Annotated in this window: 67 protein-coding genes and 1 pseudogene (1 of these 68 running past the window's edge); 35 read left to right on the forward strand and 33 right to left on the reverse strand. The window is 58.5% G+C overall.

The genetic code is table 11. From position 1 onward, the window contains the following. The first annotated feature begins 125 nt into the window (after positions 1-125). The 4 genes from EGH25_RS01695 to EGH25_RS01710 are packed head-to-tail and all read left to right on the forward strand — an operon-like array spanning position 126 to position 3667. Positions 126-911: a methyltransferase family protein gene (locus EGH25_RS01695; protein ID WP_266085699.1), complete on the forward strand. Its 786-nt coding sequence runs from the start codon at positions 126-128 to the stop codon at positions 909-911. A gap of 48 nt (positions 912-959) precedes the next feature. Further along, positions 960-2102, forward strand: a complete 1143-nt coding sequence (gene sucC, locus EGH25_RS01700; protein ID WP_266085701.1) for an ADP-forming succinate--CoA ligase subunit beta — start codon at positions 960-962, stop codon at positions 2100-2102. Next, a complete protein-coding gene (gene sucD / locus EGH25_RS01705) occupies positions 2099-2968 on the forward strand; it encodes a succinate--CoA ligase subunit alpha (RefSeq protein WP_266085703.1) in 870 nt (289 codons plus the stop codon). Before sucC ends, sucD begins: the two co-directional genes overlap by 4 nt. A 36-nt stretch (positions 2969-3004) precedes the next feature. After that, positions 3005-3667 carry a CehA/McbA family metallohydrolase gene (locus EGH25_RS01710; RefSeq protein WP_266085705.1) on the forward strand — a complete coding sequence of 221 codons (663 nt, stop codon included), beginning with the start codon at positions 3005-3007 and terminating at the stop codon, positions 3665-3667. On the opposite strand, the gene ftsY is transcribed toward EGH25_RS01710, so the two are convergent. Genes ftsY through rpl18a form a run of 3 tightly spaced genes read right to left on the reverse strand, consistent with a single transcriptional unit; the run spans position 3650 to position 5343 of the window. Continuing rightward, a complete protein-coding gene (gene ftsY, locus EGH25_RS01715; protein WP_266085707.1) occupies positions 3650-4747 on the reverse strand; it encodes a signal recognition particle-docking protein FtsY in 1098 nt (365 codons plus the stop codon). The genes EGH25_RS01710 and ftsY overlap by 18 nt on opposite strands. After that, on the reverse strand, positions 4748-5170 hold the full coding sequence (pfdA, locus tag EGH25_RS01720; RefSeq protein ID WP_266085709.1) for a prefoldin subunit alpha: 423 nt from the start codon (positions 5168-5170) through the stop codon (positions 4748-4750). Then, a complete protein-coding gene (gene rpl18a / locus EGH25_RS01725; RefSeq protein WP_266085710.1) occupies positions 5167-5343 on the reverse strand; it encodes a 50S ribosomal protein L18Ae in 177 nt (58 codons plus the stop codon). Before rpl18a ends, pfdA begins: the two co-directional genes overlap by 4 nt. A 123-nt stretch (positions 5344-5466) precedes the next feature. On the opposite strand from rpl18a, the gene EGH25_RS01730 reads away from it, so the two are divergent. After that, the gene (locus tag EGH25_RS01730) at positions 5467-5793 is read left to right on the forward strand and encodes a hypothetical protein (protein WP_266085712.1); all 327 of its coding nucleotides are present in this window, start codon (positions 5467-5469) and stop codon (positions 5791-5793) included. A gap of 3 nt (positions 5794-5796) precedes the next feature. On the opposite strand, the gene EGH25_RS01735 is transcribed toward EGH25_RS01730, so the two are convergent. Genes EGH25_RS01735 through EGH25_RS01745 form a run of 3 tightly spaced genes read right to left on the reverse strand, consistent with a single transcriptional unit; the run spans position 5797 to position 6869 of the window. Then, positions 5797-6453 (reverse strand): translation initiation factor IF-6, encoded by a 657-nt coding sequence (locus EGH25_RS01735; RefSeq protein WP_266085713.1) that lies wholly within the window; start codon positions 6451-6453, stop codon positions 5797-5799. A gap of 9 nt (positions 6454-6462) precedes the next feature. After that, entirely contained in the window at positions 6463-6717 is a 255-nt protein-coding gene (locus tag EGH25_RS01740; protein ID WP_266085715.1) for a 50S ribosomal protein L31e, read from the reverse strand. Beyond that, positions 6717-6869 (reverse strand): 50S ribosomal protein L39e, encoded by a 153-nt coding sequence (locus EGH25_RS01745; RefSeq protein ID WP_266085717.1) that lies wholly within the window; start codon positions 6867-6869, stop codon positions 6717-6719. The genes EGH25_RS01740 and EGH25_RS01745 overlap by 1 nt, the downstream gene beginning before the upstream one ends. Before the next feature lie 92 nt (positions 6870-6961). On the opposite strand from EGH25_RS01745, the gene serS reads away from it, so the two are divergent. The 10 genes from serS to EGH25_RS01795 all read left to right on the forward strand — a co-directional run bounded on the left by serS (position 6962) and on the right by EGH25_RS01795 (position 18498). Then, positions 6962-8254, forward strand: coding sequence for a serine--tRNA ligase (gene serS, locus EGH25_RS01750; protein WP_266085718.1), 1293 nt, complete (start codon positions 6962-6964; stop codon positions 8252-8254). A gap of 123 nt (positions 8255-8377) precedes the next feature. Then, positions 8378-8677 (forward strand): MarR family transcriptional regulator, encoded by a 300-nt coding sequence (locus tag EGH25_RS01755; protein WP_266085720.1) that lies wholly within the window; start codon positions 8378-8380, stop codon positions 8675-8677. Between the two features lie 394 nt (positions 8678-9071). Then, positions 9072-9284 (forward strand): hypothetical protein, encoded by a 213-nt coding sequence (locus tag EGH25_RS01760; RefSeq protein ID WP_266085722.1) that lies wholly within the window; start codon positions 9072-9074, stop codon positions 9282-9284. A 62-nt stretch (positions 9285-9346) separates the two neighbouring features. Next, positions 9347-10537 (forward strand): NAD(P)/FAD-dependent oxidoreductase, encoded by a 1191-nt coding sequence (locus EGH25_RS01765; RefSeq protein WP_266085724.1) that lies wholly within the window; start codon positions 9347-9349, stop codon positions 10535-10537. Positions 10538-10619: 82 nt separating this feature from the next. Continuing rightward, on the forward strand, positions 10620-10859 hold the full coding sequence (locus EGH25_RS01770; RefSeq protein WP_266085725.1) for a DNA-directed RNA polymerase subunit H: 240 nt from the start codon (positions 10620-10622) through the stop codon (positions 10857-10859). Positions 10860-10862: 3 nt separating this feature from the next. Continuing rightward, complete coding sequence (locus EGH25_RS01775) at positions 10863-12464, forward strand: DNA-directed RNA polymerase subunit B'' (RefSeq protein WP_266085727.1); 1602 nt, start codon at positions 10863-10865, stop codon at positions 12462-12464. Beyond that, a complete protein-coding gene (gene rpoB / locus EGH25_RS01780) occupies positions 12465-14288 on the forward strand; it encodes a DNA-directed RNA polymerase subunit B (protein WP_266085729.1) in 1824 nt (607 codons plus the stop codon). It abuts the gene before it with no gap. Beyond that, positions 14285-16942 carry a DNA-directed RNA polymerase subunit A' gene (locus tag EGH25_RS01785; RefSeq protein ID WP_266085731.1) on the forward strand — a complete coding sequence of 886 codons (2658 nt, stop codon included), beginning with the start codon at positions 14285-14287 and terminating at the stop codon, positions 16940-16942. Before rpoB ends, EGH25_RS01785 begins: the two co-directional genes overlap by 4 nt. Further along, a complete protein-coding gene (rpoA2, locus tag EGH25_RS01790; protein ID WP_266085732.1) occupies positions 16942-18072 on the forward strand; it encodes a DNA-directed RNA polymerase subunit A'' in 1131 nt (376 codons plus the stop codon). The genes EGH25_RS01785 and rpoA2 overlap by 1 nt, the downstream gene beginning before the upstream one ends. Positions 18073-18075: 3 nt before the next feature. Then, positions 18076-18498 carry a NusA-like transcription termination signal-binding factor gene (locus EGH25_RS01795; protein WP_266085733.1) on the forward strand — a complete coding sequence of 141 codons (423 nt, stop codon included), beginning with the start codon at positions 18076-18078 and terminating at the stop codon, positions 18496-18498. Between the two features lie 11 nt (positions 18499-18509). Here the strand turns inward: EGH25_RS01795 and EGH25_RS01800 are convergent, their stop codons facing one another. Continuing rightward, positions 18510-18854 (reverse strand): DUF5615 family PIN-like protein, encoded by a 345-nt coding sequence (locus tag EGH25_RS01800; RefSeq protein ID WP_266085735.1) that lies wholly within the window; start codon positions 18852-18854, stop codon positions 18510-18512. Next, a complete protein-coding gene (locus EGH25_RS01805) occupies positions 18851-19129 on the reverse strand; it encodes a DUF433 domain-containing protein (RefSeq protein WP_266085737.1) in 279 nt (92 codons plus the stop codon). The genes EGH25_RS01800 and EGH25_RS01805 overlap by 4 nt, the downstream gene beginning before the upstream one ends. Before the next feature lie 116 nt (positions 19130-19245). Here EGH25_RS01805 and EGH25_RS01810 point away from each other — a divergent pair, with 116 nt between their 5' ends. Both EGH25_RS01810 and EGH25_RS01815 read left to right on the forward strand, forming a co-directional pair. Beyond that, entirely contained in the window at positions 19246-20499 is a 1254-nt protein-coding gene (locus tag EGH25_RS01810; protein WP_266085739.1) for a tRNA pseudouridine(54/55) synthase Pus10, read from the forward strand. 159 nt (positions 20500-20658) lie between these two features. Continuing rightward, positions 20659-20940, forward strand: a complete 282-nt coding sequence (locus EGH25_RS01815) for a hypothetical protein (protein ID WP_266085741.1) — start codon at positions 20659-20661, stop codon at positions 20938-20940. 4 nt (positions 20941-20944) lie between these two features. Here EGH25_RS01815 and guaB read toward each other — a convergent pair whose 3' ends face one another. From guaB to EGH25_RS01830, 3 genes are read right to left on the reverse strand one after another with little or no spacing between them, the layout of a single operon-like run. Further along, positions 20945-22408 carry an IMP dehydrogenase gene (guaB, locus tag EGH25_RS01820; protein WP_266085743.1) on the reverse strand — a complete coding sequence of 488 codons (1464 nt, stop codon included), beginning with the start codon at positions 22406-22408 and terminating at the stop codon, positions 20945-20947. Positions 22409-22456: 48 nt separating this feature from the next. After that, a complete protein-coding gene (locus EGH25_RS01825) occupies positions 22457-23497 on the reverse strand; it encodes an Mrp/NBP35 family ATP-binding protein (RefSeq protein WP_266085745.1) in 1041 nt (346 codons plus the stop codon). Positions 23498-23546: 49 nt separating this feature from the next. After that, complete coding sequence (locus EGH25_RS01830) at positions 23547-24155, reverse strand: MBL fold metallo-hydrolase (protein ID WP_266085747.1); 609 nt, start codon at positions 24153-24155, stop codon at positions 23547-23549. A gap of 70 nt (positions 24156-24225) precedes the next feature. Here EGH25_RS01830 and EGH25_RS01835 point away from each other — a divergent pair, with 70 nt between their 5' ends. Beyond that, a complete protein-coding gene (locus EGH25_RS01835) occupies positions 24226-24501 on the forward strand; it encodes a DUF7967 family protein (RefSeq protein WP_266085750.1) in 276 nt (91 codons plus the stop codon). On the opposite strand, the pseudogene EGH25_RS12215 reads toward EGH25_RS01835, so the two are convergent. The 5 genes and pseudogenes from EGH25_RS12215 to nrdR form a co-directional block, all read right to left on the reverse strand. Continuing rightward, a pseudogene (locus tag EGH25_RS12215) lies at positions 24502-24642 on the reverse strand (ribonucleotide-diphosphate reductase subunit beta); the annotation flags it as partial. A 23-nt stretch (positions 24643-24665) separates the two neighbouring features. Continuing rightward, a complete protein-coding gene (locus EGH25_RS01840; protein WP_266085752.1) occupies positions 24666-26354 on the reverse strand; it encodes a ribonucleoside-diphosphate reductase subunit alpha in 1689 nt (562 codons plus the stop codon). 2 nt (positions 26355-26356) lie between these two features. After that, a complete protein-coding gene (locus tag EGH25_RS01845; protein WP_266085754.1) occupies positions 26357-27367 on the reverse strand; it encodes a ribonucleotide-diphosphate reductase subunit beta in 1011 nt (336 codons plus the stop codon). After that, on the reverse strand, positions 27364-27588 hold the full coding sequence (locus EGH25_RS01850) for a hypothetical protein (protein WP_266085756.1): 225 nt from the start codon (positions 27586-27588) through the stop codon (positions 27364-27366). The genes EGH25_RS01845 and EGH25_RS01850 overlap by 4 nt, the downstream gene beginning before the upstream one ends. A 5-nt stretch (positions 27589-27593) precedes the next feature. After that, complete coding sequence (gene nrdR, locus EGH25_RS01855) at positions 27594-28085, reverse strand: transcriptional regulator NrdR (protein ID WP_266085757.1); 492 nt, start codon at positions 28083-28085, stop codon at positions 27594-27596. A gap of 138 nt (positions 28086-28223) precedes the next feature. Between nrdR and EGH25_RS01860 the strand changes: the two genes are divergently transcribed. Further along, positions 28224-28370, forward strand: coding sequence for a DUF7557 family protein (locus EGH25_RS01860; protein WP_266085759.1), 147 nt, complete (start codon positions 28224-28226; stop codon positions 28368-28370). A gap of 1 nt (position 28371) precedes the next feature. Here EGH25_RS01860 and EGH25_RS01865 read toward each other — a convergent pair whose 3' ends face one another. The 4 genes from EGH25_RS01865 to EGH25_RS01880 form a co-directional block, all read right to left on the reverse strand. Beyond that, positions 28372-29253, reverse strand: a complete 882-nt coding sequence (locus EGH25_RS01865) for a COX15/CtaA family protein (protein WP_266085761.1) — start codon at positions 29251-29253, stop codon at positions 28372-28374. A gap of 46 nt (positions 29254-29299) precedes the next feature. Beyond that, positions 29300-29731, reverse strand: coding sequence for a cupredoxin domain-containing protein (locus EGH25_RS01870; RefSeq protein ID WP_266085762.1), 432 nt, complete (start codon positions 29729-29731; stop codon positions 29300-29302). Positions 29732-29782: 51 nt separating this feature from the next. Continuing rightward, a complete protein-coding gene (locus tag EGH25_RS01875; RefSeq protein WP_266085764.1) occupies positions 29783-31255 on the reverse strand; it encodes an aldehyde dehydrogenase family protein in 1473 nt (490 codons plus the stop codon). A 169-nt stretch (positions 31256-31424) separates the two neighbouring features. Beyond that, entirely contained in the window at positions 31425-32846 is a 1422-nt protein-coding gene (locus tag EGH25_RS01880; protein ID WP_266085766.1) for a methyl-accepting chemotaxis protein, read from the reverse strand. A 309-nt stretch (positions 32847-33155) separates the two neighbouring features. On the opposite strand from EGH25_RS01880, the gene EGH25_RS01885 reads away from it, so the two are divergent. From EGH25_RS01885 to EGH25_RS01920, 8 genes are all read left to right on the forward strand, one after another. Then, complete coding sequence (locus EGH25_RS01885) at positions 33156-33290, forward strand: hypothetical protein (protein WP_266085768.1); 135 nt, start codon at positions 33156-33158, stop codon at positions 33288-33290. 363 nt (positions 33291-33653) lie between these two features. Beyond that, positions 33654-34517, forward strand: a complete 864-nt coding sequence (locus EGH25_RS01890; RefSeq protein WP_266085770.1) for a hypothetical protein — start codon at positions 33654-33656, stop codon at positions 34515-34517. Between the two features lie 176 nt (positions 34518-34693). Next, entirely contained in the window at positions 34694-35641 is a 948-nt protein-coding gene (locus EGH25_RS01895; protein WP_266085771.1) for a hypothetical protein, read from the forward strand. Positions 35642-35697: 56 nt separating this feature from the next. After that, a complete protein-coding gene (fen, locus tag EGH25_RS01900; RefSeq protein ID WP_266085773.1) occupies positions 35698-36684 on the forward strand; it encodes a flap endonuclease-1 in 987 nt (328 codons plus the stop codon). A 101-nt stretch (positions 36685-36785) separates the two neighbouring features. Next, positions 36786-38555, forward strand: coding sequence for a translation initiation factor IF-2 (gene infB / locus EGH25_RS01905; RefSeq protein ID WP_266085775.1), 1770 nt, complete (start codon positions 36786-36788; stop codon positions 38553-38555). Positions 38556-38607: 52 nt separating this feature from the next. After that, positions 38608-38976, forward strand: a complete 369-nt coding sequence (locus tag EGH25_RS01910; RefSeq protein ID WP_266085776.1) for a hypothetical protein — start codon at positions 38608-38610, stop codon at positions 38974-38976. Then, the gene (locus tag EGH25_RS01915) at positions 38969-39937 is read left to right on the forward strand and encodes a tyrosine-type recombinase/integrase (protein ID WP_266085777.1); all 969 of its coding nucleotides are present in this window, start codon (positions 38969-38971) and stop codon (positions 39935-39937) included. The genes EGH25_RS01910 and EGH25_RS01915 overlap by 8 nt, the downstream gene beginning before the upstream one ends. Before the next feature lie 441 nt (positions 39938-40378). Beyond that, positions 40379-40831, forward strand: coding sequence for a hypothetical protein (locus EGH25_RS01920; protein WP_266085779.1), 453 nt, complete (start codon positions 40379-40381; stop codon positions 40829-40831). Between the two features lie 4 nt (positions 40832-40835). On the opposite strand, the gene EGH25_RS01925 is transcribed toward EGH25_RS01920, so the two are convergent. The 6 genes from EGH25_RS01925 to EGH25_RS01950 form a co-directional block, all read right to left on the reverse strand. Then, complete coding sequence (locus EGH25_RS01925) at positions 40836-41060, reverse strand: PIN domain-containing protein (protein WP_266085780.1); 225 nt, start codon at positions 41058-41060, stop codon at positions 40836-40838. Continuing rightward, on the reverse strand, positions 41026-41325 hold the full coding sequence (locus EGH25_RS01930) for a PIN domain-containing protein (protein WP_266085782.1): 300 nt from the start codon (positions 41323-41325) through the stop codon (positions 41026-41028). Before EGH25_RS01930 ends, EGH25_RS01925 begins: the two co-directional genes overlap by 35 nt. Continuing rightward, the gene (locus EGH25_RS01935) at positions 41307-41552 is read right to left on the reverse strand and encodes a hypothetical protein (protein ID WP_266085784.1); all 246 of its coding nucleotides are present in this window, start codon (positions 41550-41552) and stop codon (positions 41307-41309) included. The genes EGH25_RS01930 and EGH25_RS01935 overlap by 19 nt, the downstream gene beginning before the upstream one ends. A gap of 197 nt (positions 41553-41749) precedes the next feature. Next, a complete protein-coding gene (locus tag EGH25_RS01940; RefSeq protein WP_266085785.1) occupies positions 41750-42247 on the reverse strand; it encodes a PIN domain-containing protein in 498 nt (165 codons plus the stop codon). Between the two features lie 3 nt (positions 42248-42250). Beyond that, positions 42251-42535, reverse strand: a complete 285-nt coding sequence (locus EGH25_RS01945) for a UPF0175 family protein (protein ID WP_266085786.1) — start codon at positions 42533-42535, stop codon at positions 42251-42253. 201 nt (positions 42536-42736) lie between these two features. Next, the gene (locus tag EGH25_RS01950) at positions 42737-43048 is read right to left on the reverse strand and encodes a hypothetical protein (protein ID WP_266085787.1); all 312 of its coding nucleotides are present in this window, start codon (positions 43046-43048) and stop codon (positions 42737-42739) included. Between the two features lie 230 nt (positions 43049-43278). On the opposite strand from EGH25_RS01950, the gene tnpA reads away from it, so the two are divergent. Beyond that, positions 43279-43671, forward strand: a complete 393-nt coding sequence (gene tnpA / locus EGH25_RS01955) for an IS200/IS605 family transposase (protein WP_266085788.1) — start codon at positions 43279-43281, stop codon at positions 43669-43671. Continuing rightward, the gene (locus EGH25_RS01960) at positions 43668-45038 is read left to right on the forward strand and encodes an RNA-guided endonuclease InsQ/TnpB family protein (protein ID WP_266085790.1); all 1371 of its coding nucleotides are present in this window, start codon (positions 43668-43670) and stop codon (positions 45036-45038) included. The genes tnpA and EGH25_RS01960 overlap by 4 nt, the downstream gene beginning before the upstream one ends. A 98-nt stretch (positions 45039-45136) precedes the next feature. Here the strand turns inward: EGH25_RS01960 and EGH25_RS12350 are convergent, their stop codons facing one another. The 3 genes from EGH25_RS12350 to EGH25_RS01975 form a co-directional block, all read right to left on the reverse strand. Then, positions 45137-45673 (reverse strand): DUF8159 domain-containing protein, encoded by a 537-nt coding sequence (locus EGH25_RS12350; protein ID WP_476729808.1) that lies wholly within the window; start codon positions 45671-45673, stop codon positions 45137-45139. 219 nt (positions 45674-45892) lie between these two features. Further along, positions 45893-46105, reverse strand: coding sequence for a hypothetical protein (locus EGH25_RS01970; protein ID WP_266085792.1), 213 nt, complete (start codon positions 46103-46105; stop codon positions 45893-45895). Positions 46106-46145: 40 nt separating this feature from the next. Next, positions 46146-46874, reverse strand: coding sequence for a hypothetical protein (locus tag EGH25_RS01975; RefSeq protein ID WP_266085793.1), 729 nt, complete (start codon positions 46872-46874; stop codon positions 46146-46148). An 84-nt stretch (positions 46875-46958) separates the two neighbouring features. On the opposite strand from EGH25_RS01975, the gene EGH25_RS01980 reads away from it, so the two are divergent. Further along, on the forward strand, positions 46959-47930 hold the full coding sequence (locus EGH25_RS01980; protein ID WP_266085794.1) for a quinone oxidoreductase family protein: 972 nt from the start codon (positions 46959-46961) through the stop codon (positions 47928-47930). Between the two features lie 6 nt (positions 47931-47936). Here the strand turns inward: EGH25_RS01980 and EGH25_RS01985 are convergent, their stop codons facing one another. Next, entirely contained in the window at positions 47937-48812 is an 876-nt protein-coding gene (locus tag EGH25_RS01985; RefSeq protein ID WP_266085796.1) for an MBL fold metallo-hydrolase, read from the reverse strand. Between the two features lie 80 nt (positions 48813-48892). Between EGH25_RS01985 and ilvA the strand changes: the two genes are divergently transcribed. Beyond that, complete coding sequence (gene ilvA / locus EGH25_RS01990; protein WP_266085797.1) at positions 48893-50110, forward strand: threonine ammonia-lyase; 1218 nt, start codon at positions 48893-48895, stop codon at positions 50108-50110. A gap of 30 nt (positions 50111-50140) precedes the next feature. Then, on the forward strand, positions 50141-50512 hold the full coding sequence (locus EGH25_RS01995; protein WP_266085798.1) for a Rid family detoxifying hydrolase: 372 nt from the start codon (positions 50141-50143) through the stop codon (positions 50510-50512). Here the strand turns inward: EGH25_RS01995 and EGH25_RS02000 are convergent. Genes EGH25_RS02000 through EGH25_RS02010 form a run of 3 tightly spaced genes read right to left on the reverse strand, consistent with a single transcriptional unit; the run spans position 50509 to position 51883 of the window. After that, entirely contained in the window at positions 50509-50754 is a 246-nt protein-coding gene (locus tag EGH25_RS02000) for a hypothetical protein (protein WP_266085800.1), read from the reverse strand. The genes EGH25_RS01995 and EGH25_RS02000 overlap by 4 nt on opposite strands. A gap of 41 nt (positions 50755-50795) precedes the next feature. Further along, positions 50796-51380, reverse strand: a complete 585-nt coding sequence (locus EGH25_RS02005; protein ID WP_266085802.1) for a CAP domain-containing protein — start codon at positions 51378-51380, stop codon at positions 50796-50798. Between the two features lie 32 nt (positions 51381-51412). After that, positions 51413-51883, reverse strand: coding sequence for a DUF7122 family protein (locus EGH25_RS02010; protein WP_266085804.1), 471 nt, complete (start codon positions 51881-51883; stop codon positions 51413-51415). Between the two features lie 105 nt (positions 51884-51988). Between EGH25_RS02010 and EGH25_RS02015 the strand changes: the two genes are divergently transcribed. The 3 genes from EGH25_RS02015 to EGH25_RS02025 all read left to right on the forward strand — a co-directional run. Further along, positions 51989-52441: a hypothetical protein gene (locus EGH25_RS02015; RefSeq protein WP_266085805.1), complete on the forward strand. Its 453-nt coding sequence runs from the start codon at positions 51989-51991 to the stop codon at positions 52439-52441. Positions 52442-52475: 34 nt separating this feature from the next. Beyond that, complete coding sequence (locus EGH25_RS02020; protein ID WP_266085807.1) at positions 52476-52808, forward strand: DUF7992 family protein; 333 nt, start codon at positions 52476-52478, stop codon at positions 52806-52808. Between the two features lie 98 nt (positions 52809-52906). Continuing rightward, positions 52907-52955: the start of a DUF7539 family protein gene (locus EGH25_RS02025; RefSeq protein WP_266085809.1), read on the forward strand. It continues 371 nt past the right edge of the window; 49 of the gene's 420 nt are visible here — the first part of the coding sequence; the start codon lies at positions 52907-52909; its stop codon lies beyond the right edge, outside the window.

Raw genomic sequence — 52955 nt, forward strand, 5'->3', positions numbered from 1 at the left:
AACGCTCACGCTCAAACAGCCGACGACTGGCTTAGGTCGTTCAGCTTCGCTTGGAATATGCTTATCTGAACACTACCCACCACGCCACCGACAGAAAGATACGTCCCCCGGAACACGTGGCGTGTATGGACTCAGGAGAGGAAGTACGCGAAAACGGAAACGAAGGCGGATACCTTACCGCCCTCAACCGGTTCATGGCGGGAGGGCTGACGCGGCGTAAGGTCGCCCTTCTTTCCGTCGCCGTCGTCTGTCTCCTAGCCGCGCCCTCCTTCCTGAGCTACGTCTACGTCTTCATGATGAACCAAGCGAGCGTTATACGTGGAAGATGGGATCTCGTCGCTCTCAACGTCGGCGTCTTCATAGCCTTCGCCGTACCTCTCGCCGCAGGGCTACGGTGGCGCGTCAACTGGCAGTCGGCTTCGCTCGGTGCTTACGCCGCCTTCGCCGTCTCGCTCTTCGTCGAGATGTACGGCGTTCCTCTCACGGTATACGTCACCTCCGCCGCGGTTCCCGGCGGTGCGACGCCCGACATATCCGAGCGCGCGACCGTCAGCTTCGAGTTCCTCGGACAGCCCATGTTCCTGACGTTCTGGGGCGTCGTCGGCGTCTGTATAACACTCGTCGGCGTCGCGCTCATCGCCGTCGGATGGCTGACGCTCTACCGTACCGACGAGGAACTCGTCACGTCGGGTATCTACGCCTACTCGCGCCATCCGCAGTACCTCGGATTTCTCCTTTTCCTCTTCGGCTGGTTCGTGCAGTGGCCCTCGGTTCTAACGCTCGCCATGTTCCCCATACTCGGCTACTTCTACTACCGTCTCTCCTCCGTAGAGGAGGACGAGGTCATGGAGAGCATAGACGACAAGGAGGCGTACGCCGAGTATATCGAGACGACGCCGCGGTTCGTCTAACCTCTCCAATAGACAATCTATAAGGAACGCGCCGTCCACCCTTCGGCTATGCGACTACACGAGTATCAGGCGAAGCAGGTCTTCGCGGACGCCGGAATCCCGACGCCGAGTAGCGAGGTTGTCGAGACCGCTGACGCCGCACGCGAAGCCGCCGAACGTATAGGCGGAACCGTCGCGGTCAAGGCGCAGGTGCACGTCGGAGGACGCGGAAAGGCGGGCGGTATCGAACTCGCCGACGACGCCGACGAGGCGCACGAGGCGGCGGAAGGTATTCTGGGCATGGATCTGAAGGGAAAACACGTCGAAAAGGTTCTCGTAGAGGAGGCGGTCGATTTCGTCGACGAACTCTACGTCGGCGTAACGACAGACAGAGGAGAAGGGCGCGCGGTAGCCATGGTATCGTCCGAGGGCGGCGTCAACATCGAGGAGGTCGCGGAGGAGAACCCCGACGCTATCGCACGGACGCACGTCGACCCCGCGTACGACCTACGTCCGTTCGAGGCGCGCGAGGTCGTCTACGGCGCTAACGTCGACCGTGAGACGGCACGCGACGTTACGGGCGTACTTTCGACGCTGTACGAACTCTGGGACGAGAGAGACGCAGACGACGCAGAGATAAATCCGCTGATGGTTACGGAAGACGGCGGTGTCGTCGCCGCCGACGCCGTCTTCAACATCGACGACTCGGCTCTGTACAGGCAGGAAGAACTCGCCGAGATGGAGGACGAGGCGTTTGAGGACGACTTCGAGGCGCGGGCGAGCGACGCGGGCTTCGACTACGTACGTCTCGACGGCAACGTCGGTATCATAGGCAACGGCGCAGGTCTCGTCATGACGACGTTAGACCTCGTCGACCATTTCGGCGGTTCGCCCGCCAACTTCCTCGACATAGGCGGGGGTGCGGACGCCGAGCGCGTACAGGCGGCGCTCGAACTCGTCTTTGAGTACGAGAACGTCGACTCCGTGCTTTTCAACGTCTTCGGAGGCATCACACGGTGCGACGAGGTCGCGCAGGGAATCAACGACGCACTCGAAGCCTTCGACGAACTCCCCGAACCACTCGTCGTCCGTCTCACGGGTACGAACGAGGAGGAGGGGCGCGAACTTCTGACCGACCGTGTGGAGACTGCCGAAGGACTCGAAGAAGCTGTCAAACGCACCGTCGAACTTTCTGGAGGTGACGGCGAATGAGCGTACTCGTCGGCGACGAAACGCGTCTTGTCGTGCAGGGGATCACCGGAAGCGAAGGTAAGTTCCACGCCGAACGTATGCAGGAGTACGGTACGAACGTCGTTGCGGGCGTGACGCCCGGCAGGGGCGGCGATGAGGTTCTCGGCGTACCCGTCTACGACACCGTAAAGGAGGCTGTGCGCGAGGAGGACGCCAACGCCTCCGCCGTCTTCGTCCCGCCTGCGTTCGCGGGCGACGCCGTCATGGAGTCGCTCGACGCCGATATAGAACTCTGTGTCGCTATCACGGAGGGAATACCCACGCACGACATGGTACGCGTCAACCGCCGTCTGGACGAGGTCGACACGCGTCTCGTCGGTCCCAACTGCCCCGGCGTCATCACCCCCGGAGAGGCGAAGATAGGCATAATGCCCGGAAACATCTTCGACTCCGGAAACGTCGGTCTCGTCTCGCGCTCAGGCACCCTCACCTACCAGCTCGTCGACTCTCTGGGTCGCCGCGGCGTGGGACAGAGCACCGTTATCGGTATAGGCGGCGACCCTATCATAGGCACGTCCTTCATAGACTCCGTACGCGCCTTCGAGAACGACGAAGACACCGACGTAATCGCACTCGTCGGCGAGATAGGCGGGAGCGACGAGGAGCGCGCCGCCGAATGGATAGACGAGAACGTCACCAAGCCCGTCGTCGGCTTCATCGCCGGACGCACAGCGCCGCCCGGAAAACGTATGGGGCACGCGGGCGCTATCGTGAGCGGTTCGGGTACGGGAACGGCGGAGAGCAAGATGGAAGCGCTCCGCGATGCCGGCGTCCGTGTCGCAGAGACGCCCGCGGGTGTCGCAGACGAGATAGACGACCTTCTGTAGCAACGACTATCAACCGTCCGCGTCTTTGTTAGGTAGATGCTGAAGGCGGATCTACACGTCCACTCAGTCGGCTCCTACGACGGAACCGCGTCGGTCGGCGAGATACTCAACGCCGCCGTCGACGCGGGGCTTGACGCCGTCGCAGTTACCGACCACGATGAGATAGAACGGTCACTCGAAGCCGCGGAACGCGCACGCGAACACGGTCTCGTCGGCGTTCCGGGCGTCGAAGTCTCGACCTCTGACGGACATCTTCTCGCTCTCGGTGTCGAAGAACGTCCGTCGGCGGGCGAAGCCGTATCCGAAACCGTCGAACGCGTCCGTAACCTCGGCGGCGCGGCGGTCGTCCCCCACCCCTTCCAGCGCACGCGTCATGGCGTCGGTGCTATCAACGACATCGACGCCGTCGAGACGTACAACTCACGCCTCTTTACGGGTCTCGCCAACAGACGCGCACGCCGTTTCGCGCGTAAGAACGACCTCCCCGAACTCGCGGGAAGCGACGCTCATATAGCCGATATGGTCGGGCGCGCGTACACGGTCATCGACGCCGAACGTGACGTAGACGGTATTATCGAAGGCATAAAGGACGGAAGGACTGAGACACACGGGAAACGGACGCCGTGGACGTTGAGCGCACGCCAGTTCGGGGCGCGCGTACCCGGACGTATCAAGAAGGCGTTACTCTCGCTGTTCTAACAGTTCGTCAACGAAGCCCTCGGCGTCGAACTCGCGCAGGTCGTCGTACCCCTGACCAGTGCCGAGGAATACTATGGGCTTACCCGTCACGCGCGCGACCGATACCGCCGCCCCGCCCGCAGAGTCGGCGTCCGCCTTCGTGAGCACCACTCCGTCGAACTCTGCGGCGTCGTTGAACTCGCGCGCCCTGTTCGTCGCGTCCTGTCCCGCGACCGACTCGTCGACGAAAACCGTCAGGTCGGGATCGACGACGCGGTCTATCTTCGCTAACTGGTTCATCAGGTCGTCCGATGTGTGCAGACGACCCGCGGTGTCGCCGAGTACGACGTCGACACCGTTCGCCTCGGCGTACTCGACGGCGTCGTAGATGACCGCCGCGGGGTCGCCGCCCTGTTCGTGCGTTATAACCTTCTTACCGAGCGCGTCGGCATGCTCGCTCAGCTGTTGGTTCGCGCCCGCGCGGTAGGTGTCGCCGTTTGCGAGTACGGATGAGAAGCCGTCGTCCTCAAGACGTTTCGCCACCTTCGCGATGGTCGTCGTCTTGCCGACGCCGTTGACGCCCGTGAAGACGACGACCACCGGCTTGTCGGTGTCGCGGACGTAGCTGTCGAAGTCGAGACCGTCGACATCGACAACATCGACGAGAGCCTCGCGGAGGGCGTCGTCGATGAGTTCGTTCTTGGAGTCGCGCCAGTGCTTCTTCTCGCCCACGAGGCTCTCACGTACGCCTTCCACGACCTCGTCGGCTACATCCACCTCAACGTCGCTCGCAAGCAGAGCCATTTCGAGATCCTGCAGGGGCGCTTCGAGGTCGTCTTCCTCGATTATGAAGGCGCGTTCGCCGACGAGCGTCTTCGCCTTCGCGCGTAGACCGCCCTCTTCTTCCTCGTCGCCTTCTCCGTCGTCCTCGCCGTCGCCCTCTTCGATCTCTGCGTCGCCGTCCTGCTCTTCTGGTTCTTGGCGCGTTCCGTCCGACCTTTCGCGTGGCTCCTCCGTTTCCTGATCCTCGCCAACCTCCTCGACCGCCTCGTCCGCTTCCTCACGGAAGTCGTTGAGCCTGTCCTTCAGACCGTCGAACATCTACTCGTTGCCGCGCCCCTGTTGCTGTTGTTGCATCTGCATCTGCTGGGCGCGCTGTGCTAACTCCTCTATCTGCTCCTGCTTGTCCTTGACCTCGGCTTCCGTCTCGCGTTTCGACTCCTCAAGCTCGTCTATCTTTTCGTCGAGCGACTCAACGGCGTCGTCGCGCTCTAACTCGACCGTAACGTCGGAGCCTATGTCGACGAGAACCTCGTCTATATCCTCGACGGTTGCGCGTATCTTCGCCTCGCCGCCGAGAGGGACGAGTATCTCGTCGCCGTCCTCGACGTTTCCGAGCGTCTCCTTCGCCTCCTCACATCCCTGTATGCTCGCCTCCAACTGCGCGACGACCTGCTGTAGCTCCTCTACCTCCTCGCTCAGTTCCTCGTACTGCTCCGAAAGCTGTTGTGCTTCTGCACTCATGCTTGGTTTACCTCGTCTACCTCTATCTGTGTACGTTTCAGACGGTGTCTGCTACCGAGTTCGGCGTACGTCCGTTCGCGCGCGACATCGGCGTTCTCAGCCTCGATTACCTGCGTGAAGTCGCGTTTCTCTCCGCCGGGTTCGAAACTGCCGTTGACCTCGTACTCGGGCATGTATCACGAAAAGATGCTTCGCCCGTATAACGTCTTCTACACGAAGCCGAGCATCGTCGTTACTTTACTACGGTGACTAACAGCGGGGAAAAGTTTATTTTTGCCACGTTCGTACCCGAACATATGGTTAACCCCTTTGATAACAACGCGAATCCGTTCGACAGGGGAACGGGCGGGAATCCACAGCGAAATCGGCGTAAGGGGAAAGTGGGGGAGGAAGAAGCTAAGAACGTGATAAGACACTACTACGGTGAACCTCAGCGAGTTCCTGATAGGGAAGGAGGAAGAGATTTTGATGTCTATGACCCTGTGTCCGGTAGGAAGACGCACGAAATAGAAGTGAAAACCGGTAATGCTCAACTCAGCGGAGTCCAAGAAGACAGAAGAGAGACCCTACCCAATGGTGTTGAATACGTGGTGTTGTGCTTTGGAAACCCACCGTGGTATTAGCCATCAGACGAAGCCGAGTGTTTCCTCGATACGTCCGAGTTCGGGTCCGGTCGTCTCCGCCCCTGCGACGTAGCCTTGGGTGTTCGCCAACAGACCGCTTCCGACGAGCGGCGTGCCGTAGTTGACCGTACCGACATCGACGTTGACGCCGAAAACCTCTTCGAGAGCACCGAGTTCGTCGTCGCTCGAACGCGGATGTGCGAGAACGCCGTTGTTTGTCGCAACGGCGGCGCTACCGACGACCTCGACGCCTCCGACGGTTCCTGCGCGCACCTCGGCGTCGAGAGTCTCCGCCACGGTATCGCGCGCGTCGCCGTCCAAGCCGGGCGAAACGAACGCGGCTTCGTCGTTTGCGAGAACGAGGTTGCCGACGGCGTTTGTGCGCTCGTCGAGCCTCACCACGCGTCCGTCCGTCGCTTCCTCCATACGTTCCACCTCGCCGTCACGCGCGCTCGCGGATACGACGACACCCGACGAGTTCCCTTCGACAAGCGAGCCAACGACCGACGAACCGCCGACGGTGCCGGAGTAGAAGCCGTCTACACCGAGTTCGTCGGCGAGAGGTTCGGCGTCGACCTCCGACGCGGCGAAAAGATGGCTCTCCGTCGCAGACGCGAAGACACCGACGAAGGGGCTACCGTTGAACTCCGTCCTCAGCATCCGCCCGCTTCACTCCGCCGTCTCCGCCTCAACGACGCCGTCGTCGAACTTCGCGGCGCGGACACGTATCTTTGAGGGTATCTTCTTCCTACCGCGCTCCCAGATACTTTCGTTTATCGACTCGTCGAGGTTTACGTCTTCCTCGTCCGTCCTGAACTGACTTGCCAGCTCCTCACGGACGTAGTTGACAGCCTTGTCGGCGCGCTCGCGCTTGGGAGCCTGCTTAGGCTCACGGAGCGGAACGGTGATTACGCGTTCCTCCATTATTCGTCGATATCGCTCCTACGCCAGTGGCGTCTCTTGGGGCTACGCATGACCTCTTGGTTCGTCTTCATGATGACCCACGCCGGAACACGCTGGTTCTGTCTCTCCTTCTTCGCCAGACGTTTTTTCTTCGCCTTTGATTTCTTGCTCATACGCATCGGTAAGCTATCTCGGCATAAATAAGGTTCGATTGGCAAAGGTTAAACACCGTAACGCCGAACGGGCGACCACCAAGATGCTCTCGATGGAACTGTTCCGCGACGAACCTGAGACGGTAAAGAAGTCGGAGGAGCGCCGAGACAAGGACTTATCGCGCGTCGACGAGGTGCGCGAACTTGACAATGACTGGCGCGAAGTACGCCAACGTGCCGACTCGCTGAGGCAGGAGCGTAACGAGCTTTCGCGTAAGGTCGCGGAGAAGAAGGGGGAAGGGGAAGACGCAGACGAAGAAATCGCGCGCGTGAAGGAGATAAAGGACGAGATCGCGGCGCTCGAAGAGAAGGAGGAGCGCCTCAAGGACGAGCGCGACGAACTCCGTTACCGGATCGGTAACGTTCTACATGACTCGGTGCCGTCGGGCGATGGCGAGGACGACAACGTCGAGGTCGCGCGGTGGGGCGACAAGCCCGCGCAGGGGTTCGACGTCACGCCCCACGCCGATATCGTCGAGGAGCGCGACCTTGCGGATACGGAGAAGGCGTCCGAGATAGTCGGGAGCCGTTTCTTCTACCTCAAGAACGAACTCGTTGCGCTCAACCTCGCGTTACAGCGTTTCGCCATTGACCGCCTGACTCAACGCGGCTTCACGCCGATGCGGACGCCCCACGCTCTCGGACACGAGGCGATGGAGGCATCGGCGGAACTCGACGACTTCGAGGAACAGCTTTACGGCGTCGAGGGTGAGGATCTGTACCTCATCGCCACGTCAGAACAGACGCTCGCGTCGTACCATTACGACGAGATACTCGAACCCGCGTCCCTCCCGCGCAAGTACGCCGGCGTCTCGACGTGCTTCAGACGCGAGGCTGGTTCGCACGGTAAGGACACTAAGGGCATCTTCCGCGTCCACGAGTTCGAGAAGGTCGAGCAGTACGTCTTCTGCGAACCCGATGACTCTTGGGAGATCTTCGGCGAACTCCGCGACAACTTCGAGTCGTTGTTCCGCGACCTCGGTCTCCACTACCGCGTCGTCAACGTCTGTACGGGCGACATGAACGACAACGCGGCGAAGAAGTTCGACCTCGAAGCGTGGTTCCCCGCGCAGGATCGTTACCGCGAACTCGTCTCGTGCTCCAACTGCACCGACTATCAGGCGCGTAAGTTAAGCGTCCGTATACGCGGCGAAGACAACCGGACGGCGCATACGCTCAACTCGACGGCGCTCGCCACGCAACGCGCCCTCTGCGCTATACTTGAACAGAACCAGCGCGAGGACGGCACGGTCGCAGTCCCCGACGTACTCGTGGACGAGGGATACGTTGACTTCGAGGTTATTGAGGGGCTGGACAGGTACGTCGAGGACGAAGAGGAGGATTAGCCCCGATCGGCTTCTATGCTCCACGGTAATATCTCGCGCCGAAATATACGCGCCGGTCATAGGAAACGGAAAGCTTTATGTCCGTAGCGGAAGAACAAGATGGTAAGGAGTTGACAATGACTGGTGAGTGTTTTTGCCACGGACGGTAAGGTAGAGGAGAAGATAGACGAGCTACCGCCGAGCGCCAAGCTCGTCTTCAAGGTTCTCGAATACAACCGCCAGATGACCCAGAAGGAGATATCGGAGGAGACGCGTCTCTCCGTACGTACCGTACGTTACGCCCTCAACCGTCTGACGGAGGAAGGCATCGTCGAACAGGTACCGTGTCTCACCGACGGCAGGCAGACGCTGTACGATCTCAACGACGACTTGGGTGACGAACAGGACGCTGAGACCGACGCAGAGACAGAGATAGCCGACTGATTCCCGTTCCCGTGCCCCTCGCGCTTCTTCACCGTTACAGATAGTACAGCAGAATGCCTGACGCTTTAGGGTCAGGATGAATGCGTAAGAAGTATTCTGCAAGAAATTGTAAATAGCAGTAACGGAGTTTCTACGTTGAGAAACGCGGTCCTTGACCGCACCAGAGTGGTTCGAAAGGCGCGAAGTGCCTTCCGTCATCACGAGACGGCTTCGCCGCCTCAAACGACTTCGCTCTGACTTCTCGCGTGGTAAGAAATCCGACTGAACCATTCCACGGCGTAACGCTTCGGGCGACGCGAACCGTGGTACTGTGCGGGCTGAATACCCCGTTGTGGAGAGATGAACGGTATTCATCTTGTTGAAGCACCGACCACGAGTCGGACGGAAGGCGGCTTTGACACCGCTGTACGCGTTCGCCAACTACGTTGGCGAGCCCTCGGAGCTTTGCTCCGAGATGCTGGAAACCACGCCTTCGGTAATAATTAGGCGGGAACCATTGATGCGGGACGCGAAAGCGTACCTCACCGCTAAGGAAACGCACAACCTTGAACTCCTCTTCGGGGATTCACCCGACTCTAGACGGGTGAGGATGTCAAGCATACCGTAATCTGTCCTCGCGGACGCGCGGAAATGACAGAATCTATAACACACGTCACCAATACCACGAACATGGCTGACAATGTAGTGGTACTCGGTTCGGGATACGCGGGGGCGGGGTCGGTAAAGAAGTTACAGAGGACGCTTGACGACGCGGAGATTACATGGGTATCGGACATCGACTACCATCTCGTTCTACACGAGTCTCACCGCGTGATACGCGACCCGGAGGTGCAGGAGAACGTCACCATCCCCGTTGAGACGATAGCCGACCGTTCGACGGAGTTCGTACAGGGGCGCGCGGTTGAGGTGGATACGGACGAGAAGGCTGTCTCGCTCGAAGGCGGCGACAGGATCGACTACGACTACCTACTCGTCTGCGTCGGGAGTCAGACAGCCTTCTTCGGTATTCCGGGTCTGGAGGAGCACGCACTCACGCTCAAGTCGCTCGACGACGCGCTGGAGATACACGACGAAGTCGTCTCCGCCGCCGAGGAAGCGACCGAAGACGACCCCGCTCGCGTCGTCGTAGGCGGCGCTGGTCTCTCCGGGATACAGAGCTGTGGCGAGATCGCGGAGCTACGTGACGAAGACAGCCTCCCCGTCGAAATCTACCTCGTCGAAGGTCTCGACAACGTCTTCCCGCCCGGCGAACCCGGTCTCCAAAACCGTCTCGCAGAGATGCTTGAGGAGCGCGGCGTCGGGATACTCACGGGCGACTTCATCGGTGAGGTGGACGACGACACCGCCTACATAGGCGAGAAGGAGGACGGCGAGGGGTACAAGACCGAGCTAAGCTACGACGTACTTCTCTGGACGGGCGGTATCACGGGGCGCGACATCGACATCGACGGTATCGAAGCCGACGACCGGAGCAGACGTATACAGGCGTCTTCGGACTTCACGACCAACGAGGAAGGAGTCTTCGCTATAGGCGACACCGCACTCATAGAACAGGACGACGAACCCGCGCCACCGACGGCGCAGGCGGCTTGGCAGGCGGCTGAGGTTGCGGGCGAGAACGTGGCGCGCGCCATCGACGACCGTCCGCTCAAGAGATGGAGGTATGACGACAAGGGGACGCTTATTTCCGTCGGCGAGAAGGCTGTCGCACACGACGTTAAGGTACCTCCGGGGGTTAAGTTCCCGCTCAAGACGTTCGGGGGAACCCCCGGTAAGTTCCTCAAGAAGTTCGTCGCCGCACGGTGGATAGCCGACATGTCGTCATGGGGACGCGCAAAGAAGGCTTGGGGCGACCTCTGACGGTTAAAAGACAAAGGTTTAGTGTCGGCGTTTCTATAAACTCAACGCCCGATGCTACGGAGTTTTTCAGAAGAGAGGAACAATGAGTAAGTACAACGCCCTCGACCACGAGATGGTGCCGGAACATACCGTTCTCGACGAGGACGAGGTTGAGGAACTGACCGATAGGTACGAGATAAGGAAGACAGACCTACCCAAGATCGGCAGACTCGACGCGGCGATAAAGGAGACCGACGGCGAACCCGGCGATGTCGTCAAGGTTGTCAGGGAATCGCCCACCGCGGACGAGGCGGTGGCGTACCGTATTATAGTGGACGAATAAAACATGGAAAGGAGAAAGCTAGCAGACGCGTACTTCGACGCCGACAGGGTGGCTGAACACCATATAGAGTCGTACAACAACTTCCTTGACCACGGCATGCAGAGGGTCGTGGACGAGCAGGAGACCATAGACACAGACATCGGCGAGAAGGAGGGCGAGGAGGAGGTCTACGTCCGTCTCGGCGAGGTCAGCGTCGGTAAGCCCGTCGTTCAGGAAGCCGACGGTAGCGAGGAACCCCTGTACCCACAGGAGGCGCGCCTACGGAACATCACGTACAGCGCGCCGATGGATATGGAGATGCAGATCGTGGAGGGCGACCGCGAGTACGAACCCACGACGACGTACATCGGCGACCTGCCCATCATGATGAGGAGCAAGGCGTGCAACCTCAACAGCCTCGACAAGGACGAACTCATCAAGCAGGGCGAGGATCCCGCCGACCCCGGCGGTTACTTCGTCGTAAACGGAAGCGAGCGCGTCCTGATGACGAGCGAGGATCTCGCGCCTAACACCATACTCGCCGAACGTGACACCAAGTACGGCGACGATATACAGGTAGCCAAGGTCTTCTCGCACCGTCAGGGATACCGCGCGCTCGTTGTCGTCGAACGCGGACGCGACTCGCTTCTTGAGGTTTCGTTCCCCAGCGTCTCAAACAACATAAACTTCGTCACCCTCGTACGTGCACTCGGTCTTGAGACCGACGAGGAGATAGTTAATTCCGTCTCCAACGACCCCGAGATCGTGAAGTACATGCTCGAAAACCTTGAGGAGGCAGAGGTCGAGACCCAAGACGAGGCTATGGAGCTTCTGGGTCAGAAGGTCGCGCGCGGACAGGCGGAGGAGTACCAGCGCAAACGCGCCGACTACGTTATAGACCGTTACCTCCTCCCCCATCTCGAAGACGTGAGCGACAACGACGCCGAGGTACGTCTCTCGAAGGCGCACTACCTCTGCCGTATGGCGGAGACCTGCTTCGAACTCGCTCTGGGTACGCGTACGCCCGATGATAAGGATCACTACTCGAACAAACGTCTCAAGATTTCGGGCGACCTTATGGAGGATCTCTTCCGCGTCGCGCTCAACAAGCTCGCGCGCGACGTGAAGTACCAGTTGGAACGCGCCAACATGCGTAACCGTGACCTGCGCGTCGACACCGTGGTGCGCTCCGACGTTCTGACCGAGCGTCTCGAACATCCGCTCGCGACGGGTAACTGGGTCGGAGGAAGAAGCGGCGTCGCTCAGTTGCTCGACCGCGCCGACCATATGGCGGTTCTTTCGCATCTACGCCGTGTCGTCTCGCCTCTGTCACGCGCACAGCCGCATTTCGAGGCGCGCGACCTACACAGCACTCAGTGGGGACGTATCTGCCCCGGCGAGACGCCCGAAGGACCCAACTGCGGTCTCGTCAAGAACTTCGCGCAGAGCGTCGAGATATCGAAAGGCGTCGAGGACAAGTCGACGCTCGACAGGAAGCTCGCCGAACTCGGCGTCGAGAGCATAGCGCACGACGTCGATCTGGAGGAGGAAGAAACGGGTGAGGAGCAAGAGGACGAAGCCGCGGAAACGACGGCGGAGGAAACCGGAGAAGCGGAGGCAGACTAAATGTCAACACAGGAATCCAAGGTATACGTCGACGGTAGCCTCGTCGGCACGCACGGAGAACCCGAACGTCTCGTAGATGGTCTGAAGCTGGCGCGCAGACGCGGGGAGGTAAGCGAACAGATAAACGTCTATATGGACGATAGGACGCGCGAGGTCTTCGTCGAGTCGGGACCCGGACGCGCCCGTCGCCCACTTATCGTCGTACGTGACGGCGAACCGATGGTGGATCAGGAGCATATAGAGATGCTCGAAGACGGCGAGATAGAGTTCGAGGATCTCGTCGAGGCGGGTCTCGTCGAGTACATCGACGCCAACGAGGAGGAGGATATACTCGTCGCCGTCGAGGAGGAGGACGTTACCGACGACCACACGCATCTCGAACTCGACCCGTCTCTTATACTCGGTATAGGCGGCGGCATGGTTCCGTATCCGGAGCATAACGCCTCGCCACGTATCACGATGGGCGCGGGCATGGTGAAGCAGTCGCTCGGTCTGCCGTCGGCGAACTACCGCGTCCGCGCCGACACGCAGATGCATCTTATGCACTACCCGCAGGTGCCTTCGGTCAAGACACAGACGGGCGACGCGATCGGCTACGGCGAACGTCCCGCGGGACAGAACTTCGTCGTCGCCGTTATGTCGTACGAGGGGTTCAACATAGAGGACGCCCTCATACTCAATCAGGGAAGCGTCGACCGCGGTCTCGCACGCTCCCATTTCTTTAGAACGTACGAGGGCGAGGGTCGCCACTATCCCGGCGGTCAGGAGGATCGTTTCGAGATACCCGACGACGACGTACGCGGGCACAAGGGCGAGGAGGCTTACAAGAACCTCGACGAGGACGGTCTGATCAACCCTGAGACGCCCGTCGGCTCCAACGCCGTACTCATAGGCAAGACATCGCCGCCACGTTTCCTCGAAGAACCCGACGACATGGGCGGTATATCGCCGCAGAAGAGGCGCGAGACCTCCGTCACCGTACGGTCGAACGAGTCGGGTATCGTCGACACGGTGATGCGTATGGAGAACGAGGAAGGGAACCAGCTCGCCAAGGTGCGCGTCCGCGACCAGCGCGTACCCGAACTCGGCGACAAGTTCGCGTCGCGCCACGGTCAGAAAGGCGTCGCGGGGCATATCGCCAAGCAGGAGGACATGCCTTTCACCGAGGACGGCGTCGTTCCCGACCTCATCATAAACCCGCACGCACTGCCTTCGCGTATGACCGTCGGGCACGTTCTGGAGATGCTCGGCGGTAAGGCGGGTGCTCTCGAAGGACGCCGCGTCGACGGCACGCCTTTCACGGGCGAGGACGAGGAGGAGCTACGCGATGCTGTCGCCGACCGCGGCTTCAAACGTTCGGGCAAGGAGGAGATGTACTCCGGGATCACGGGCGAGAAGATAGAGGCGGAGGTCTACACGGGCGTCATACTCTACCAGAAGCTCCACCATATGGTGAGCAACAAGATACACGCGCGTTCGCACGGACCCGTACAGGTTCTGACGCGCCAGCCCACCGAAGGACGCGCGCGCGAGGGCGGTCTACGTATAGGGGAGATGGAGCGCGACGTTCTCATAGGACACGGCGCGGCGCTCGCACTCAAGGATCGCCTCCTTGACGAGTCCGACCGCGAGATGATATTCGTATGCGACGAATGCGGTATGACGGCGACCGAGGACTCGCGCCAGAACCGCGTCTACTGCCCCAACTGCGGCGAGGAGAGCAACATACACCGTGTGGAGATGAGCTACGCCTTCAAGCTACTCCTTGACGAGATGAAGTCGTTAGGTATCGCTCCCAGACTCGAACTGGAGGACGCTGTATGAGCACGAACACACCCAAGACGATAGACACGGTAGAGTTCGGTCTGATGAGTCCGCAGGACTACCGCGAGATGTCGGTGACAAAGATAATTACGGCGGACACCTACGACGACGACGGATTCCCCATCGACATGGGTCTTATGGATCCGCGTCTCGGTGTCATCGACCCGGGTCTTCAGTGCAAGACCTGCGGCAAGAGGAGCGGACAGTGCGAGGGGCATTTCGGACATATAGAGCTTGCCGCGCCCGTCGTCCATCCCGGGTTCTCGAAGCTTATACGTCGTCTCCTCCGTGGTACGTGCCACGAATGCGCGCGTCTCCTTCTCTCACCGACACAGAAAGAGAAGTACAGGGACAAGCTCGCAACCGCCGAGGCTCTCGAAGAGGATCTCGACAAGATAACCAAGTCGGCTATACGTGAGGCGCGTAAGAACAACGTCTGCCCGTACTGCGACGCCGAGCAGAAGGAGGTTAGCCACGACAAGCCGACGACGTACTACGAGGACGGAGGGAAGCTTATGCCGAGCGACATACGTGACAGGTTCGAACGTATACCCGACGAGGATCTCGAACCTCTCGGTATCAACCCCGAACGGACGCGTCCTGAGTGGATGATACTGACCGTCCTGCCCGTCCCGCCCGTGACGGCGCGTCCGTCGATTACGCTCGACAGCGGACAGAGGAGCGAGGACGATCTGACCCACAAGATGGTCGACATCATACGTATCAACCAGCGGTTCATGGAGAACCGCGAGGCGGGTTCGCCCCAACTCATAATCGAAGACCTCTGGGAGTTACTCCAGTACCACGTCACGACGTTCATGGACAACGAGATTTCGGGCACCCCGCCCGCTCACCACCGTTCGGGGCGTCCGCTCAAGACGCTTTCACAACGTCTCAAGGGTAAGGAGGGACGTTTCCGTGGCTCTCTCTCCGGCAAACGCGTCAACTACTCGTCGCGTACCGTCATATCCCCCGATCCGACGCTGTCGGTCAACGAGATCGGGGTTCCGGAGAGCATCGCGGAGGAGATGACGCAGAAGGTCAAGGTCACGCGGAACAACATCGACGAAATCGTGGAGTACGTCCGACGTGGGCCTAACGAACATCCCGGAGCGAACTACGTCAAACGTGCCGACGGACGCCGTCTCAAGGTCAAGGATCTCAACTCGGAGGAGCTTGCCGAACGTATACTTGAGGAGAACGACGACGGCGAGCCTCAGGGACTCGGATGGACTGTCGAGCGTCATCTCACCGAAGGCGACGTCGTCCTTTTCAACCGACAGCCGTCGCTCCACCGTATGTCGATGATGGCGCACGAGGTCGTCGTCATGCCGTACAAGACGTTCCGTCTTAACACGACCGTATGTCCGCCGTACAACGCAGACTTCGACGGCGACGAGATGAACATGCACGTTCTCCAGAGCGAGGAGGCGCTTGCCGAGGCAGACGTGCTGATGAAGGTACAGGAGCATATACTGTCGCCACGTTTCGGCGGTCCTATCATAGGCGCGATACAGGATCACATCTCGGGAACGTACCTATTGACCCATGACGACAACCGTTTCGACGAGGCTACCGTCCTTGACCTTCTGAGACAGACAAGCGTAAACGACCTGCCCGAACCCGCGGGCGAGGAAGACGGCGAACCCTACTGGACGGGCGACGAGGTCTTCTCCGTGCTCCTCCCCGACGGTCTCGATCTCACGTTCGAGTCGAGCGCGGGCGACGAGGTGGTTATCAACGACGGCGAACTCGCCGAAGGTACGATAGACGAGATGGCGGTCGGCGGCTTCGTCGGCGAGATAGTCGAGACGGTCGCAAAGGTCTTCGACGAGAACCGCGCGCGGCGTTTCATCGACGACGTGGCGGCGCTCGCCGTACGTTCCATAATGCATTTCGGCTTCTCGTTCGGTATCAGCGACGAGGATCTGCCCGACGAGGCGCGTGACGAGATAGACGTTGCGATACAGGAAGCCGAAGACGAGGTCGAAAACCTCATACAGACGTACGAGCGCGGCGAACTCGAATCGCTTCCGGGGCGCACTCTTGAAGAGACAGTAGAGATGAAGATAATGCAGGCTCTCGGACAGGCGCGCGACGAGGCGGGCGAGATCGCCGAACAGTACCTCGACGAGGACAACCCCGGCGTCGTGATGGCTGACTCAGGAGCGCGCGGCTCGATGCTCAACCTGACACAGATGACAGGGTGCGTCGGACAGCAGGCGGTCCGCGGCGAGCGCATAAACCGTGGATACGAGAACCGCACGCTGTCGCACTTCAAGCCCGATGACCTGAGCGCCGACGCACGCGGCTTCGTCCGCCATTCGTACAAGGAAGGTCTGGGTCCCAAGGAGTTCTTCTTCCACGCCATGGGAGGACGCGAAGGTCTCGTCGATACCGCCGTACGTACGTCGAAGTCGGGTTACCTACAGCGCAGACTCATAAACGCGCTTCAGGAACTCGAAGCCCAGTACGACGGAACCGTGCGGAACGCGGAGGACGACATCGTACAGTTCGAGTACGGCGAGGACGGCGTCGACCCGATGAAGATGCCCAAGGACGAAGACGTCGATGTCGACGCGGTTGTCGACAGGGTACTCGACGCTGAGTTCGACTCAGAGACAGCAAAAGCCGAGTTCGCGGGGGATGACTGATGAACGTACAACAGAGACTCGAAGAGACGGGGCTACCCGACAGGATACGTGAGGACGTTGTCGACGCCGTCGAAGGACGTGACGTAACCGAGGAACAGCTAGAGCAGGTTGTGGAGGCGGTGACCGAGAGGTACGAGGAGACACGTATCGATCCCCTCGAACCCGTCGGTACTGTGAGCGCACAGTCGATCGGCGAACCCGGTACGCAGATGACCATGAATACTTTTCACTATGCGGGTGTTGCGGAAATAGACGTCACGCAGGGGCTTCCGCGCCTGATCGAACTCGTCGACGCGCGCAAGGAGCCGGACACACCGATGATGACGGTTCATCTTGAGGACGAGTACGCGACCGACCGCGACGAGGCGCGCGACGTCGTCTGGAAGATAGAGGCGACCAAGATACTCTCCGTCGGCGACATATCCATCGACGTTGCAGGGATGGAGGTACGCGTAGACCTCGACTCGGAGATGCTTGACGAGCGCAACCTGTCGGTCGCCGACATCGCCGAGAAGATAGACGACGAACTCGGTATCGAGGTCACCGAGGGCGAGTCGTCCGTCTCTTTCGGACCCTCGAACCCGTCGTACCGCGAACTACTCCAGCTCGTCGAGGAGCTACGTGAGATCGTCTTCAAAGGTATCGAGGGGATCGACCGCGTCGTCATACGTAAGGAGGAGAACGACGAGTACGTCCTGTACACCGAAGGTAGCGAGTTCAAGAAGGTTCTGCGTATAGACGGCGTCGACTCGACGCGGACGCGCACCAACAACCTCCACGAGACGCACAAGGCGCTCGGTATCGAGGCGGCGCGTAACGCCATCGTCGACGAGATGATAAGCACGCTTGAGGAGCAGGGTCTCGATGTCGACATACGCCACGTCATGCTCGTCGCCGACGCTATGACGACGACGGGCGAGATACAGAGCATCGGACGCCACGGTATCTCGGGTTCGAAGGGTAGCGTACTGTCGCGCGCCGCATTCGAGGTCACCGTCAACCATCTCCTTGACGCCGCGGTTCATGGCGAGGACGACGACCTCGAAGGCGTCGTTGAGAACGTCATAGTCGGACAGCCCATAAGCATGGGGACGGGAGACGTCGACCTCGTGGTAGGGAAGCCGGAGTAGGAAATGACACTACGGCTGACAGAAGAGGAGATGAGGTATATGTCGCTGTTCGAGCGTATGACGGACGCCGTCGTACGTGACTGTATCGAACACGACGACACCGTGGTATTCGTCGTCGATTCGGGCGAGATGGGGAAGGCGATAGGCAAGGGCGGCGCGAACATCGACCGCGTACGCAGAAGCATAGACAGGGAGGTCGAGGTTGTCGAGTTCTCCGACGATGAGGCGGAGTTCGTCGCAAACGCCTTCCAGCCCGCCGCGATCGAGGAAGTCGAGGTCGTCGATGAGAACGGCGGCAAGGTCGCGTACGTCGATGTCGACGACACCGACAAGGGTCTCGCTATCGGAAAGGAAGGCGAGAACATAGCGAAGGCGAAGGAACTCGCGCGTAGGCATTACGAGTTCGACGATATCGTTCTGAGCTAAACCGGGAAGCCTCACGACCGCCACTGCGAGAGCCATACGACCTCGCCGTGGAGTTCCGAAGTAGGATACATGTCTAAAACACGCTCAACCGTACGGACGGCTGTCTCAGGTTCGTCGCGCAGGAAGTTCGAGTCGGTGTAAACGATTACCCCGGCGTCCGACCCATGTGAGGCGAAGTCCTTCTTGTCATGGGTGACCAACAGATGATCTTCGCTTTCACAGTGCTCCAGTAGCTTCTCGTCGTCCGTTTCCTCTCCGAAAGCCTCACGCGCCCGAACTACCGTATACCCGTTTGAGCGGAGCACCGTACAGAAGACCCGTGGGACGTGTTCGTCGGTCAGAAACGAGACGGTCATTGACGCGGGCGCGGCGGTGCGAGAGCTTCCTCGGCGAGCCGTTCCTCCGCGTCGGCATGACGACGCCGAACCTCGCGCACCGTCTCCGGATGCTCGTGGTAGTAAGCTAATGCGGTGTAGACCTCACCGAGAGAAACGCCGAACTGGTCGGCTACGTCGGCAGGGGGGTAGTCGCCCTCAACGACGAGTTCGTAGATGTGTAGGACGCCGACGCGGGTTCCCTCGATACGCGGGTCGCCTCCCAGAACGCCTTCCGTGCGCACGATTTCGGTCATCGTGTAGAATATGGTAGGAAAAGTAATAAATCTGTGGTCGCCGGCGTGCAGTTAAGGGACTGAGATAAAAAAGAGAACTGAAAGCTTCAAACGTCGCCACCTCTTCGGTCATTACGATGAACCTACTCAAAGAAGCCCGCGCCGTCCTCTCCGAGGGCGGGATATGCGACGGCTGTCTCGGCAGACGTTTCGCCGAACTTTCCCACGGTCTGACCTCGCGCGAACGCGGGCGCGCTCTACGTACCGCCGTCGCCATGGAGGACGATGAACCGTACGAGACGACCCCCCCGGACGACTGCTGGGTCTGCGACGGTGCCTTCGCGTCGTTCGACGACCGGGCGGAACGCGCCGCCGAAGCCGTCGCCGACTACGACTTCGACACGTTCCTCGTCGGTACGCGCACCCCTCCGCTTATAGAGGAGAACGAGCGCCTACTCGGAGAACTCCACGGCGACGACAACTCTGCCTCGTTCTCTTCGGATTTCAACCGCGAGGTCGGCAAACGTTTCGGCGACCGTGTCGGCGCTTCGGTCGGGTTCGACCGTCCTGACGTGACCGTGACGTTCGACGTGGCGCGCGACGCCGTCGAGATCGACGTTCACTCCGTCTACTTCTACGGGCGTTACAGAAAGCTCGAACGCGGTATCTCGCAGACCGAGTGGGGATGCTACGACTGCGAAGGAACCGGCGTACGCGACGGCGACGACTGCGAAACGTGCGGCGGAACCGGCTATATCGTCGACGAGAGCGTCGAGGAACTCCTCGCACCCGCGTTCGTCGAGGCGACGGAGGGTGCGAGCGCCGTCTTCCACGGCGCGGGGCGCGAGGACGTTGACGCACTGATGCTTGGCGACGGACGCCCGTTCGTGATGGAAGTCGAATCCCCCCGGCGGCGCGACATCGACACCGACGCCTTGGAGAGCGACGCCAACGACAGCGCCGACGGAAAGGTTGAGGTACGCGAACTCCGGCGCGTCGACCGCGACGCCGTAGAGGCTGTCAAGAGCACCGACGCATCGAAACGGTACAGGGCGCGCGTCTCTTTCGACCGCAACGTCTCACAGGACGAACTCGACGCGGCGCTCGAAACCCTCGTCGGACGCGTTGAACAGCGCACGCCTGAGCGCGTCGAACGCAGACGTGCCGACAAGCTCCGTGAGCGCGAGGTATACGACGCGACGGGCGATACGGAAGAAGACGGCGCTGTCGTCGAGCTACATACCGAGGGCGGGACGTACGTCAAGGAACTCGTTTCGGGCGACGGCGGACGTACACAGCCTTCGTTGGCGGACGAACTCGGAACGTCGGCTACAGTCGAAGAACTCGACGTTCTCGGTGTCGAAGCTGAGGACGACGAGGGTTTCGTCTAAGAAGCGGCTCGGTGTAGGTTCTCAGTCACTCTCAGGCTCAGTGGGGGTAACTTCTCGTCATCGCCGCGTCGGCGGTACGTCCGCGTCCCGTATCAAGCCGTCGGTAGCCGGAAGCTTGATAACGTACGTTAGTGATATGTATGCCAGAGAAAAACAAGCATGATTGACCGACTGGAAAAAGAAGTCGATATGCTCGAACGCCATCTTACGGTTCTGAGGATGGTGAACGAGAACGAGCCGATAGGTATAGTGAAGATGAGTAACGAGACAGGATATCCGCACCACAAGATAAGGTACTCACTCCGCGTTCTCGAAGAGGAAAACCTCATAGAGCCGTCGTCGCAGGGGGCTATAAGCACCGAGGACACCGAAGGGTTCCTCGAAGACCTCGACGGAAAGCTCGCGGAGATGGCATCGCGTATCGAGGCGATGCAGGAGTAGCGACCTACTCGTCGCGGTAGTTGGGTGCCTCGTCGGTTATCATAACATCATGGGGATGGCTCTCGGTACGTCCCGCATCCGTGATACGTACGAAACGCGCCCTCTGTTTCATCGTCTCCATCTCTGGCGCTCCGACGTACCCCATACCGCTCTGGAGACCGCCGACGAGCTGATGTAGCTGTTCCTCGACGGTTCCGCGGTACGGTATCGCACCCTCGATGCCTTCGGGAACGTAGTCGGTATCCGGCTCCTCCTGGAAGTAACGGTCGCTCGACTCGCCGCCCGTCATAGCGCCGACGCTACCCATGCCGCGGTACTGCTTGTACTTCTTGCCCTTGATCGTGATCGTCCGTCCCGGCGCTTCGTCCGTACCCGCGAGCAGGGAGCCGAGCATGACTGCGTCCGCGCCCGCCGCGACGGACTTCGCTATGTCGCCCGAGTAACGTATACCGCCGTCGGCGATAACCGGCACGTCGTACTCCTCCGCGACATCGGCGACAGATGTGACCGCCGTAATCTGTGGCATACCTGCGCCCGATACGACACGCGTCGTGCAGATGCTTCCCGGACCGACGCCGACCTTGAGACCGTCTGCGAAGCCCGCGACGTCGCGCGCCGCCTCTTCGGTGGCGATGTTGCCCACGACAACGTCGGCGTCGACTGAGTCGGCTATCTCACGTGCCCCTTCGACGACGTTTGTGTTGTGTGCGTGCGCCGTGTCGACCATCAGTGCGTCCGCACCCGCCTCGTCAAGCGCCTCGGCGCGTTCGGCGTCGAAGGGCGATACCGCCGCCGCGACCGCCAAGCCGCCTTCGTCGTCCATGACGGCGTCGTCGTACTCGCGTCTACGGAGTATACCGTCCATAGTAACTATACCGCGTACCTCACCGCCCTCGACGACAGGGAGACGTTCGACGCGGTTCTCGTGCATCAGTTCGAGCGCCTCCTCCGCGGCGAAGTCGTCGCCTACGGTAACGACGTCACGCGTCATGATCTCGTCGACGCTCTTCTCACCCCTGCGGCGCATCGGACGTAGGTCGCGGTTGCTGACGATGCCGACGAGCTCGCCGCCATCGTCGACGACGGGCAGACCCGAGACGTTCTCGCGCTCCATGAGCGACACGGCGTCGTCGACGGTGTCGTCTGGCGAAGCCGTGACGACATCGCGTGTCACGAGACGATCCGCCTCCTTGACCTTACGTATCTCCGCCGTCTGCGATTCGGTGCTCATGTTCCTGTGAACCACGCCGAGACCGCCGTTACGCGCCATCGCGGTCGCCATCGACGCCTCCGTGACCGTATCCATCGCGGCGCTTACGACGGGTATGTTCAGGTCGAGGTTCGCGGATACACGTGTCCGTACGTCGGCTTCGTTAGGCTCAACACTCGACTCCGAAGGGCGCAGAAGAACGTCGTCGAAGGTCAGCGCCGTCTCGCAGTCAAGCTTGTCGCGGTAGCTTCTCCCCATGTCGACGCAAAGACGCGCCGTCTTAAAACCGTGTCGCTACACGGGTGGTCACAGCATCGGAAGCTCCTTCTTCGCAAGGTCGTCGACGGACTCGCGCGTCTCCTCCGCCGTCTCCAGAAGCGCTTCGCGCGCGGGCGACCCGTCGCCGACAACGATAGGCTCGCCCTCGTCCGACGCCGTACGTACGCTCGGATCGAGAGGCACGCTACCGAGCAGGGGCACGTCTGACTCCTCTGCGAGTTCCTCGCCGCCGCCGCTTCCGAATACGTCGTGAACCTCGCCGCAGTCGGGGCAGACGAAGCCCGCCATGTTCTCTATGATACCCGCGACATCGACGTCCGACTTCTCGAACATCTTTACGCCCTTACGTGAGTCGTCGACAGAGACCTCCTGTGGCGTCGTTACGACGACCGCACCCGTGACGGGTACGGTCTGTGCGATCGTAAGCTGTGCGTCGCCTGTACCGGGGGGCAGGTCGACGACGAGGTAGTCGAGTTCGCCCCAGCGGACGTCGTCGAGTAGCTGTGTCAGAGCCTTGTGAACCATAGCGCCTCGCCAGACCACGGGGCTGTCGTCGCCTGCGACGTACCCCATCGACATGACGCGTACGCCGTACTTCGACGCGGGGATGATCTCCTCATCCTTGGTGACACGCGGCGGCTCTGCCTCGCCGAACATACGCGGCAGGTTGGGACCGTAGACATCGGCGTCGAGCACGCCTACGTTGTGGTCACGGGCGAGGGCGCATGCGAGGTTCGCCGCCACCGTCGACTTGCCGACGCCGCCCTTGCCCGACGAGACGGCGATAACCTTGTCGACGTTGGGTAGCATCTCGCCCTCCGAGTCCTCGTCGGGCGTCACCCAGTCCACCTCGACGTCCATCTCCGTGTCGTCAAGGGTTCTCACGACGGCGTCGCGCAGATCCTCCTCCATCGCGGGGTTGGGCAGATCCATCTGAACCGTAACCGTGTCCTCGACATCGTCGATGTTGATGTTCTTCACCATCTCCAATGAGACGACGTTCTCGCCTAGCTCAGGATCCTCGACGTTACGGAGTCTATCAAATACGTCTTCCTCGGTGAGTGTCATAGGATGAATAACGCGGCGTCAAACATAACGCTGGTGTTCGTCCCCGGTCTCAGTACTTCGGCTCCCTGCGCTCGGCGCGTTCGAGTGCGCGTTCTACGACACCGTGAACGTCCCCCGTGTACGCGTCGCCGTGCCCCGCGTACATCGACTCGGCTGAGGTAGGCAGACTGTCGAGTAGACGGCGTACGCTCTCGATAAGCTCCTCGCGCGACGCACCCCTCATGTCCGTCCTGCCGAAGCTACCGTCGTCGAAAGCATCGTCGTTGTAGACAACGACGTCGCCCGTGAATACGACGCCCTCGCCGACGAACGAAACGTGGTCGTCGGCGTGTCCGGGCGTGTGTACGACGTTACAGATCTCATCGCCGATACGTACCTCGTCGCCCTGTTCGAGACTTTCGTCACGTCTCGGATGGTTGGCGTACGCCGCGAGCGACGCGTCGAATCTATCGAGAACCGTGTTGAGGCTACCTATATGATCGCCGTGCTGGTGGGTGAGTACGACGGCGTCGAGAGTGTCGACACGTTCGCTGATCCGGCGTACGGTGCGGTCGTCGTCCGCGCTCCCTGCGTCGACGAGGACGTTCCTTTCGCCGACTCCGAGCCACGCGTTCGACGTGAACGTCTCCGCACCCTCGGTTACGTTGTGTACCTCCATGGCGGGTGTTGTTGCGCGACGGTGTAAAACGTACCGACGCGCATTTTACGGTCGCGCCGTGACTGTCTGTATGACCGACGACGAAACACGTGTCTGGCTCGTCGAACGCGCCTACTCCGAGGAGGTTCAGAACATGCTCGAACTCGTCTACGCCACTCCCGACGGTTCGCGTCATTTACACCTCCAGAAGATGCTTTCGAGTCCCTATCAGGCGGACAGTATCACGGCGGCGCGCGACGCGCCCGACGAAAAGCTCGAACCCGTCCGCGACGGTGAGACGGAGGAGCGTTACGCGCGCGAGGCGGAGAGGATGAGCGAGAAGTACGAAGCCGACGAGACGGTGTAGCTACCGGTCGAGCGAACCACCCGTCTGGTACCCGGCAACGTTGGTCTCGAAGAAGCCCTTCTCCTTGTTCAGATCCGCCGCCCCGACATCCAACGGGTTCTCGGTACCGTACCGCTCCGGTAGGTCGATCTGGCGAAGCCGGTGTGACCACCAGAACCGGAAGACTAGCCCTCGCAGGCTTTGCATTCGAGGATATCCCGGCTGAACTTCTGTGCGGCGTTCACGCTGTGCTGGTAGTAGAGACTCTTCACACCCTTCTTCCAAGCTTCTATGTAGAGCTGATTGATCTCCTTTACGCTGACTTCACTTGGGTCAATCGAGACGTTCAGGCTCTGTGCCTGATCTATGTACTTCTGCCGCTGTGCCGCCTGATTGATGATCGCCATCTGTGGTATCTCGGCGAAGGTTTTGAAGACCTCTTTCTCCTCACCCGTCAGACAGTCGAGATGCTGTACGCTACCGTCCTTACTTGCGATACTGTCCCAGACTTCCCTGTCGTCCTTACCTCGCTCTTCCAGTATCGCCTGGAGGAACCTGTTCTTTTGCGTTGACTTCAGCTTCGCACCGTCCCGCACGAAGTAGTTTGATTTCAGCGGCTCAATGCTCGGACTTACCTGACCCAGAATGACGCTACTCGACTTCGTCGGAGCCACACTCATCGTCGTCGTGTTACGTCTTCCGTATCCCTCAAGCACCTCCGGTTCACCGAATCTATCGGCAAGCTCTTGGCTCGCCTCGTAACTTCTCTCTTTGATCGTCCGGAATATCTCTTCGTTCTTCCGCATCGCCTCCATGCTGTCGAACGGGATCATGTTGCTCTGGAGGTAACTGTGCCAACCGAGGACTCCGATCCCTAGTGCTCTGTGTCTTTTCGCAAACCGCACAGCCCGTTCCATGAACCGTGTTCCTTCCGCTTCTTGGATGAACTCCTCCATCACGGCGTCGAGGAAGTACGTCAGGGTTTCGACCGCATCCGTGTCCTTCCACTCGTCGTAGTGGAGGGCGTTCATACTTGAGAGACAGCAGACGAAGCTCTCATCGGGTGTGGCTGGTAGTGCGATCTCGGTACAGAGGTTGGATGCATTTATTTCGTAGTCCTTGTCCTTGTAGACCTGTGGCTTCCCCTCATTCATGTTGTCTCTGAAGATGATATACGGGACGCCGACGTTAATCCGTGTCTCGATGATCTCTGCCCACGTCTCCCTCTTCTCCTCATCCCCGTCGACCATCTCCTGGAACCACTCGTCACCGATAATGACACCGTAGTAAATGTCCTGTACCGGATCACCCTCGGTCTTGATGTTGAGCCACTCCTTGAGGTCGTCATGTTCAACATCAATATATCCTGCAAACTGCCCTCGACGAGTCTCGCCCTGACTCACCACGTTGATAGCGGTGTCGAACAGCTCTGTGAAGCTATAACTCCCGTTACTCTTGCCGTTGTTCGTTATCGGGCTGCCTCTTGGCCGTATTTCACCGAAGTATCCGCTCGTGCCTCCGCCCAACTTGGTCATTTCACCCACTTCGGCGTGGGTGTAGAGAATACTCTCCATGTTGTCTTCCATGTAGCTGCCAAAACAGCTGATGGGCAGTCCTCTGTCCAGCCCGAAGTTCGCCCAGACCGGGCTCGCAAGGCTGTAGAAGCCCCGACTCATGTAGTCGTAGAACCTGTCTGCGAATCCCTCTTTACCCAAGGTCTCTTCAGCGTGCTCTGCTATCTGCCTGACCCTTTCTTTCGGTTCGACCCCTTCAAGAAGGTATCCTTCCCTGAGGAACTCCTTGCTGTCCTCGTTCAACCAGTAGAAGGGTTCTTTATGCTGTTCTCTGACCTGTGTGAGTTCTGCTTGTGCCACTGTTAGAACATCTCCTCGGCTGTAACGCTCTGGGTGTGTTTGTTGTATGTGGTCGACCGCTTGCTGAAGAAATCGTTGTCCTTCGTCATCATGATATCCTCATCGAACCACCGAGTCTCTTCCAGTAACTCATCGTCCGTTTCGAACATCGGGTTCACACCGACGTTCTCCAGACTCTGATTGAACCGGTCTTTCAAGAACTCGTCTATGTACTCCCTGGGTAGGAACTCCAGTTCACCGTCGCTGAATATCCAGTCCAGTATATCCATCTCTGCGTCGTAAGCCTGCCGACAGGTCTCTCGGACTTCTTTTTCGAACTCATCGTCGAACAGTTCGGGCCTCTCTTCTCTGATAGTCTCGACCAGCTCTACCCCGAACAGCCCGTGGATCTGTTCTTCTTTGCTGGTTGCTTCGACGGCGTTGGATATTCCCTTGAACTTTTTCTCGTACTTGTCGAAGCTCGTCATTATCAGGAACTGACTGAACAGTGAGACGTGCTCGACGAACGTGCTGAAAAGGAGGATGCTCATCACGTACTCTTCCTCATCGTCAGTCTGACTCTTTTCTAGACATTCGTCGAGATACTCGATTCTGTTTTTCATAGCGGGGACTTCGGTCACCTGCTCGAAATCCTCTGTAATCCCTAGTACATCGAGGAGGTGACTGTAAGCGTCCATATGTCGCACTTCGCTCTCAGCGAAGGTCATACCGACACTGCCTATCTCTGCTTTTGGCATCTCTTCGTAGATATCCGACCAGAATGTTTTCACCTGCACCTCCACCTGTGCGATAGCTAACATCGCCCTTTCGATAACGGTCTTTTCCGCAGGAGTTGTGTTGACCTTGAAGTCCTGGACATCTCCTGAGAAGTTGAACTCCGTGTGAACCCAGTAACTGTTCCGTATCGCGTCGGTGTAGTCAAGGAAGTCGTTGTACTCATACGGCTTTAGCTGTGTTCGTTCCGAGAAGATATCGGCTTCTGTACCTCCGTCTATGGCTTTGTTTTCAGTCATTGCCATATACCTCTGAAGAGCCGTCTTTTGTTGGCTGGCTTCTGTTTCTGCCGCTCATCGGTTCGGTGCGTTTGAACCCACTTGTGTTTCTTTCTGTACGTCTGTTCGTAGTCTATTCGCCGTGTCTCTTCCGCCGGTTCACTCAGCTCTTCATCCTCCAACGCACCGTCGTCTGTCTTCAGCAGTGGCTCCTGAACCTTATCTTGCAGTTGCTCGGTCATTGTTGTCAGTCTTCCTTGATCCTGTCTAGCTCCTGCGCGAACTCGTCGGGGTCGGAGAACTCCTTGTACACGGAGACGAAACGCAGGTACGCAACCTCGTCCATCTCACGGAGACGTTCGGATATCTTCTCGCCTATCTCGCTCGTCTCGACGACCTCACCGCCGTTGGCGCGTACCTCAGCCCCGACCTCGTCGGCTATACCGCGTGCCTCGTCCTCCGACACAGGGCGTTTCTCAACGGCGCGCAGGACACCGCCGAGAAGCTTCTCGCGGTCGAAAGGCTCTATCTCGCCGTGCCGTTTTCTGACCTGTACGCCTTCCCATTCGGTGCGCTCATACGTCGTGAAACGCGTACCGCAGTCGGCGCACTCACGGCGTCGGCGTACGGCTTCACCTCCGTTCGTCGGGCGTGAGTCGACGACACCGGTCGAGTCGGTATCGCAGTTTGGGCAGTTCAGCTTGCTCACCTCAAGCCCCACTACATGTTGAGTGTACATTAGTTTTGCCCGACAAGATGTACGAATACCCCGAACCTCTTAAATTTTGGGTGTCTCTACAAGCCTGTTTGCATTAGATAAAATCTACTTGTTTACACCAGGGAAAAGCATTATACGCCGTAGGCACGAATCCAGCCCATGCCGAAGATAGAGCTAGACCCCGAAATACTGGAACGTATCGACGGACATCTCGAAGAAGGCGAGACGAGACAGGAGTTCCTTGACGAGCTAATCGATATCTACGAGAGCGAAGGCGCTTTCCTGCAGGAAGGCTACTCCGAGTAGTCTACACCGAACCCTTAATTTCTCCTTCGGGTTCGAGCGCGCTCGTAAGACGTAACGTAGCCACGAGAGCAACAGCGAGGAGCACAGCCGAGCCGATGTACATAGAGTCGAGCATCGGACTGAACGCCATCACGGATCTACGACCGAGGTACGCGACACCGAGCGTAAGCACGCCCACGGCACCGAGGACGACGGCGAGCATTCGGCTTTCGAACCACCATCGACCCGTCATAGAGACGAGTATCACCGACAGTATCAGTGCGAGAGTGACGGCGTACTGGAGAAGCTGGACTGTCGGTGTGTAGCTCGAAACGACGCCGAGATCCGTGGGGCTGAGGGCGATATGTGCGGGAAGTGTGGCGAGCGCCGTAAACAGACCGGCTTTCATACCCCTTCGGGAGAGAGAGCCTTTCCACGCCAGAACCGTTGCGACCGCGAACAGCGAGAAGATGAGTATTGCAGTCCAGAAATGGAGCGAGAGTATCGCCATCTCGTACTCGAAGACAGTTTCGCGTCCGAGGTAGACCTGTACGGGTGTCAGTACGGTGCCGACGAGGACGAGAGGGGCAACGCGTCTATCGACGGACGACGACAGCCAAGCGACCGCGCCGGAGCCGAGTATGGCGAACCCCGCGAACATCGCAACGAACCTGTGTATCCATTCGTAGAAGCTCGGTAGGGACGCGGGGAAAAGGTTGAACGGACCCGTGTCGCACTGGGGCCAGTTCGCCTGACAGGCGAGACCCGAACCCGTCGCCTTTGCCGCGACACCGAGTACTATAGTCCCTGCGACCAGAGCCAACGTTACCGTCAGCAGGTGACGGAAACTCGCGCGTCTGAGCCACCGCGGACCTCTACCGAGCAGACGGCTGTCCGTGGACATTACGTATGGATACGCGCCCGTCTTACTTAGGATACGCGATACAGTCTCAGGCTTCGCTGACGACGATCTGCCCTATCATCCCTCCGCGCTCGTGGGGTATGCAGAAGTAGCTGTACGTTCCGGGTACCTCGAACGTGTGCTCGTACGTCTCGCGTACGCCTATACGTCCGCCCCTGTCGTCGTACCACGCGTCACGCGCCTCCTGTTCTGTCTCGTAACCGCCGCTGGCGAAGAACTCCGCACCGTCGGGTATACCGCCCTCGTACGCCGTCACCGTATGATCCGCGCCCGACGTGTTCCTCCATCCGACGGTGTCGCCGACGGTTATCTCGAAGGTTTCGGGGATGAAAGCCATACGCCGCATACCGACGTCACAGCCCTCGCCTCCGCATAGGTTCTCCTCGCCCGTGACCGACAGACAGCCGGATAACGACGCCAGCGTACCCGCACCAACCGCGAGAAACGCGCGTCTTTTCACGCCTGAGATACGTTCCCTCGGCGAATAACCGTGTTGGTTCGTGGTCGAAGCTCAGAACACGAGGTAGTTACGTTCCTCGTCCTGCTCCGAGATCCATTTCGTCTCCGTCATCTCGTCTATTATCCATTCGCCGTTGAACCTGCCGACGCCCGACTGCTTCACACCGCCGAAAGGCATGTGTGGTTCGTCGTGCATCGGCTGGTCGTTGATATGTACCATACCCGCCTCGATTCCGTCGGCGAGGTCGCGAGCGCGGTCGAAGTCCTGACAGTGTACGGCGCTCGAAAGACCGTACTCGGTATCGTTCGCAATCTCAACAGCCTCGTCGTCATCCGAATAAGGAATGATAGGCGCGACGGGTCCGAAGTGCTCGTTGCACGCCGCCGACATCTCGTTGGTCGCGTCCGAAAGGACGGTGGGTTCGACGAAAAGACCGTCGGCGTCGCCACCCGTTTCGAGCGTAGCCCCCGCGTCGACGGTCTCCTCTATGAAACGCAGGATCTGATCCCTCTGCGACTCGTTGATCAGTGGACCGATGATGTTCGAAGCGTCGCCGGGGTCGCCGACACCGAGATCCTCGACGCGTGAGACGAACTCGTCGACGTAGTCGTCGTAGACATCCTCGTGGACGATATGACGGTTGATGGAGACGCATATCTGTCCTTGGTGCATGAACGTCCCGAACATACCCGCCGTAACCGCCCAGTCGAGGTCGATGTCGTCCGTAACGACGTACGGACAGTTACCGCCGAGTTCGAGAGCGACCTCGGAGACGTTGTCGCCCGCGAGACGTCCGACGCGTCGACCGACACCAGTCGAACCCGTGAAGTTGACCGACCCCGCGCGGTCGTCGCTCACGACGGCGTCGCCTATGTCCGAACCCTTCCCTGTGACGACGTTGAGGACGCCGTCGGGCAGACCCGCTTCCTCGAAAAGGCGCGCCACCGCGAGACCGCCGCTTATGGGCGTCTCCGTCGACGGCTTGAGAACGACGCTGTTCCCCGTGAGTACCGCGGGGGCGAGCGCACGCATCGCCATGTAGAACGGGAAGTTCCACGGGCATACGGTCGAAACGACCCCCACGGGTTCACGTACGACACGGTTGGTCTTTCCGTCGAACTCCGAACCGTACTCGCTCTCCATATCGTCGAACCCCGCCATCCAGTCGACGATGTTACGCGCGAAGTTGAACTCCCCCATCTGCTTCGCCATCGCGCTCCCCGCCTCAACCTGCAGAAGCTCCTTTATCTCGCTCATACGTGACATCATCGTCGAGTTGAGCTCGCGCAGGAACTCCTGACGCTCCTCGTGCGAACGTGCGCCCCAGTCCTCCTGCGCCTCCTCCGCGGCGTCGAAGGCGTCCTTTACGTCGTCCTCGTCACACGCGGGAACCTGAGCGATGACCTCCTGCGTCGACGGATCCTGTACCTCGGTGCTTCCGCCGTCGGGCGTGTACCATTCGCCGTCTACGTAGATTCTGTTCCAGTCGGCGTCGGTCGAGTAATGCTCCTCCTGAATCGACATGTCTAATACTGTCGCGTCGGCGTAATATAACTTCTGCCGCAGACGGACGGTGTGCACGCTCACCAAGCCTGTTCTCTCATAGGGTATGCGTCGCCGTGTAAAGCTTCTCCAAACCCACACAGTTTCGAGTAGTCTGAGTTCCAAAGGAGAAGGATACCCTATGCTGTCGTTATCCTCCGTCGGCTACTGCGGTTCCTTCCGGGGTATTCTCGGTTTTGTTCCGGGTACTGAACCGATCGAGTTGTTTTTGGAGCTTGTCGGCGTTCTGTGAGAGGGACTTTGCTCCGGAAGCTATCTGGGATATAGAGGCGGTCTGTTCTTCGGTGGCGGCTGCGACGCCTTCAATTTCGTCGCTGGTCTTGCGGCTTCTGTCGGTGGCTTCACCTACCATAGCAACGACCTCTTCTGTGGCGGCGGCCTGTTCATCGGTGGCTTCGTTTATAGACTGGACGCCTTGGTTAGCCTCGGAGACGTATTCTGTTATCTCTTCGATGTCTTCAATGCCTTGTTCTACCCTTTCGACGGCTTCTGAGACGGTCTTACGCATGTTGCGTATCTCGGAGACGGAGTCGGAGGTTATCTCTTGCACGTTGGTTATGAGCTTATCGACCTGACGTGTGGAGTCGGCTGTTTCCTCGGCTAAGTCCTTGATTTCGTCGGCAACGACGGTGAATCCCTCGCTTCCCTGTTCGGACCGTGCGGCTTCGATTGAGGCGTTTATAGCGAGCATATCGGTCTCGTCGGCGATTTCGTCTATCACATCGACTATTTCGCCTATCTGCTCCATCTCTTGGTCGAGTTCTTCTATACTGTCGGCGATTTCGTCGGCATCCTGTTCGAGCTGGTTCATCTGTTGGAGGATGCCGGACGTGCGGTCGTTTGCGTCGTCGGCGCGTTCGTTGGCGTCTTCGGAGAGCTGTGCGACCTCACCGGAGGTAGAGGCGATCTCTTCGATGGTAGAAGAGAGGCTGTTCATCTCTTCGCTTACGGTTTCGAACCTTTCGTTCTGTTCGGAGATGGCTGAGGATATCTTCTCCGCGCTCTGGTTTATTTCGGTGCTTGTGTCTTCCATCTCCCCGACCCCGGTTTCGACCTCGACGCTTATCCGGTCGACGTCGTCGGAGAGTTGTTTGACAAGATCCATGGTGGACTCGAGGTCATCGAGCATGCTGTTGAACGAGACGGCGATACGTTGCATCGCCTCGTTCTCCGTTTCCTCGTCCAAACGTTCCGTTAGGTCTCCGTCGGCGACCCTTTCGATCTTTTCGCCGTAGTTTCGCGCCTGTCTCCGTAGCGATTCCGCTCTCTTTTCGGCTTTTTCACTTTCCTCTTGTGCTCTATTTTCTGCATCGCGTGCCTCCTTTGCTACCGTCTCCGCTTCGGATATCCTATCCTGAAGCTTACCGGCTAGATCCTCTATCCCTCGGTAAACCTCTCCTATCTCATCCGGGCGCTGTTCCTCTATCTCTATACCGTACTTTCCGTCCGCGATATACCTGTTTGCCTCCTGCAGGTTCTTGATTATGAGGTACATCTCGCCGTATATGAAACCTCCCGCACCGAGAACCAAAACGGCGATTATCGCTGTCATTACGGGATCACGTAGGACTAAACCGGCATAGAGAATGCTGATACCTGTGGCAACCACGGCATGCACCCATAGTTGCCGGTTAAGCGTCTTCCGCCAGAACTTCGGTGTATAACCCTTGATTCCGTTTGAGATACGTGACATAATCGACCAAATGAGAGCAGAACCTGAACCGGAGGGGGATACTGTAACCTGTTCTTGATCCTGTTGACTCATACCTGTGGATTCTCGAAGAAGAACAAAAAACTACTTGTAACTCTATCAGATCTGATACCAGACCTCTAACCACCTATCCGGTAGCTACCTTTCCCCGTGCCGCGTTTCGCGCCCATAGGTGTAGAGTTAAGCGACATAGCCGTCGCGCACGAGACGCCTCTCGAAGAGGTCGGCGGGCGTGTCGGTATCGACGCGTCCGTGACGTATCCGTCCTCTGGTACCCGTCGTTGATAGCCTCAAGAACCGGACCGCGCGTCGAAGGTAGTCTATGTAACCCCGAACCGCCGGAAACCCCGCGACCTGCGTAAGATGAACAGGCTACCATATATGACAAACTGATATCTCCTATGAACTTTCGAAACAAGGCGCTACTACAGGGAGAGGAGACGGAACAATACACCAAGATTATGACCCTGAATATAAGAGATTCTTTATGAATGGTGTACAGAGTGAGGGTGGAGACTCAGGGGGACCCGTTGTTGAGGAGTGGCTTAATTACTCCTTGGTAGCAGGAATACACGTCGGAAGTAGAGGGGATAGAGGACCATACTGTATGTCTATGGAAGACATTGAGTTCAGTTTAGACGTGGTTGTATGAACCTGGGACGCCGAAGCTTCGTGGCTACCGTCGCCGTAGTCATGTCAGGATGTATCGACGGAGAAAACGATACTCCCGCAAATGATAACGAAGAGACCAACGGAACCGATACCGAGAACCAGACCGACGAGTCGCTAAACGAGTCGGAGTACGGTGGCTTAGCTGAGGAAGGCACGCGGATATTCGAAGAGGAAGTGAACGTTGAACTACCGTATGGAGACGATTATTCGCCACAAGAACTGCTTATTTATAACTCGGGGGAGAAGAAGGTAGACGCAACAGTTCGAATACTAGAGGACGGCGAAGTAATCTACTCCGTGACCCTTGTACAAGAGGAGGGGCGCGGTTACAGGTATCCGGAGTTCATGGCTAAGACAGGCGAATTCGAGGTTGAGGTAGAGCTGGATGAAGAGGCACACGAACTCGAATGCAAGACGGGACCGGGGTTTAGCAACATGGCTGTTGAACTCCCCGAAGTCAAAGGATGTACGAGTCCTAAGCATGCGAACATAACCATCCGGAGGGTCACGGAGACACCCGACGAGGTAGATCCTGTGTCTTCCGAGGAACCCTCGGAGTACGATACCGTCGAATACTATGTCGAGTGGTACAGAGACTGTAAGGACAACCCTGAGGAGAAAGACCTGTGCGCGACCGAGAACGGTGAACTCGACTTCGCACGTGGCGGGGTTTCGGGCAGGTCTTACGAGGAGTTTGAACGTATCATAGAGAAGTTCCCGAGCTACGGATCGGAGGAGGACGGTTATCCGACAACGGAGAAGGACGGTTATCCGGCAGGGACGTACATCCGGCACGACGGCGAGATATACGTCTTCAGAATGCTCTTTGCAAGGGCGTAACATCCGTGACGGGATACCAGTTCGAAGATGACCGGCGTGTACTCTACGCAACTGTTGCCGGTCTTGTACTCGTCGCTTGCGCGGGGGTTCTGTACGCCGTCGTTAATCTCGGAGGAATGCGACCATCCACGGTAGGTGTTGACGCAGAAATTACAGAGAATTCAACCTCAGGCGAGGTGACAGTTACCGTTAGAAGCATAGAAAACAGGGTGGAGGGGCTGAACATCACCACCGAACACGGAGGAGGGACCGGAGAACTCCTGACCGGGGTCTCCGAGGGCGACGCGGTGACGTTGGAAGCGGTCGATGAACCCGACTGGCGCGAGAACGGCACGGGTACGTACGACGCCGACGGCGATGAGATACAGGTGGTGGCGGTACTCAACGACACGCGGGTTATCGTTGTCTCACACGAGACAGATACTGTCGGTGATGACCCCGATAACGCGACCCAGAACACGGACGACCGGAACGACGGTCTTCGACGTGGCGACGTAGAGGTTGTGAACGAGAGCTTCTACGTCGAGTCGCCGTACGGCGGCGAACCCGCTAAGCCGATGCAGGTCATCAACGACGGCGACGGCACGGTGGGCGGAACAGTTGAGGTCTTCGAAGGGGACGATCGTCTGTATGCCGCCGAACTCAGGATGGCGAGCGCCAGTACCTACACCGATGCGTTTGAGATAGGACGCGAAGGCGAGTACGAGGTGCGTGTCAACACCGACAGCGACAAAGCCACAGGAACGTGGCGCGTCCGTGAAGGCTATCCGAGGCTCGTCGTTCTACTTGACCAACCGAAGGTCGTCTCTGTCGCTACGCGGGGCTACGTTGAGGTGACCGCACACGGATCCGCGCCCGAAGACGCCCAAACCGTCACCTCCGACGAACTGGCGAAGTACGAACCTGTCTACGGTATCGTGGTCGAATACCACCGCTGTAGGCTCGAAACCGACGACGAGGACTGTGAGGGTGGCGGAGAGGTAGCGGGTGACGACTGGGTGAACGCCACCGATGCTGTGGACGAGCTTCCTCTGTACAACGGCGAAGGCGGACTGTCGGGCGTCTACGTCGAACACGAGGGCGAGATATACAGCTTCGGCATTACGACACAGCTGTCCGGGTGACGCGGAAGACACCGATACGCCGACAGTTCTTTTTCGCCGCGCCGTCTTTCGCCACCATGGGAGTAGAGTTAGGCGACGTAGTGGTCGCGCACGAGACACCTCTCGAAGAAGTCGGCGGGCGTGTCGGTATCGACGCGTACAACGCCCTCTACGGCTTCCTCGCTAACATACGCGGACGCGACGGCGAACCGCTCAAGGACTCGAAGGGGCGCGTCACGTCCCACCTCAGCGGCCTTCTGTACCGTACGGCGAACCTGTACGAGGCGGGAATCAAGCCGTGTTACGTCTTCGACGGCGAACCGCCCGCTTTGAAGCAGAAGACGCTCGAACAGCGCGATGAGCGTAGGAGCGATGCGGAGGAGGCGTACGAGGAGGCGGCGCGGCGCGGCGACGAGAAAGCGATGTTGAAGCACGCGCAACAGGCGACGCGTCTCGAACCGCCGCAGGTAGAGACGTCGGTAAACCTCCTCGACTCACTCAACGTTCCCTGGCTCGAAGCACCCGCCGAGGGCGAGGCACAGGCTGTCCGTATGTGCAGGGACGACGCCCTCAACTCCGTGGGTTCGCAGGACTACGACTCACTTCTTTTCGGAGCGCCGACGCTCGTCCGTAACCTTGCTATACGCGGACGCGGGGGCGACGAACTCGTCCCTGAACGTATCGTCCTCGAAGAGACGCTCGATGAGCTCGGCTTGACACGCGAGCAACTTGTCGAGGTCGCGGTTCTCATCGGGACGGACTACAACGACGGTATACACGGCTACGGTCCTAAGACCGCCCTCGAAACGGTGCGCGACGGCGGTTTCGACGAGGCGGTCGACGAACACGCCGACGAGTTCGGCGTCGACGTTGACGACGTGAAGACGCTGTTCCTCGAACCCCAGACAACCGGCGACTACACGGTTGAATGGGAGACTCCCGACGTTGACGCCGCCGTCTCGCTGCTCGTCGACGAACACGACTTTTCGCGCGACCGTGTCGCCTCCGCCGTCGGACGTATCGAGGACGCCACCACGCAGTCGTCGCTCGACAGGTGGTCGTAGTGACGGATGGGGGCGAGACCGAACAACGCCGACGAAGCCGGAACCGAAAAGCGTTAACCCGTCGACCGCCCCGTTACGGTAGATTCTAAGGGGCAACGACGATGGACGAAAACGACGAGGCGATACGGACACCCATAGTGAGCGTCCTCGGGCACGTCGACCACGGAAAGACGACGCTTCTCGACGAGATACGCGGAAGCGCCGTCGCCGAGGCTGAGGCGGGCGCGATCACACAGCATATAGGCTCTACTGTCGTCCCTATCGACGTTATCGAACGTATCTGTAACCCCGACGAGGAGTTCGACCTTCCGGGTCTCCTTTTCATAGACACGCCCGGACACCACGCCTTTACGACCCTCCGTTCGCGTGGGGGCGCACTCTCCGACATCGCCGTCCTCGTCGTCGACGTAAACGACGGCTTCCAGCCTCAGACCGTAGAGGCTGTCAAGATACTCGACAGGACGGAGACGCCTTTCGTCGTCGCGGCGAACAAGATAGACGCGGTACCCGGATGGAAGACGCAGGAAGACGCGCCGTTCGCAGAGACGTTCGCCGAGCAGTCGGAGCGCGTACAGAACGATGTCGAGAACGCGCTGTACGAGATAATCGGCGACCTACACGACAACGGGTTTCAGGCGGACAGGTACGACCGTGTAAACGACTACAGATCGACAATAGGCGTCGTCCCCGTCAGCGCAGAGACGGGCGAGGGAATACCCGACCTCCTTATGGTACTCGTGGGTCTCGCACAACGTTTCCTTACTGAGAGCCTCACGACGCGCCCCAACGGTTCGGGCGAGGGTACCGTCGTGGAGGTCAAGGAGAAGAAAGGTCTCGGTACGACGGTCGACGTACTCGTCTACGACGGTGTCGTCGAGGTGGGCGATACGGTCGTCGTCGGCGGGCAGTTGGATCCTATCGTGACCGAGGTTCGCGCACTCCTTGAACCGTCGGAGAAGGTCGAGATAAACGAGGAGGACGAGTTCAACCGCGTCGACCGCGTCGTAGCGGCGGAGGGTGTCAAGGTCGCCGCCCCTGAACTCGACGACGCGATGGCGGGCGCACCTTTCGTCGTCGTAGGCGAGGACGACGAACTCGGCGATGTCACCCAACGCGTCCGTAGCGAGATGGACGAGATAGGCGTCGAAACCGCCGAGGACGGTGTCGTCGTAAAGGCGGACACCGTGGGTTCGGTCGAGGCGGTCGCAAAGGCGCTTGACGACGCCGAAGTACCTATCATGAACGCGTCCGAGGGCGCTGTCTCGCGCCGCGATATCGTCGACGCAGAGACGGCGGACGAACGCGAGCACCGCGCCGTCATCGCTTTCAACGTCGATGTACTCGAAGACGCACGCGAGTATGCCGACGAGGCGCTTGTCAAGCTCTTCGAGGGCGACGTAATCTACCGTCTCATAGAGGAGTACGAGGACTGGGTCGAAGGCATGGAGGAGGAGCGCGCCGAGAACGTGCTCGACTCCGTCGTCCTACCCGCCAAGTTCCGCGTGATGCACGACCACGTCTTCAGACAGTCCGACCCTGCGGTCGTCGGCGCACGTATACTGTCAGGCACACTCGAAAGAAACGTCACCGTCGAACGTATGGGCGAGCGACTCGGTACTGTACAGGGGATACAGAGTCAGGGCGACGATATCGACGAGGCGACCGAGGGCGACGAGGTGTCGGTCGCAATCGACGGACCCACGGTCGGACGCGATCTGAAGGAGGGCGACGTTCTGTACACCTCCGTACCCGAGAAACACGCCAAGGCGCTCGAACAGGAGTTCGACGAACTACTCGACGACACGACGCGCGAGGCGCTCGACGGATATCTGGAGCAGAAGCGGCAGGTCGACCCGTTCTGGGCAAAATAGACCTTAAAGTATACACAACGTATATACTTCTGTAGCAATTAGGGCCACCTGTATGAGCGATGAAAAACCACTCATAACTCTCAGGCTGGGTGAAGAAAAACAGGACCGATGGGACGAGTATATCCAAGATAACGGGGAAGTCAACAATAGAAGCGAGTTGATACGCCGGTCGGTAAGTTACTATATGAATAGAGACCGGGAGCGTGATGTCCAACTTATAGATGTGCTTGAAGAGATGAAGGAAATGAGACAAGATGTCCGGCTCGCAAAGCAGTCCATAGAGAACGTGGAAAGCCGACAACTCACGTTTGAAGACGTAGTAGCCGCATCAGAGGAAGCGGAGGCAGGCGATATAGACCAGATAGAGTCCATGATTGAGGAGGTTCAGGACTCTGCGGGATTAGGTGATACCGATGGATGAGTGGGAGTATGACGAGATAGATGATGAGGATATGCGAGATTATCTTGATAGAATCCGTCTAAGAAGGTCTGAAAACGATTTTCATCGGACTAAGGATGCCCTGCGTAAGTTTACCGGCTTTTTAGAATACATAGGGGCTGATTCGTACGAAGAAGTCGGTGTTGAAGAACTCGAAATATATATTGACTACCTACTGGAGGATGGTTTGAATGATACCTCTATCAAGAAGGTCTATCTCTCGCAGGTAACGAATTTTCTAAAGAAAAAAGGTGTGGTGCGGGACAGTATCCACGATAAACTCGATACAGAGTTCCTGTCTGATGAGTCGATTGCGAGCAGACAGGGGGAAGAAGACGTTCACTATGTCACGAAGGAAGAGTATGTGGAGATGCTTGAGGCTACCGAGACCCTCCGCGAAAACCTCACCTTGAGGTTACTGTGGGAGACAGGAGTCAGGAGGGGTGAAGCTGTAGGGATAAAATTGGAGCACATTGACCGGGATAAGAAGCAGATATACGTTGATAATCTGAAGAATGATGACGACAGGTACGTCTACTACACGTCACACCTGTCAAGAAAGCTTAGAGAGTGGCTGGATATGGGTGGACGAGAACAGTACTCAAAGGCGGCTGAATCCGAGTACCTGCTCATATCAAATCAGTCTGTTAAGTTACAGGATAAGCGGATAAACGAGAAGGTCAAAGAGATAGCTAAGAGAACCGAGAACGTAGGTGAGGTAATAGGGGAAGACGCTATGGATAGAGAACTATATAAGCCCACGGCGCACAGTTTCCGTCACTCGTTTGCGATACATAGAGTGAGAAGCGGCATGCCTATCAACTTCCTGAAGGAGTTGATGGGGCATATGTCTGTGGAGACGACTGAGTTCTATCTCAACTTCCGTGAGCAAGATATCAAGGAGATAAACGAGGGGTACGCTCCTCGTGTTAATGCGGTCTAACTCTCATTGTCTAAACGTCTCTCTATATCTTCCGATAGGGTGTACTCCTTGCTTCCATTCTTACCCTCTGTGACCTCTCTGAACACGTCATTTCTAACCAACGAATAATAGACCTCTCTAGTTAGTGTCCCATCCCTAACCGCTTCATCGTAACTGAAACTTGAAGGAAGTTCTTTGAGTTGCTCTTTGTGGCTATGCGCCAATGCTACCCGTTTACTTACCATTACCACCCCCTATGAGCAAAATTATTACACTCATATATACATGAATGAAATAGTGGCAAAAATAATTAACCCAGACACCCGCAGAAATCCAAAGAATTCTCCGAAGAAAATCCCACAGAAATCCGAAGACAGCCCTTCTCCGACAATTAAACAGAGGTTCAGGGGGAGTTACCCCCTAGGTCTATGGGTAATGCGCAAGCGGCGATAGTCACTAACGATGGGTCTTGAGGAATACCGGGTGGAGAGGGAACACAGTCAGATGAGCGAAGGAGACCCGGTTTACTCACCGGAGCACGGCTACCTGGCGTACTATATCCGGGAAGGAAAAGACTCCTACATAGCGACTGATGACGATGGATTAGTCTCTGTGGAAAGACCCATCTGGAAAGTAGTTTCCGAGATTCAGGATAGGGACAGACTGTATTCCGAGGACAGTCAAGAGATAATGGCTGACAAGATAGCCACGTACGAAAGGGAAACAGCTGACTGGATATACGATAAGGATACGTACGACTGTGACGTGTACAAAGCCGGTGAAGGCTACATCATCCACAAAAAACCCGTCTCTGAGGATAACAGGTACATCTACCGAGAAAGCCTCAGTGACCTACCCTCGTTCACCTGGTTCGATGACGACTACTCAGATGAACTAATCACCAGGATTTTGTAAGTCTCTATTCCGCTAGTTCCTCAAGCATCCGTATTCCCTGGTCCACGACCGCATCCGATATGAACATGTCTGTCTCATCGGACAGAGCACGAATCTTGGAGGTCGCCTTTTCCAAATCCACCTCATCCTCGCTGAAGCCTGCGACTATTACACCCACGGAGCCGTGAACCTCAACACCGAGTTCCTTAGCCTGTTCACGAGCCTCCAAGTCGTCCGTGAGGAAGACCACATCTTTGCCCATTACCAAACACGGAAAGAGCCGCCGCCTCGCCTCTATCGAGACCGCTGTACTCCTCCTCTTTGTTCCCCTCCACCACATCGTACTCTAATGCATTCAATCCTTCAGGAGAACCTCCTGCTGATACCTCTTCCACGACAGCTTCAGGTATGACCAGTCGGTCGAATATAGCTAGCAGACTTAGTGAGTCTACCTTACCGAGATGGATAATAGGTCCTGCGTCTACGACCGCGGTATCTAAGCGTTCAGACCCCATTCGATGTCGTCCTTCATAACGTCAACCTCCCTGTCAGACCTCTTCACCTTTTCAAGACCAACGAGGTCAACCGCCTCCTCTCTATCGATATTTCCTTCAACGTACTCGGAGAGGACGTACTCATCCCACAGGCTTTCTACGCCCTTTTCGAGAGCCTCCTCAATCACCTGAGATTCGGGAACCCCTTGTTCATCCGCCAACTTTTCTACCCTTTCGGTGATTCCCATATATATCCGTTAAGTCCTGAGTTACTTACGGGTTTCGCTAGTTCACGTTGTAAACCACCCTGACCGGAGAATGCAGAATCCGTATGATAGAGATATACCAAAATCCGTGTCACCTCCCGATTAGTAGATGTAAACCGGCGACGGAAGGCTAATGTCTCAGGGAACGTGGTTCTCTAAATCTGCTCCAACTTGTCGAATTATTCTCCGGTTATCTCGTCCAGCTTGCCGAGAATATCCGAGTAGAATGAGGTCGAGCAGTACCAACCAGCGTCTACCATCCCGTCGAGTATCACTCTCGCTTCCTCAGCGGTTTTCTCACCGTTCTTCACAGACCGAAGAAGGAGGAAAGCCGTCCCACGAACGTCTATTCCCTCGACCTTCGCTACTGTTCGTCCTCTCCTTTCGTCCATAACGGCGGTTGCGTCCTCTGCATGAGCGAACCCCGGAACCTCAGCGTCCACGTTACTCAGCTTCTCCGAACCGGAGAGACGGCGGTAAACCTCGCTGTCGGGTGTCTCTCGAACCTCAACACCATACCGCTCCACACGTCTCGCATCGTGGGCTTCGGCTTTCTTTCCGTCAACTACGACCTCTTCGTGAACGCCCTCCGTGGTCACGACATCGAACCCATCGAGAACGTCGAGCGACCCCGCCTTAGCCAGATAGATTAGCGGGGTAGCATCAAGGACATACACGCTCTACACCGCCTCAAGGTCTTCCTCTGCTTCGTCTACCCAAGAGATGTCGTTCTCCTTCAGGTACTCCGAGAAACTCCACACGTCCGTCTCAGCTATCTCCACGGCACGGCTGAAGGATACATCGCCTTCTTCGAGTAGCGAGACGGCACGTTTGAGCTTCCAGTCGTCAAGTCCCTCAGAGAGTAGCTTCCTGACAGCAACGCTCCTCTCTAAGTTCTCTTCCTCAACGTATTCGTCCAACTCCCTTTCGAGGTTATCTGGTAGACGGGCTGATACTGTTCCCATGTGTATACATAGTATTCATAGCATACAAAAGGGTTGTGCTGTCGGGGGTGGTCGTATGGATGTCCGAGAGTTTGTACGCGGTTCCGAGACATCTTGTTCATACGCTAACTCCTCTACGCTCTCAGCAAATACCATACTACAGATGACGTTGACTCAGTTACGGTTTTATATGACCGGATAGATGTAGCTTGGAGCGGCGTATCAGAAGCCAGCCGAGTAACTCGTCTGCGCTACGCCGTACTCCGCCGACGTTTCGGACTCACTAACTACCGTACCGTCTTCCAGAACCTGTATCCGAAGAGTTTCTCGGTTTGCCTCCTGCTTCTGGGCGTTAGCGGAGATTATCGAAGGACTTCCTGAGATATCTAACTCCGTCGTTCCCTGCCCTTGGGTTGACCTCGTGTTACCGCCCGCGGATACTGCTCCGGTCCAACTACCGCTGTACTCAACGCGGATCGTGTACTCCGTCCCATCTGTACCCGTTCCCGGAATATCGCCCGTGTCCTGCACCATGATACATAGTCGAGCGCATACCCCCGTCTTCAGGCGTTCGTCAATCTTTGATTGACGCGCCATCGAAGCTACGCTTCGAGACGTATGCGAATCGAAGATTCGCTTGCTCGTAAATCGAAGATTTACGAACGGGGGTCAAGCGACAACACTCCTAACCAACGGACTTCGTAGACCTGCCGGATTTCACACTATGCCCAAAGCCTAAGTACACGGGTCGTATAGTGTGCGGTGTGGCAAAGACAACACGGCACGCTACCTACAACCTGAACTACCATATAGTGTGGATACCCAAGTTCAGAAAGCCGATACTGGAAGGTGAGGTAGCAAGCCGTGTCGAAAAAATATTCCGTGGGATAGCCGACGACAAGGGTCTTGAGATAATCGACCTGACCATAGAACCCGACCACGTACACCTGTTCGTAAGTGCGCCTCCGAAGCACGAGCCGTCGCTACTCGTCAACTGGTTCAAGGGTATATCCTCGCGGAAGTACAACTACCACTACGCCGACAACGAAGATGAGAAGATAAACTGGGCGAGAGGATACTACGTCGGCTCCGCCGGAGAGGTATCGAGTGACACCATACAGGACTACATCCGAAGGCACGAGGAGGACGAAGTATGAGGGTCACGAAGACGCTTGAGGTCAAGCTGTTCGACCCGAACACCCACAAGCGCGAGAAGTTCCGTGAGACGTACAGAGAGTTTCAGAAGGCGTTGAACGACGCCTTCGACTCGGACTGTGGTACTCAGTCCGAAGCCAACGACGTGGTAGTGGACTACGACCTTTCGGGGTACGCCAAGAACGCCCTCAAGAAGTACGTACCTCAACTCGTCCGCGACGGCACACAGGAGTTAGACGACGGACACCCTGTACGGTTCACCAACGAAGGTGTCAGGATAGACCACAAACCGCAGAACGCGACAGAGTGGTACGTCAAGATACCGCACCACGAGGACTACCACCTCTGGTGTCCCGCAACCATCAACCCCGAACAACGCGACTGGATAGAAGCTATCTACAACGACGACGCGGAACTGGGTGAGGTGCGTATGTTCCCGCGTGGAGACGAGTGGCATCTCCATTTGACCGTCCATCGAGAGGTCGAGGATGCCGACGTTTCGGAGTCGTGTACTCCGATAGGTGTGGATATAGGAGAAACTGCGCTCGCAACGGTGTGTCACCTTGACGAGTTCGGTTCTCCTACTACACCTAAGATATTCAGCAGAGAAGGTAGCAGGGTGCGAGAACTCCGAGAGGAATATTTCACCACGAGCAGACGCCTACAAGAGCGTGGCTCCGAAAAGCTGTTGGAGAAGCGTGGCGATAAGATATGGCGGCGGATAGACGACATCGTGCATACTGTCACACGGCGTGTCGTGGAGTACGCAGAAAGATTTGAGGATGGCGTACTCGTCCTTGAGGACCTAACGTACCTCCGCGAGAACATGGATTATGGAGCGTACATGAACCGTCGTCTACACGGCTGGGCGTACGCTCAGATACACGCTCAGATACGGTACAAGGCGGAGGAGAAAGGCATTCCTGCCGAGACCGTGAATCCAAGGGATACCAGCAAACGGTGTCATGAGTGTGGTGAAGAAGGTTCTCGACCGCACCAAGCTACCTTCCGATGTACCAACAACGACTGTTGGGTATCCGAGTTCCAAGCCGATGTGAACGGAGCAACGAATATAGCACGACGCTATCTCGAAAATCGGAGATTTTCGACGAGTACGCGAATACCCGATTCGCTTGACCTCCACGGAGAGAGCCGTCAGCAAAAGACTGGCGGCGATGACTCGGTGGAGGACGGGGCTGTTGCGAGCGTAAGCTCGCCACCCTCTGAGCTTCGCTCAGAGACTGAGTTGACACAGCCACAAGACAGTCCAACAGAGGGCGAAACCCGCCCGACGACGTTCGCCAGACGGTGTCTGGCGAGCCATCCAGACGCGGAGCGTCTGGAGACGTTGGAAACGGATGCGTCTTGAAACCTTAGGGTAGCAAGCCCGAAATCCCGTGACGGGATTCCCGCGTACGTCAATCGCAGATTGAGGTGCTCGTCAGAGCGTGGCTCTGACGAACGTCTTTAGGCGTTCAGAAATCGAAGATTTCTGAGCCAATTAGACGCCCTGCGTCTGATGACGCGGGAGGATGTCAAACGCTGAAGGAACTCTTCCTGAGTGATCTCACCGGAGTCAAGTTCGTCTATCCACTGGGACTCGATATAGTAGGAACCCACGGGAAACTCATCTGAGTCCAGTACGGTCACCTCTAATGAGTCTACATCCCATCCACCTATGACGCCGTTCCTGTATATCCCTGCCACCGTACCTATCTCTCCGGCTATTCCTTCCTCGGTGGTCTCCGTACTCACGTACTCCAAAAAGACCGTGCCAGCGTCCTCGGAGAAGTATGCCACAGATACTCCTTCAGACCCAAGGCTATCCCGCATGTTCGAAACATAATCCGTGGTGGAACCTCCCGTTGGCTCCTGCTCATCCCCATCCCACTGTTGGTTCTGTTCCCCGGTATCTGTTGGCTCGGTGTCGCTGGGTTCGGTGGAGTCTATGGAGTCTGCTGTATCCCCATAGTCCGACGGTACGAAAGCACCCCCTGCAAGCACCCCGACTACTATTATGATACGTAGAAGCTACGGGGTACGGCGACAGCAACGTTCTCGAAAACACGACCTACCCGAATGCATAGAGAACGCGCTTGTTTCGCAGGCTCCCCCACATCTTAGAACCCGTGTGACAGAGATATACGGAACAGATCCTGTTTCCCGATTACCGGAGATTAACGGAGGACGGAAGCCTGTCGGTTCGCGTAAAAACTGATATGGTCAGTACCCGAACTCCTCACGCACCTCCTCTACCTTCTCCTCCTCGGCGTGACCGTGTACTAAACCTCGGAAGTAGAACTCCCTCGCCACCCTCGCGATCTCCTCCTCGCCACCGTCCGTATCTATGATACCCTCCTCAGCGAGTTCGCTTACGTTCTCGGCTATCTCGTCGCTCGTGTACCTCTCCTTGACGGTACCCTCTATCCGTGCCATGATGAAGATACGTACCCTGCGGTATTAAATCCGACCCCGTTTAGACCTCCTCGGTCTGCGACGAGCACCTGAGGCAGAGCTTCGTCCCGCCTACGTGGTTGACGTCCGTTGAACCGCAGTCCGGACAGACGTACCTGTCCGTGTTGTACTCCGTCGAGCCTCGGGGCGCGTGTAGCTTTCCCTCACGTACACGTTCGTCGGCGAGAGCCGCCATCCTCGCCTTCTTTGTCCTTATCCTCCGTCCAAGGGCGTCGCCACCGGAGCCGTGTATATCGTCCCATCCCATATCATCCGGGCGTGAGAGATGCGAGAGAAGCTCCGTCCCCGCCTGTAGAAACGGTCTTCCTGTCTCCGAAGCCCCGTCCGAAACCTCGGCGTACCCTTCGTCGGCGCTGTCGTACGCACCGTCGGGTGAAAGACCCGCTGAGGCGCGCATGTCGCCGATGAACTCGTCACAGGCGGATCCCTCCACCACATCCGTCAGTACGTGATCGCGGAGTTCCTTGGCGACAGCGACACCCTCGCGCGCAACGAGTGTGGCGCGATCCTCGTCGCCGGATATCCTGTGACAGACCGAGGATCGTGCGAACTGTGCGAAAGCCCTTCCGACGCCGGATCTCCCTCGGCTCTCGTAGGCTGTCTTCCGTGAGACGCTCTCACCGTACAGACATCCTCTGGCGGCTGTCGCGTACATCTCCCCTGCGTCGGTGTATCTCCCTTCGGAAAGCCGTAGAACCGCGGTCTCCGTGGCGCTCCTCTGTTCCGGCATGCGTAGGGTTCGTAGCCCGCGAACATAAACGGCTTGACACACGACTTGACACAGCTTTATCAACTGCGCCCACGAAGGGGATGTATGAGAGCCGTAGAAGCCACGGAGTACGGCGACAGCAACGTTCTCGAAAACGTCGAACGCGATCTACCCGAACCCGGAGAGGGCGAACTCCGTATCGATGTGGAGGCGGCGGGTATAAACTTCGCAGACATCATGCAGAGGCGCGGCGTCTACCCCGGTGGACCCGACGCGCCGTACGTCCCCGGAATGGAGGTTGCGGGTACCGTCGACGCGACGGGTGAGGGCGTCGGTGTCTCCGAAGGCGACCGCGTCGTTGCGATGGTCGACAGCGGGGGCTACGCCGAGTACGCCGTCGCCGACGCGCGGACGCTCCTCCCATGCCCCGACGGTCTTTCGTCCGCCGAGGCAGGCGGCTTCCCCGTCCAGTTCCTGACAGCCCACTCGTGCCTCTTCGGCTGGGGCGGTCTGGAGGAGGACGACCGCGTTCTGATACAGGCGGCGGCGGGCGGTGTCGGAACAGCGGCGGTTCAGATGGCGTCGAACGCGGGTGCGGAGGTCTTCGGTACCGCGAGCGCCCCCGAAAAGCTCGAACTCGCCGGCGAACTCGGCTGTGACCATCCAATAAACTACGAGGAGACCGACTTCCGCGAGGTTGTCGAGGAGGAGACCGACGGCGAGGGCGTCGACCTCGTACTCGAATCCGTCGGCGGCGATGTCTTCGACCGTAGCCTCGATGCGCTCGCCCATTTCGGCACCCTCGTCACGTACGGCGTGGCGAGCGGAGTGCCCGCGAAGGCGTCGAACCAGCGTCTCCTGTTCGAGAACAAGACGGTCAAGGGGTTCCATCTCGGACAGGCGTCACAGCGCGACCCGTCACGTATCATGAACGCCGTTCCGGAGCTGACCGAGGGCTTCGAGAGCGGTGATCTTGAGGTCGTGGTCGGCGAGACGTTCGACCTCGGAGACGCGGCGGAGGCGCACTCGTTCATCGAGAACCGCGAAAGCACCGGAAAGGTCGTCCTGACCCCGTAGACGGCTCTAAGACAGGTAGATCATAACGCCGCGAACGTCCATACGTACCGTCTCACGTACCGCAGTTTCGTCCCAGTCGTCGGGAAACTCGGCTTCGGCGAGTATCTCATCGACGACCTCTTCCTCGTCGCCGAGACGGTCGTACTCCGTCTCTACGCGGTCGACCCAGTCGGTCAGTACATCGCGGTACTCTTCGAGCGCCTCACGCACGTCGTCCTCGCCGTCGCCGCGTGCGCCGAAATGGGTGTAGACGAGCCTTTTTGCGTCGTACCGCGCGAGACGGTCGAGGCTGTCGAGGTTTGTCTCAAGGTCGAAGTTGGGCGGCGGCGATGTCTGGTAAAGAGTGCCGTCCATCCACATACCCGCCTCGTCGGCGGTGAACAGCGACCGCGTCTCGTCGTCGTAAAGGACGAACTGATGCGGCGCGTGCCCGTGGAAATGACCCGCTTCGAGTTCGCGCCCGCCAAGGTCGAGCGTTTCGCCGTCGTCGAGCGTACGTACCTCGCCCTCGACGGACTTTGCATCGCCGTACGGCTCCGCGAGTTCGCCGACCGCCCGGCGTACGCTCTCGACGAGGCTTTCGACCTTTTCGGGTTCGACGAGGTAGTCACGCGCTGAGGGGTGACAGACGACGGTTGCGTCGTACTCGTCGGCGAGGTAGCCCGTCGCGCCAGCGTGGTCGAGATGTAGATGCGTCGGTACGATGTAGTCGGGGACGGTTCCTTCGCGTGCGAGTTCGTTCTTTACGCGTTCGCGCGTCGTCGAATGCCCCGTTTCGACGAGCGCCGTCTCGCGTCCCTCGACGATGAAGACCGCCGTATGTCCTTCGTGTTCGAGGAACCGTGTGTCTACCATAGATATACCGTCGGCGATCTGGTGCATACACGACGCACGTCCGCCTACGTCTTTAGACTGACGCCGTCACCGTGAAGCCTAAACGGGGCGCGCACGTCTTTGATCTCATGATAGGAATCGAGGACGTTGAGGAAGCCGCGCGGCGCGTCGAAGGCGTTGCCGAGAGAACGCCCCTGCGCGAGTCACGTGTGATCAGCGAGGCGACGGACGCGGACGTACATCTCAAGTACGAAAACCTCCAGCGCACGGGTTCGTTCAAGATACGCGGCGCGTACAACAAGATGTCGAGCCTCGACGACGAAGAACGCGAGGCGGGCGTCATAGCCGCGAGCGCGGGTAACCACGCACAGGGCGTAGCACTCGCCGCCGCCGAGACGGGTATCGACGCCAAGATAGTCATGCCCAAGGACGCCGCTATCTCGAAGGTCGAGGCGACGAGCGAGTACGGCGGCGATCACGTCGAAATCGTCCTCCACGGCGTCGACTACGAGGACGCGTACGACCGAGCGCGCGAGATAGAGGGTGAGGCAGGACGTACCTTCGTCCATCCGTTCGACGACCCGTACGTTCAGGCGGGACAGGGTACGGTCGGTCTCGAAATACTCGACGAACTTCCCGACGTAGACACCGTCGTCGTCGCCGTCGGAGGAGGCGGACTCGCGGCAGGTGTCGCCACCGCCGTAAAGGAACGTTCGCCCGACACGCGCGTAATCGGCGTACAGGCGGAAGGTGCTTCGAGCGTGAAGGAGAGCCTCGAACGCGGCGAGGTCTACGAACGCGACGATGTTTCGACTATCTCGGACGGTATAGCCACGCGCCGTATCGCCGAATCAACCTTCGAGGCTATACGCGAACGCGTCGACGAGGTCGTTGTCGTCGACGACGACGAGACGGCGAACGCGATGCTACGTCTACTCGAACGCGAGAAGACGGTCGCAGAGGGGGCGGGCGCTGTACCCGTCGCCGCCGTACTCGAACGCGACCTCGGTATACAGGGCGAGACCGTCGTACCCCTTCTCTGCGGCGGTAACATAGACTCGAACGTCCTGTCGCAGGTCATAAACCGCGGTCTCATAAACGCGGGTCGGTACCTCAAGTTCGAGACGGTTTTATACGACAAGCCCGGCGCTCTCGTCGATATAGCGACGTTGATTTCGGAGCACGACGCCAACATCTACGCCATACACCACGACCGTATGGCGAAGGACGTGACGCTCAACGCCGCCGAGGTCGAGTTCGAGGTCGAGACACGTAGCCGCGAGCACTCGAACCGTCTGGTGCGCGCACTCGAAAAGAAGGGGTACGATATCGAGGTTCTTAGTTAGGCTTTTGTCGCGCGTCGCCGACGTTTGGGCATGGAGACAGTCGAGACGGACGACGCGCCCCTAGCGGTCGGCGCTTACTCACAGGGTACGGCGACCGACGACCTCGTCTTTACGGCGGGACAGATACCTCTCACACCCGAAGGCGAGATGATCGAAGGCGGCGTCGCCGAACAGACCGAACAGGCGCTCCAAAACGTCGCCGCGGTTCTCGAAGCAGGCGGTTCGTCGCTCGAAGACGCCGTAAAGGTCACCGTCTTCCTCGACGAAATCGAAGAGTTCGACGAGATGAACACCGTATACGAAGCCTTCTTCGACGATCAACCGCCCGCGAGGAGCGCCGTAGAGGTTGGCGAGGTACCCAAGGGAGCGGCGGTCGAGATAGAGGCTGTCGGCGAGCGCTAGTTCGGTCTCGGACGCCTTTCCGGCTTGGCGGCGAGGTAGACGACGATAGCCGTCGCTTGTAACACCAGAACGGCTAAGATGCTGTTGAGGGCGAAGGTGGTACCGATACTCAGAACGAAGGCTACCACGGCAAGAGTAATCGGTGAACGCATCCCGTGCGAATCCGCTTCTCGGCGCACTAACTCCGCAACGAACGCCTGTAGGACGAGGTAGGCTATACCTACAAGACTCACCGAAGGCATGTTTCTGAGTTAGAAACTCTATGGAAAAAGCCATCGATGAACTACTCTGGAACGAGCGGTCCCGAGCAGAACGCCTGCACTGCGAAGACCTCGTTCCTCTCCGAAACATCGATACCGACGCCTACCATCGTCCACTCCTCGTTCAGCATCGTGCCACGGTGACCCGCCGAGTCGTTCCACTGACGGACGAGATGTTCGGCGACCTCGCGCTCGGTCGAGAGGTGCAACGTCGGTACATCCGCCTCGTCGTAGACAATGTTCCTACCGTACCACGTGCTCGCCACGTTCTCGCCGAAGTAGCCGCCGCGGTCGGCGCACCAGCCGTAACGGTCGTACGGTATGCTGTCGGGCGTCTTGTGTGCCACGAATCCGCCGCGTTCCATACGTGACGCGTGCGCACCCGCCGATGCGCCCAGAGACGCGTTCGTCTCTGCGCGCGTGAGACCGTTCTCGGCGCGCAGGGCGTTCGTCTCCTCAACCACGATACGTTCGACCTCCGTCTCGTTGAGACCGTCGTTTCCGAGCGAACCCGGTGAGGTGACGGCGACGTACCCGACGACGCCCGCGAGAGCGACGAGGAGAGCGACCGTTGTTGCACCGGGGACGAACTCGTCGGTAAGACCCATCGTCCGCACTACGTCGCCGAGCGCAAAAAGGCTTACACGATGAGGTCGACGCGCCGACCCTTGGGTACCTGACTCCTTAGCTCGCCGGGGAAGTACAGACCGCATCCGAGGACGCGTCCTTCGTACCGTACGACGACGTAGCCGAGATCCTCAACGTCGTACCCGCGCTCGACGGTCTCGCCGTTTACGAACGCACGCGCCGTGTCGGCGTCGACATCGATCACCTTACGCGTCGCCTCGTCGCCGAAACGCTGGAGGGCGTCCGTCGTCGGCTTGTCGTGTTCACCCCCGACACGTATCAGAGGGAGACCGACGGACTCGTAGTCGAGCGCGTCGAGCGTCCCGTCGCCTCCGAGACGTTCGACCGTACCGCGCGAGACAGCCCAGACCTTCCGCGCCCCCTTCTTGTAGAAACGGTATCCGTCGAACGTACCGGGCGGTACGCCGAACTCGTCCTCCCAGAATCCGACGACAGGCTCACGGTTGACCTCTTCCACGCGCATACACGGTTTTGTCGAGCGTCCGTCTTAACAGCCGCGAACCGACGCGGTACGCACGCCGTCCGTCTGACGTAGATTTAAACGGAACCGGCGTTTCTTCGTCTTACCATGGACTCCACAGAAGACCTCGTCCGTTTCCTCAAGCTACGTTTAGGGCTTCTCATAGCCACAACGTTCGTTACGGCGCTCGGTCTTCTTGGTATAATCGACCTTCTTTCGACGACGGCTATCGACGCCGTCCCCGTCTACGTACATATCACCGTCGCCGCTACGGTCTTCCCTCTCGCAGTCTTCGCCCTTGAATACCGCGGTGTCGAGACGGTCGACGCCGTCCGTCTCGGCGCGGGCGCAGGCGTCGGCGCTATCTTCCTCCTCCTCATTCTCTCCGAGGGCGCGGGACGTGTGACCGACGGCGTTCTCGAACTCGGCGTCCCCACCATCTTCTACGTCGTAACCCTCAGCATCGTCGCCTCGACCGTCTTCGTCGCTTGGATAAACCGCGTCTACCTCGACGTTCCCGCACCCCGCCGAACACCGTCGGGACGCGACCGGCGCGAGTAGAAGGGGTTTTGCGTCCGTCTTCCCTCTCTTAACTATGACCGACACAGACAAACTCGACGATGAGACAGTACGCGACGCCGTCGACGACCACTGGGACGACGCGGTCGCCGACTGGCGCGACGAACTCGAACCCAGCGATCTCGAACTCGTCGAACGCGTCGGGCTCCTTCAGGAGTACGAGTTCTTCTGGGACGGCGAGTTCGACCGCGTGGGGTACGAAGCGCCGTCGATACCCAGCGACTGGAAGACGAAGGACTACGCCGACGACGTCGGGTCGTGGGCGCAGGTATCACGTATCAACACCGCCATGAGCGACCTAGGGCAGGGGTTGCGCGAACGTGTCGAGGACGAACTCGGCGTCGTCTGATACCCGCCCTTCAACTCGGCGAGATAACTTTATCATTTCTGATAATCTTTTCTCCGGTTTTATACGCACAGGGAACTGATCTACGGTGGTGACAGATTATGAGCGTACGTATGGATATACACCGACGGATGGAGGACGCGGAGGACA

The organism is Halorutilus salinus, from assembly GCF_026242195.1.
Taxonomy (GTDB): domain Archaea; phylum Halobacteriota; class Halobacteria; order Halobacteriales; family Halorutilaceae; genus Halorutilus; species Halorutilus salinus.

Excerpts from the sequence above, each read along its gene's own strand:
- EGH25_RS01695 (WP_266085699.1), top strand. The coding sequence starts at position 126 with ATGGACTCAGGAGAGGAAGTACGCGAAAACGGAAACGAAGGCGGATAC.
- sucC (WP_266085701.1), top strand. The coding sequence starts at position 960 with ATGCGACTACACGAGTATCAGGCGAAGCAGGTCTTCGCGGACGCCGGA.
- sucD (WP_266085703.1), top strand. The coding sequence starts at position 2,099 with ATGAGCGTACTCGTCGGCGACGAAACGCGTCTTGTCGTGCAGGGGATC.
- EGH25_RS01710 (WP_266085705.1), top strand. The coding sequence starts at position 3,005 with ATGCTGAAGGCGGATCTACACGTCCACTCAGTCGGCTCCTACGACGGA.
- ftsY (WP_266085707.1), bottom strand. The coding sequence starts at position 4,747 with ATGTTCGACGGTCTGAAGGACAGGCTCAACGACTTCCGTGAGGAAGCG.
- pfdA (WP_266085709.1), bottom strand. The coding sequence starts at position 5,170 with ATGAGTGCAGAAGCACAACAGCTTTCGGAGCAGTACGAGGAACTGAGC.
- rpl18a (WP_266085710.1), bottom strand. The coding sequence starts at position 5,343 with ATGCCCGAGTACGAGGTCAACGGCAGTTTCGAACCCGGCGGAGAGAAA.
- EGH25_RS01730 (WP_266085712.1), top strand. The coding sequence starts at position 5,467 with ATGGTTAACCCCTTTGATAACAACGCGAATCCGTTCGACAGGGGAACG.
- EGH25_RS01735 (WP_266085713.1), bottom strand. The coding sequence starts at position 6,453 with ATGCTGAGGACGGAGTTCAACGGTAGCCCCTTCGTCGGTGTCTTCGCG.
- EGH25_RS01740 (WP_266085715.1), bottom strand. The coding sequence starts at position 6,717 with ATGGAGGAACGCGTAATCACCGTTCCGCTCCGTGAGCCTAAGCAGGCT.
- EGH25_RS01745 (WP_266085717.1), bottom strand. The coding sequence starts at position 6,869 with ATGAGCAAGAAATCAAAGGCGAAGAAAAAACGTCTGGCGAAGAAGGAG.
- serS (WP_266085718.1), top strand. The coding sequence starts at position 6,962 with ATGGAACTGTTCCGCGACGAACCTGAGACGGTAAAGAAGTCGGAGGAG.
- EGH25_RS01765 (WP_266085724.1), top strand. The coding sequence starts at position 9,347 with ATGGCTGACAATGTAGTGGTACTCGGTTCGGGATACGCGGGGGCGGGG.
- EGH25_RS01770 (WP_266085725.1), top strand. The coding sequence starts at position 10,620 with ATGAGTAAGTACAACGCCCTCGACCACGAGATGGTGCCGGAACATACC.
- EGH25_RS01775 (WP_266085727.1), top strand. The coding sequence starts at position 10,863 with ATGGAAAGGAGAAAGCTAGCAGACGCGTACTTCGACGCCGACAGGGTG.
- rpoB (WP_266085729.1), top strand. The coding sequence starts at position 12,465 with ATGTCAACACAGGAATCCAAGGTATACGTCGACGGTAGCCTCGTCGGC.
- EGH25_RS01785 (WP_266085731.1), top strand. The coding sequence starts at position 14,285 with ATGAGCACGAACACACCCAAGACGATAGACACGGTAGAGTTCGGTCTG.
- rpoA2 (WP_266085732.1), top strand. The coding sequence starts at position 16,942 with ATGAACGTACAACAGAGACTCGAAGAGACGGGGCTACCCGACAGGATA.
- EGH25_RS01795 (WP_266085733.1), top strand. The coding sequence starts at position 18,076 with ATGACACTACGGCTGACAGAAGAGGAGATGAGGTATATGTCGCTGTTC.
- EGH25_RS01800 (WP_266085735.1), bottom strand. The coding sequence starts at position 18,854 with ATGACCGTCTCGTTTCTGACCGACGAACACGTCCCACGGGTCTTCTGT.
- EGH25_RS01805 (WP_266085737.1), bottom strand. The coding sequence starts at position 19,129 with ATGACCGAAATCGTGCGCACGGAAGGCGTTCTGGGAGGCGACCCGCGT.
- EGH25_RS01810 (WP_266085739.1), top strand. The coding sequence starts at position 19,246 with ATGAACCTACTCAAAGAAGCCCGCGCCGTCCTCTCCGAGGGCGGGATA.
- EGH25_RS01815 (WP_266085741.1), top strand. The coding sequence starts at position 20,659 with ATGATTGACCGACTGGAAAAAGAAGTCGATATGCTCGAACGCCATCTT.
- guaB (WP_266085743.1), bottom strand. The coding sequence starts at position 22,408 with ATGGGGAGAAGCTACCGCGACAAGCTTGACTGCGAGACGGCGCTGACC.
- EGH25_RS01825 (WP_266085745.1), bottom strand. The coding sequence starts at position 23,497 with ATGACACTCACCGAGGAAGACGTATTTGATAGACTCCGTAACGTCGAG.
- EGH25_RS01830 (WP_266085747.1), bottom strand. The coding sequence starts at position 24,155 with ATGGAGGTACACAACGTAACCGAGGGTGCGGAGACGTTCACGTCGAAC.
- EGH25_RS01835 (WP_266085750.1), top strand. The coding sequence starts at position 24,226 with ATGACCGACGACGAAACACGTGTCTGGCTCGTCGAACGCGCCTACTCC.
- EGH25_RS01845 (WP_266085754.1), bottom strand. The coding sequence starts at position 27,367 with ATGACTGAAAACAAAGCCATAGACGGAGGTACAGAAGCCGATATCTTC.
- EGH25_RS01850 (WP_266085756.1), bottom strand. The coding sequence starts at position 27,588 with ATGACCGAGCAACTGCAAGATAAGGTTCAGGAGCCACTGCTGAAGACA.
- nrdR (WP_266085757.1), bottom strand. The coding sequence starts at position 28,085 with ATGTACACTCAACATGTAGTGGGGCTTGAGGTGAGCAAGCTGAACTGC.
- EGH25_RS01860 (WP_266085759.1), top strand. The coding sequence starts at position 28,224 with ATGCCGAAGATAGAGCTAGACCCCGAAATACTGGAACGTATCGACGGA.
- EGH25_RS01865 (WP_266085761.1), bottom strand. The coding sequence starts at position 29,253 with ATGTCCACGGACAGCCGTCTGCTCGGTAGAGGTCCGCGGTGGCTCAGA.
- EGH25_RS01875 (WP_266085764.1), bottom strand. The coding sequence starts at position 31,255 with ATGTCGATTCAGGAGGAGCATTACTCGACCGACGCCGACTGGAACAGA.
- EGH25_RS01880 (WP_266085766.1), bottom strand. The coding sequence starts at position 32,846 with ATGACAGCGATAATCGCCGTTTTGGTTCTCGGTGCGGGAGGTTTCATA.
- EGH25_RS01890 (WP_266085770.1), top strand. The coding sequence starts at position 33,654 with ATGAACCTGGGACGCCGAAGCTTCGTGGCTACCGTCGCCGTAGTCATG.
- fen (WP_266085773.1), top strand. The coding sequence starts at position 35,698 with ATGGGAGTAGAGTTAGGCGACGTAGTGGTCGCGCACGAGACACCTCTC.
- infB (WP_266085775.1), top strand. The coding sequence starts at position 36,786 with ATGGACGAAAACGACGAGGCGATACGGACACCCATAGTGAGCGTCCTC.
- EGH25_RS01910 (WP_266085776.1), top strand. The coding sequence starts at position 38,608 with ATGAGCGATGAAAAACCACTCATAACTCTCAGGCTGGGTGAAGAAAAA.
- EGH25_RS01915 (WP_266085777.1), top strand. The coding sequence starts at position 38,969 with ATGGATGAGTGGGAGTATGACGAGATAGATGATGAGGATATGCGAGAT.
- EGH25_RS01920 (WP_266085779.1), top strand. The coding sequence starts at position 40,379 with ATGGGTCTTGAGGAATACCGGGTGGAGAGGGAACACAGTCAGATGAGC.
- EGH25_RS01930 (WP_266085782.1), bottom strand. The coding sequence starts at position 41,325 with ATGGGGTCTGAACGCTTAGATACCGCGGTCGTAGACGCAGGACCTATT.
- EGH25_RS01935 (WP_266085784.1), bottom strand. The coding sequence starts at position 41,552 with ATGGGAATCACCGAAAGGGTAGAAAAGTTGGCGGATGAACAAGGGGTT.
- EGH25_RS01945 (WP_266085786.1), bottom strand. The coding sequence starts at position 42,535 with ATGGGAACAGTATCAGCCCGTCTACCAGATAACCTCGAAAGGGAGTTG.
- EGH25_RS01950 (WP_266085787.1), bottom strand. The coding sequence starts at position 43,048 with ATGGTGCAGGACACGGGCGATATTCCGGGAACGGGTACAGATGGGACG.
- EGH25_RS01960 (WP_266085790.1), top strand. The coding sequence starts at position 43,668 with ATGAGGGTCACGAAGACGCTTGAGGTCAAGCTGTTCGACCCGAACACC.
- EGH25_RS01970 (WP_266085792.1), bottom strand. The coding sequence starts at position 46,105 with ATGGCACGGATAGAGGGTACCGTCAAGGAGAGGTACACGAGCGACGAG.
- EGH25_RS01975 (WP_266085793.1), bottom strand. The coding sequence starts at position 46,874 with ATGCCGGAACAGAGGAGCGCCACGGAGACCGCGGTTCTACGGCTTTCC.
- EGH25_RS01980 (WP_266085794.1), top strand. The coding sequence starts at position 46,959 with ATGAGAGCCGTAGAAGCCACGGAGTACGGCGACAGCAACGTTCTCGAA.
- EGH25_RS01985 (WP_266085796.1), bottom strand. The coding sequence starts at position 48,812 with ATGCACCAGATCGCCGACGGTATATCTATGGTAGACACACGGTTCCTC.
- ilvA (WP_266085797.1), top strand. The coding sequence starts at position 48,893 with ATGATAGGAATCGAGGACGTTGAGGAAGCCGCGCGGCGCGTCGAAGGC.
- EGH25_RS01995 (WP_266085798.1), top strand. The coding sequence starts at position 50,141 with ATGGAGACAGTCGAGACGGACGACGCGCCCCTAGCGGTCGGCGCTTAC.
- EGH25_RS02000 (WP_266085800.1), bottom strand. The coding sequence starts at position 50,754 with ATGCCTTCGGTGAGTCTTGTAGGTATAGCCTACCTCGTCCTACAGGCG.
- EGH25_RS02005 (WP_266085802.1), bottom strand. The coding sequence starts at position 51,380 with ATGGGTCTTACCGACGAGTTCGTCCCCGGTGCAACAACGGTCGCTCTC.
- EGH25_RS02010 (WP_266085804.1), bottom strand. The coding sequence starts at position 51,883 with ATGCGCGTGGAAGAGGTCAACCGTGAGCCTGTCGTCGGATTCTGGGAG.
- EGH25_RS02015 (WP_266085805.1), top strand. The coding sequence starts at position 51,989 with ATGGACTCCACAGAAGACCTCGTCCGTTTCCTCAAGCTACGTTTAGGG.
- EGH25_RS02020 (WP_266085807.1), top strand. The coding sequence starts at position 52,476 with ATGACCGACACAGACAAACTCGACGATGAGACAGTACGCGACGCCGTC.